Genomic DNA, 57,671 nt, shown 5'->3' with positions numbered 1-57,671 from the left:
TGGATCGAATTTGCGTCTCTGGACCATGCTTGATGCACCAGACCCCAGACGTGATATATTTTCAGGCAATGATGAGTGGCCGTTAGATTTGGGTGCCCGACTTGAATACCCCATTCCGGCAGGTACCATGGGTCTCACTTTTCATTCAATGAACCTGTTAATTGAAGATGTGATCTACGAACAACGTGCCGCTTTCGATCTTAGATTAGATTTTGTACTGGGATTATGGACAGAAATCATGGTCAGTCATTCGGAGTATCTGATCCTAAGTGATATTATTACCGCAATGATAGGGGTTGACTACACTTTTAGTATTGGGAATGGTCTCTATGTGTCCATGGAATCCCTTACATCTCACTTTGGTAATTTTGATGAAGAGATGCCATGGATAGTGAGATCAACCGCATTTATGGGAAATTATACCTTAGGCTTGTCAGATGGACTCACAAGCTATCTGTACGTGATAGAAGCACCAAATATCAAAACCCAATACATGCCAATGTTTGGCTGGCAGCATACCAGTGGAAATTGGCTATTCTATTTGGCACTATACGACATGCCTGAACTGGCAAACCGGGGTAGTTTGGCTTTACCCTCAGGCACAGGTATCCAACTCAATATTGCGTTTAATCATTAATACAAATTTGTTCAACAAGAACTAAAAGGAAATCGAAATGGAAAATAGCACACTGATCAAAACTCAAGGTCTCGTGAAACGCTATCCTGTGGGGACAGGTCACTTTACAGCCCTGAAGGGAATAGACCTAAACGTAGATTCGGGGGAATTTGTGGGACTGGTTGGACCATCAGGATCAGGAAAAACAACACTACTCAATATTATTGGGGCTCTAGACGCACCCAGTGAAGGCAAAGTAGAGGTTTTGGGAAAAGACCTTTCGACTCTGACTGGTGCCCAGGCTGCCAAACACCGCAGCGCATTTATGGGATTTATTTTCCAAACCTACAATCTGTTGCCGGTCTATACAGCTTTTGAGAATGTTGAATTCCCATTGCTACTCCTGGGGAAATCAGCTGAAGAGCGTAAAGATATGGTTATGCAAGCGCTTGAGTGGGTAGGTATCGCTGATAAAGCCGAGAGTCGTCCCAAAATGCTTTCTGGTGGTGAGAGTCAGCGTGTTGCCATCGCCCGGGCCATGGTGAAACAACCCAAACTGGTACTGGCCGACGAGCCGACAGCCAATCTTGATGCCAAGAATAGTCATCATATTCTGGAAACCATGGTCAAGCTAAACCAGGAGCTGGGAACCACATTTGTGTTTGCCACCCATGATGAGAAGGTGATCAGTTATTTACGTCGTAAGGTCACCCTGGTGGATGGTGCAATTCAATCCGACGAAACCAGTTGAACTGGAGGAGGATATCATGATTTTAATTAAACTTGCTTGGCGAAACCTAGTAGGTGCCGGTTTACGAACCTGGTTGAATGTCCTGGTATTAGCGATGGCATTTATACTCATGATCTGGGGAAAAGGTGTTGTGGATGGAATGGCCTATCAATTGAACGATGCCATGACCAATATCGAGTTTGGTAAGGGGGGTCAACTCTGGCACAGCGAATTCGATGCCACAGATCCTCTCACCATTGAAGATTCTCATGCTCTTTATCCTGAAGAAATAAGCGCTCGATTATCAGATCATTCAGCCGCGCCAATACTCATCAGACAGGGGACCATTTATCCAGATGGCCGAATGCAGACCATCCTGGTCAAAGGGATTCCGCCCGAACAAAAGGTAATGGATTTACCCACAGATAAGATTGTCATGGGAGCAACTGGTTTAACTCCTGCTCTCATCGGACAAAAAATGGCTGACAAATCGGGTCTGGAAGTGGGGGACTTGCTCACGGTTCGCTGGCGGGATGCCAGTGGCACTTTTGATGCGAGGGAAGTGGAGATTGTCCACATCATGAACACTGTCGTGCAGACCGTAGATCGTAACCAAATCTGGATACCCCTGGAAGAATTACAAGCGATGTCAAATCTGGAAGGCCAGGCAACAGTAATTGCCCTGGATGATGATTTTGTGGGTACACCTACGAGTGCAGCTTGGGTGTATCGCGATCTTGATTTTCTTATGAAAGACATGAATGACATGATCAAGAGTAAGAATTTTGGTGGAAATGTTATGTATGGGATTCTCTTCGCGATTGCACTTCTGGCCATCTTTGATACTCAAGTCTTAGCCATTTTCCGTCGCAAAAAAGAAATGGGTACCCTCATGGCTTTGGGTTTGACCCGAGCAAAGGTCATTGGGCTTTTTACTATTGAAGGCAGTATGCATGGACTCATTGCCTTCGTAGCAGGCTTCATTCTTGGATCGCCGCTCTTTTATCTGATGACCACGAAGGGTTATGCCATCCCGGGTGATATGGATGATTATGGTATGGCTTTGGGGAATGTAATCTATGGTAAATACGGTCCAGATCTCCTACTGGGAACCACCTTTCTATTATTTCTAACCGTGGTGATAGTGAGTTATCTACCCACGCGGAAAATCTCCAAACTCACCCCAACTGATGCGCTGAGGGGGAAATAATATGTTCAGATTTCTGATGAAAGGTATGCTCCGTGATCGTCATCGTAGCCTGCTGCCCAGTATCGTCGTCGCCATGGGTGTATTATTGACAGTGTTTATGTTTACCTATTTGAAAGGCGTGTTTGACGACTTTTTTAATAATGCTGCTCTGTATGACTCAGGTCATGTAAAAATTACTTCCCGGGCATACTATGAGGAAAAGGATGTTATACCTAATGACCTGGCCATGGAAGGTGGACCAGAACTCATGGAAATGCTGAGGCGTGAATATCCCGACCTGGAATGGTCAGAGCGGATAAAATTTGGTGGTCTCCTCGATGCTTTTGATGAAAATCGTGAAACCCGAGCCCAGGTGGGCGCTGGTGGGATTGGTCTCGATTTTTTTGGTGATGATGTCGCTGAGCAGAATCGATGGAATCTCAATGCTGGGTTGCAAGCGGGAACGCTTCCTCAAAAACCAGGGGATATCGTCATGGGGAAAACCCTTGCTGCACAAATGGAACTTGGTGTAGGAGAAGAGGTCACCCTGATCAGCTCAACAGTAAATGGTTCCATGGTGCTGCAAAACTTCCATGTAGCTGGGATTATTTATTTTGGGACACCTCCCCTGGACAAAGGCATTTTTCTGGCTGATATCAGAGATATCCGTAGCATGTTGGACATGTCGGATTGGAGCTCAGAGGTTGTAGGGTACTTCAAAACTGCTCATTATGATGACCTGAGAGCAACGGCGCTTACGACTGAATTTAATGCAGCTAAGAGTGATACATCAGATCGGTTTAGTCCCCGGATGGTTGCCATGCTGGATGACGCAGGACTGCGAGACTACTTTGGCTATGCTGAAAAAGCTGGGAGCATTATGAGCTTCATCATGATCTTCGCCATGGGAATTGTGCTCTGGAATACCGGTCTCATGGGCGCCATTAGACGCTATGGAGAGATGGGTCTGCGTCTGGCTGTTGGAGAATCCAAGGGTCATGTCTATCGAAGCCTGATAATAGAGAGTCTGGGAATTGCCATTATGGGTACAGTTGTGGGCACTATCTTTGGTTTGGGATTCGCATACTGGTTACAGGAAGTGGGTTTCAATATTGAAGGTATGATGGGGGAGAGTACCATGCTCATGCCCACAGTAATCCGTGCCCATATTACACCAGCAGCCTTCTATATCGGATTCTTTCCTGGCGTATTTGCCACCCTGCTTGGATCGGCACTCTCCGGTCTTCGAATATTCAAACGCGATACGGCTAGTTTATTTAAGGAATTAGAAACATGAGAAATTTATTACCCTTCCTCTTCCTCGGTGCCATGCCGGCCATGCTCATGGCCCAGCCTGACGCCTATGAGATATTACGTCGCATTGACAAGCAGATGGTTACCGAATCTGCCGAAGCGACAGCTACCATGGTTATCACAAATCGCCGTGGAAGAGAAACCAGGATCACTTCAAAAAGCTGGTCCAAAGGTGAATCCACGTCTCTGGTGGAGTATCTCTCTCCAGCCAGGGAAAAAGGCGTCAAGATGCTGCGTCTGGAAGATGTGCTCTGGATGTATACACCACAGGCTGATCGAGTGATTCAAATCAGTGGACATATGTTGAGGCAGAGCGTATCTGGTTCCGATCTCTCATACGAGGATATGGTCGACAATGGGAAACTTCTCGATATATATGATGCCGCAGTGGTTGGAGAAGAGGTGTTCATGGATCGACCATGCTATGTCCTCAGATTGCGATCCAAAGCCGGCGTTGAGGATGTAGCCTATGCTCAACGAAAGGTGTGGGTTGACAAGGAGAGATACCTTCCCTTGAAAGAAGAACGTTATGCGAAAAATGGCACCACTCTCTTAAAAAACTTTGAGATTCGCTCTGTGATGAAAATTGACGATCGCTGGTATCCCAAAGAAATGTTTTTTAAGGATGTCATGGCCAAGGGTCAGGGTACACGATACATCATTGAAGACATCAAATTTGGTGTAGATATACCTGAATATATGTTCACTAAAGCTTCACTCAGGGAGTAGGCTGTCAGAGACATGTCAATAAAATTGTAAACCACATAAGCTCTTTTAAAATGTGGAAATTTTAGAAATACAGTTTAATCGAAGTTGCTCTTTGATAACCAGTCTGGTAATTCAGAAAACCCTCTGGGTGAGAGGGTATAAACGCCCTTACCCAGGCGGTCAAACCATCCATATACATTGTCGTAGAGGATGGCACGGGTTTTAGGCTCCTCCAGAGATTTTGCAATGATGGAAGCCTTGGTTTCACCGTGGGTCATTAAGTAGGTAGCGATGGCCAGGACTTTTTGACGATAGGCGGTCATGAGACCCCGCTTCATGCTGGTGCCACCCTGATTCGGGTCACCTACACGTTCCTGGAATTCCTTTAGTAATCTCTGGGTCTGCTTTTTAATCTGGCGTGGTTTGTACTCACCTGGATCGCAGAGAACATCCACTCCACCTATTTTTGCTCTGGGATCTATAACTATTAATCCAAGACCCAACATTCGCATCAGTTTTATGATTTGCTTGCGTCGTTTTTTGAGAACAGCCAGACCTTTGGGGACTCCAATATAGACGGTATCTGAGATTTTGATTCGGTCCACAGCTTGAAGAAGAATGCTCATGTTTAATGACAACTTCAACTCGATGATGATAGGAGGGTCTTCTGGACGGAATGCCACCACATCGCAGTTAAGGATTTCACCTTTTACTTCATAGCCCTGCCCCTCCAGATAGGACTTCAGTGGAGGATATAGATCGACTTCTTGCATGATTGCCTCCAAGATATCCAATTTGGTTGAGACAACACCCATTTCTTCTGGATGTCACCAATGTTGGTTAAAATAAATAAGACATTAATTCAATATTCATTAATTTGGAGAGCAACAAAAATCATATTTTTAGTTTTAAAAAGCTGCAGTGTCATATAAATAGAAGTATAAAACTATTACGAATAAACTATTTAAGTAAAAATGGGAAGAAACATCATGATAGAATATTTTAAGCACAATCCAGGTAAAAAGCTCAATAGAAACATACTTATTCTTGGTTTACTCATTTTTGTGCCAATCTATACCTATATCGTGCAACTATTTGGTAAAATGGGCATCGAAACCACTGAATTTAATACGGTCTGGCTTTCATTTGATGCTTCTGCATTTGAGGCATTTTTCAAAAAGTTGGAAGACATGGGTCAGTTGCAGACCTTTATCTGGACCTTCAATCTGAATCTCATTTCAATGACCGGTTTTATGCTCACCTTCTTTTCATTAAGCTTAATGCTGGCTCGTCGGATTCCAGAAGGGTCCCGTCTAGCCAAATCTGCTTTTATATTCCCAATAGTTGCTATTGCCATTGCCTTGCTGGACATTATCCCAACCCTGGTCTTTTTAATATCATCCTCAAGCATCCCGACTTTGTCAAATGTAGTGATTTATACCATAAGTGGGGGCTATGTCACGCGAGTAATTCTCTTGTACATGCTTCTGATATGGATGATTGTATCCGGAATCGCTTTGTTGGTAAGCAAAATCCGAGACGCAAAAACCTAAAAGATTACTCCAGCTGTTTGCAGGAATCTGACTGTTTAGTACACCAGCGTTTGCATGGCGTGAGCCTGGATCGTCTCTGTAACTGCCTGCATCCTGATATAGAGTTTATACTCAATTGACTCATCAGTGCTATTCATCACGACGGTCACCATTTTGCCGTCCTCATTCATAAAGGATGTACTCTCCAGATGAGTTCTGCTGGCTGAAGTACTGATACGCCTGGCACCGGGACGAACAAATTTTGAAAAATGTCCGATGTAGTAATAACTGGGAGTATAGACCAATTCGCCGGTCTTTGTGTTGGCGTGAACTGGAGCGAAGCAAAGATTACCCACGTGGTTTGGACCACCGGTTTCATCGAGCAATACATTCCAATCTGTCCACCCTACAGTCCCATGATTAAAATCATTAATCATTGAGTTTCCATAGCGCTCGGCATTGGGCCAGTATTCATATCGTCCATCAATAAAGCGTTCGGCACACCCCTCTGTGAAGACCAGCTTTTTATCAGGATAGGCTTCGGTCACATTGCTCAGGTTGTTGAAATTGGGGTCACTACCTGTCCAGGTTTCATACCAGTGGAATCCGATGCCCCAGGCATATTTGGATGCTTCAGGGTCACCAAAAATGGTATGAGCGCGTTCAGCGATGAGATCGCGATTATGATCCCAGACGATAATTTTTTTGTCGTGTAATCCTTCCCGCACCATGGTGGGTCCAAGATGATTTTTCAAAAAATCTCTCTCTTGTTCAGCCGTGTAGATACAGGACTCCCAGGTTTGTGTAGCCATGGGCTCATTTTGGAGAGTAATACCCCAGATGGGCATACCCTCAGCTTCATATGCTTTGATGAATTTTGTATAGTACAGTGCCCAGGAATCATAATACTCCGGGAGCAAACTGCCCCCATGAAGCATTTCACCATTGCTTTTCATATGGGGTGGGGGACTCCACGGGCTCGCATATAGAGGGAGCTTGCCACCAGCAGCTAGAATGGCTTTTTTAATGAAAGGGATACGGAATTCCTGATCATGCTCAATGCTAAAAGTCTTTAACTCTTTGTCTGTATCAGAAATATAGGTAAAACTGCCACTGCTAAAATCACAGGAGTGAATGGGTACGCGTGCCAGTGTGTAGCCGATTCCTTCGTTCACATCATAATAGGATTTGAGAAATTCTTCCTGTTTTTCGGCTGGCAACTTTGCGAACACCTCTGCCGAAGCATCCGTTAGAGCTCCACCGATACCCCAGAAGGTCTGAAATGATTTTGCAGGGTTTACAAAAATGGAAACTTCAGTTTCCTTAGCCTGCTCTGCTGGCTCAAATGAGCTTGTCCCTGTGAGCGTGAGTCTTAGATCCGTATTTTCAGCAGTGGTATAGACAGAAACAACTCTGTCCCTGGTTGAGAATTTCCGAATCCCGGCAGCATCTTCCCCAATGGGTGAACACGCCAAAAAAACCACACCAACAACTAGCAAAAAACTTATTTGTTTCATCGCTTTTTTAATCCCTTTTTGTTGTGATCAAGCCCAGGGTTCTAGTTACTTAATCTAGATAATAAATCAAGTTTCAAATTGCTTCATTTATGAATTATTATTGATCCGAACCATTTGGAATATACGAGTGGCCATTTTCTCTGTTTCATTCAGTTTTGAGGCCGTTGTGATACCATCAACTTCCAGGTTTGGGGGTGTGAAATCACCTCCACCTGAAGTGGTAATGACCATAATCTTATCCGAGGGACCAACCCTATCAACAAATTGACGGACATGGGAGTTCATATTATCGGCAATGCTTGTATTTAAAATGATTATGTTTGACCACGCAGAAGGAGCGATGGAATCAAGATTGGAAACATCAGTAATCTTGATATATACCTCACGGGAACTGAGCTTCTCAGCAAGTCGCTGAACCACTTCATTTTTGTAGGTAGATCCCTGGGTCGCAATAAGAATCTTTTCGGAGAAAACAGGGTTGCCAATTTCCATGTCATCAACATGCCGGGGATAAAATTTGATGACGTACCAGGCTGAGGCAACTACTACCAGGAAAGAGACTCCAGTCAAGAATCCTCCAAGAATCTTAAGCAGCTTCTTCATGATACTTCCAGGCAGACCTCAACAGCAACAGAGATATGCAGTAGCCCACACAAGTCGCCAGAACATCATACCAATCGAATGTCCCTTTTGGTAAGTAGGATTGGGCAAATTCATACAGTATATAGCCAACTGAAAAGAAAACAGCCAGTCTATAACTCTGACGTGGCGTTGGATTTATGAGGGCCAGGCCGATGAATATTTGAACGATAATGCCACCGCTGTTACCAATAGTATCGGTAAAACCAAAATCCTCGATTTCAAGAGATCTGATTAATGGTCGTAAGCGTAATCTGAAAAATTCAGTAATAAAGAAGGCTATCCCGCCTAGAGCCAGGAAAATGAACCTGATTCGATTGGGTAGAAAAAGTCGCTCTCGGTCAACAAAAAAACTCATAATCCTCCAGGAAAAGGTTTGATGGCTGAAATATATACATGCTCATTTCAGATTCTAGTCAAGTCCGATTAAAGGAGTGAATGATCGTTGAGAGGTGTAAAACGTCCTTATATACCCAGCACAAGTATTTAGTCTATTCAAGAGTTTGATAGTGATGGTGACCATGCCACCAAATGTGTAGTAGAATTATTTTAGCAGCAGCATTCGATTCACAGAGCTGTCTGAACCATAACGAAACACCAACAAATAAACACCCGAGCTGAGAGAATTCCCTCGAGAATCAAATCCCATCCAGGAAATCTCATTGTATCCAGGTTGTGCCAGGGAACGATTCCGTAACGTTCTAACAGGCGTACCATCAATATTAAAAATTTGTATTCCCAACTCCACGGGATCCATGACTAGGAATGTAATCTTGGTCTGTGAGTTGAATGGATTGGGGTAAGATTCAATATCTAGGATGGCCTTGTTGGGTAGTTGTCTATCCTCCTCATTTTGAATTGAAGTAATGCTATAGCAGGGGCTCTGGTATTCTCCTGAAATTTCCAATCCATCACGAAGGCTGGCAATGTCGAATTGGGGATAACCGTATTCCCCATCCCAGAAAGCGAGCGTATATGATCCTGGTTGAAAGGGTGCGAAAGAAGCTTCTACTTCAAAGGGACACACACAGTCCGCAGGCGGCCCAGTGTCCACCATGGAAACATAAAAGGTATCAGCACTGAGCCATCCAGACCAAACCGGCAGGAATGCGCAATTGAGCATGGGCGTGTTCCAGAATAGGGTCAGGGTGTCCCCGTTTACGGACAATTCAACAAAGGAAGTATCATCCCGTGCGCTGAGACAATCAGATTCCTGATGTCCCGTAACTGAAATGTTCCCCCAGTCCAGATCAAGTGATCCGTGAAAAACAGGATCAGAACCAATATCGTTACTCCAGACATCAATCTGGTAGGAGCCTGGATCCAGTCCTGTCAGGCTCACTTGGAGATCAAAGTGGCACATGCACCAGGCCTGATCACCTGTATCAATCTCAGTAACAGTAATGAGATGATCTACAATACTTACATCCCAGGTGAAAAGTGCGGCGCAATTACGTTCCGTTCCAGTATGATGGATTGTCAGTGTATCATTAGAAATACTCGTATAGAGTGAGTCTTGTGCAAAGCCGATACTGGCAGGGAAAAGACTAAAAAGAGTGATAAATATTATTATAGTCTTGTACATATGAACCCCCTTTATTCGGCGGAAGCTACAATAAAGACCAAGCACAATCAATGATAAAGAGCAATTAATTAACTGTATCAAATAGGTATTAGGTTGGTGCCGAATTGACTGTCAAAAGTTGAAAACCATGCCAGCATTTCCATAACCGCAGGCATTCCTGCTGTTTCATGAGTTGCCCCTGGAATACCGATCAATTCCACATTTTCAGCACCACCATCTACAAGGGCATTTACGGTGGCTACTGCCACAGAATAGGGCACGGTTGCATCCTGAGTGCCATGGATAAATCTGAGTGGCGCATTGGGTTGCCAACTGAGCAAACTATTTTCAATGAATTTGTCGGAGTAAACATGTTCAGTGCCCTCCAAAAAACTCTCGCGAAACTCACTCCTGATCAAATTCTCAATACCCACTGGGAGTTGATTATTAATCTCAAAAAATGAAAGATTCCCTGAGTACATTGCTGTGATCTGTTCATTGTAAGGCGCCACAAAGACCTGATCCAGATTATTTAAACCATAGATCTGGTCATAGGCAACAAACATAAAACCAATATAAGCGGGCCAGGTGTACTCACTCCCCTCAAGAACCAGTCTTGCCGTGGCTTGCAGGTCGTAAGGTCCTGCCATGGGAGCAACCGCCGTGAGGTTAAACTCATCTGGATAGTCAGTTTCCATGAGCTGTTGGGCCGCCAGGGTGGCATAGCCCCCCTCGGAGTATCCAGCGAGAAAAAGTCTTTCATTCCGTTTAATATCCTCTTCATCGCAGTAACGCTGAGCAGCGCGGATCATATCTATTACCGAATTTGCCAGCAATTCTCCATGCATATAGGGATGATGATCGTTGGAGTCACCATACCCGGCATAATCAGGAACCAGGGTGATGTATCCCAGGGATGCGGTCAGGAGTGCTGTGATTCCTGCCGAGGAGTTCAGAGGATCTACTGACGCTACCTCATCTCGTCTGGTAACAGTGCCATGCTGCATGCTCAACACGGGATGCTCCAAATCATCTACTGGGAATATGATAGCCCCGGACAACCGCTGCATTTCCCCTTTCACATCGGGAGAATAGTAAATCAGCTTCACCGCACGAAATGAAGTCTGAACACTGTGAGGGTCTGGAATCCCCAGCATAGCCAGGAGTTGACCCATCTCCTCAGCACTGTAATTGTGAATGAGTTCTGATCGGATTAGTCCGCCAGCTGTTTTTTCTACCTCAGGGGACGATGACTCCTCACAACTGAGGATCATGATTGACAGGAGGAGTAGACAACTCCATTCGCACTTTCTTAGTAAATTCATTTGATACCTTCCTTTTGGTAAGAGGCTGCGAAGTGATTCAATTTATAGAAGGGGAGGAAATCCCTGGGGAGTAATTCTACAAATGGTCAATCATGGAGATGAGGGGTGTGCATTTACCGCAAGTGGACAAGGTAGCATAGGAAGCGTGAGTAGATTATCACCAACTATTCAGTGAAATATCATAGCGCCCCCAAAGGGACAGATTAGGTGACTATCATTACTGAGTTGAGATGATTCTGATGCCCTTCATTTTTTTAAAAATCGCGGAGAGATCACTCGGAACACTTCCTTTTGAACCTTGAAGTATTCACTTAGATTTGACCACAAATAAAAAAACTCAAAGGGGGCTTCATGCGTCTCTCAATCCCAGTACTTTTAACTTTTATTTTATTATCCTGTGGTGCTCAACCAGATCATTTGAGCAATGAATCCACTCTGTTCGAATTTCAGCATAATGCCTCGCCGCGTTGGGCCAGCTTTGAAAATCCCACTGCGGAAAAAGGGGCAGGTGGAACCTGGAACAAAGGAGCCAAAGGTCATGCTTTTGATCAGGTCCTGGCCGGGGAGACAAAAGTATTATTGGATGTGCAGGGTAGTGGCATTGTTCAACGCATGTGGATCACCAACACTGAACGTGATGAAGAAATGTTACGCTCCCTGATACTTGAGATGTTTTGGGACGAGTCTGAGACACCAGCAGTTTCGGTTCCCATGGGTGATTTTTTTGGAGATGTCCTCGGCCATTCCATACCCTTTGAAAATGCCCTTTTCTCTGATCCTGAGGGTCGATCCTTCAATTGCATTATCCCAATGCCTTTTAAAACGAGTGCACGCATTCAATTGACCAATACAAGTGAACGGCATCTTCGACTACTATTTTACGATATCAATTTTGTTTTGACCGAGCATAATGAGGACATGTTGTACTTTCATGCTTCCTGGCATCGTGAGGAGAACAGTGAATTGGGTGTTGATTTTGAGATTCTCCCAAAAGTGAAGGGAAAAGGGAGATTCCTCGGAAGTCACATTGGCATTATTACAAATCCCATGTATAAAAACACCTGGTGGGGTGAGGGAGAGGTGAAGGTCTACCTGGATGGTGATACAGATTTGCCAACCCTGAATGGTACTGGTGCCGAGGACTATCCAGGGAGTGCCTGGGGATTGAACGCCTACATCAATCAGTTTCAGGGATGTTTTCTGGCTGAGTCCCCTCGTTTTACAATTTATCGATATCACATTCCAGACCCCATCTTCTTTGAGGAGGAGTGTAGGGTGACTATCCAGAGGATGGGTGGGGCTTCCAGATCTGAGGTGATCAAGATCCGTGACGAGGGGGCTGAGCTTCTCCCGGTGACCCAGGGTTATGCCAACGACGATGGTACTCTGGGACTCATGTTGTTGCAGGATATGGACCCAGTTCCTGATGTGGCTGACACAACCCTCCCCAATGGGTGGATGAATTTTTACCGCAGTGATGATTATTCAGCGACAGCCTTTTTCTATCTGGATACACCTGATTCTGAGCTACCAATCCTGGATAAAGACACATAGTTTTCTAAATATTCATTAGCCTGAATTTGAGAAAAAAAGTGTTTGCATGTCTACCGAACGGTGTTTAGAATACACCCCATGTTAGGAAATGAAAAGACAACGAGACAACGACGTCATGAAAAAAACAGGCGCTATATCCTGTCCGAGGCGAAAAAGCTGATTCGGAAAAATGGCGTTGAAAAGTTTTCACTCAGAGGACTTGCGGCAAATTGTGACTATAGCCCCGCTGCTCTGTATGAATATTTTTCAAATAAAGAGGACATCCTGAAAACCATCGCACTCCAAATTGAAAAAGAAATGCGGGAGGCTCTTACACCCCAGGGATCTAATCTTGACGATCTTATTGCTCTTGGATCCCTGTATATCGCATTTGCGAAAAATCAACCAGAAGATTATCTGCTCCTGTTTACTTCTTTTTCTTCAGGCCGAAGAAGCGAAAATGAAGCATTACCTGAAACTTCAGCCTATATGGTGCTTTTCAATCTGGTATCCAAACTGGTGGAATCTGGCCAGCTTAATCTGGCCAAAGAAGTAGGGGTGGAAGAGATATGCTATACCTATTGGGTATTCCTCCACGGTCACGTCATGATGCAATTAACTCACTTAAAAGGCTATGATGCTGATTTTGAATCTATGGAGATACGCATGTTGTCGCGTTTTGTGAATAGTCTCAGCAGCTAAATTTTTTTACATAAAACCAAACAGTGTTCAAATAACATATAACGTTAGGAGTTGTCATGAAAACCATTAAACCAATATACTTACTCATAATTGCTGCCGCTCTCATAGCAGTAACCCACATGAGATTCGGATTTGGCATCCTCATCTTTTTGGAAACCATCCCCATTCTATTTTATCTCGATCGGACCAGTGGCTGGCGGTCAAAGGCGCTGCTCTTTGGATTCCTGGTTTTAGGCTGGAGTCTGGCTACCCTAAAAATAGTCACCTCTCCACTACCATGGTTTATAGCTATTGGATATGGATTGCCCCTGGCCACAGTCAAATTTGGATCCTATCTGGCTTTCGTATCATTTCCCCAGAGTAAAAAAACACAATGGGTGTTTCCTACACTTATGGTCATGGGTGAATGGCTGCAATCAAACTTTACCCCCTTCGGTTCTTGGGGCGCTGCTGCTAATACACAGATTAATAATATAGTCTGGCTCCAAATACTATCCATCGGTGGGATCTGGATATTGTCCTTTGTTATCTACTTCATAGCCTATCAAATATATGAAGGTATCAGAGATGGGTTTTTAAAAGCCCGTTTGGTTAAAATTGCAATCCCAATATTAGTATTAAGCATGTTTGGGACATTAAGACTAACTCGGGCTGATAATACTGAATATGAAAGTCTACAAGTTGCAACGGTGGGTACAAACTCAAAGATCGGTGGTCCTGAACTACCTTCCTTAGACGTCCGGAACACGAATCGGGTAAAAATATTTGAGCGCATGCGTATAGCCAGTGATGTTGGTGCAAAGCTGGTTGTTTGGACTGAGGGTGCAACAGGTCTCCTACCAGATGAAGAAGCTGACTTCCAAGCAGAGGTTTCACGGTTAACTGACTCGCTAAATATCACAGCCGTGGTCAGCTATGTTATTCTAATCAGTACGGAACCATTTTTCTATGAAAACAAGTACATCATTATAGACTCCACAGGATCTATCCGAAGCACCTACCTAAAACATGAACCTGTTCCTGGAGAGCCCTGTACCAAAGGAACCGAACCACACACAGTGTACAATATGGATGGCACTCGTTTGGGTGGTGCAATCTGCTATGATCTTGATTTTCCGGTACTGGGTCGGGATATATCAAAATTGGGAGCTGATCTGGTGGCAGTGCCATCATCAGATTGGCGTGGCATCGACCCCATCCACACCCAAATGGCTGCAATGAGAGCCATAGAAGGCGGTTTTAGCCTGATTCGATCTACTCGTTGGGGGCTTTCAGCAACGGTTGATCCATATGGGCGCGTTCTTGGGCAACTGAGCGACTTCAATTCAGATGAAAAAATTCTCGTATCAAGTGTCCCATTAAAGGGTCAACAAACGATATATTCACTATTGGGGGACTGGGTAATCCTGGTTGGTCTGTTTCTCCTGGTCTATGGAATCAGGAGAAAGTCTGTGCAATCAGTACGACGATAAGGCGATAACATTGACAGGATAATCAGTTGAATGCCCGTTGACTATGGAAGAATAGCAAAATTGTTGAGAACTCCCTATTCATCCATATTCAGGTGTATTTATTTTAATAACACCATTCGGCGTATTTCCCTGCATCCATCGGATTCAAAAACATAGAAGTAGGATCCACTACTTAGCCCCTCGGTATAAAACAGCTCGCTATGCTTTCCTCCCTCTTGATACTCGTTGACTAGAGTTGCTACTTCCTGCCCAAGCACATTATAGACCCTGATCTCAACGTGTGCACCGATGGGGAGGCTATACTCCAGCAAGGTGGAAGGGTTAAAAGGATTGGGATAATTCTGAGTCAGAGAAAATGAAATTGGAGACTCCTTCTGAGAGTTGTCATTCAGGCCGGACGACGTCTGGATATCACGAACCAATCTCACAAAGTTATCGATGCGAACCACATCACCCTGGGGCCCATGCCCCTGAGGATAATCATCTGCATCACCTGTCTTGGGATCGCTGCGTTGAGCGCCTGCCCCATGGACATCCAACAATGAAACATTAAAGGGCGGGAAGGGCTCTTCCATGAAACCCAGGGCTTCTCCGAAGCAAACATAAGCACCCCAGGCACCATTCTGCATGTTGGCATGAGTTGAGCTTGACCAATAGAAGGGATAATTCTCACTTCCGCCCTCATCTGTGATTGACGTGCAGGAAAAAACGAGATCAATGGCAGGCGAGTTGGTGGTTTGGGGTGAACGCGTGTAATCAAGAATGCTGTGAAGTTCCTTGGCATCTGGAACTCGCCAATCATTATAGCCAAGATAATTCTCAGTGTTTTTGGTTTGGGCGTACTCCAAAGCTGCCTCCCAATCCATACCGATCTGACTATCCTCCTGCATCCACATGAGACCAGTGGCTTCATCACTCACAGTACCATCACCGTTATCTGTGAAATCGTTTATTCCGTAGGCTTCATTACCTCGAACATAAAGCACGTAGAATTGCTTGTCCTCAGTTTGCCCCGGCATGGGACCCATGGGATAGCCCTTGATGCGACCATCTACAAAATTGACCCCAAACATGGCGGAATCATCATTCATGGTGGTTCCCATATAAACTGTACTACTTGCGAATTGACCATCAATAATTCGCTCCCCTGCATCAGTGTCGCCATAAGCCACATCAAAGAAGTCTGTATGGATAAAAGGAATTAATCCTTCAGTATCCGTGCCTTGATAGCCACTGGGATCTTCACCCGTGAACATGAACAGAGAATAGGCTTCCTTGATTGAAGGTAAGCGCCAGTCCGAATAACCAGCCAGGCTGAAGGTGTCAGCTCCGGCCAGCGCCTCTGCGTGGCTAAGTTTATCATCAATATTGATGATACCATCGCCAGTAAGATCCGCGCTCTGCTGCCACATGAGACCAGTCACATTATCGGTAACAGTACCATCTCCATTATCAGTGTATTCGGGTTGGTGACCGCTGAAGGAGGCATCCTGGCCATAAAAGGACTCCCCTGGTTGAGGTTCGCTGATTTCATTCTGGTTGTCATAAAAGATGGTTTGACCTGTATCAACGATTTTATATGACTGTGCGAAAAGACTTTGACTGACCAGCAATAAGAGCAAAAGGCTCATCAAGCTGGACTGAATTTTTCGAATTGACCTGTTCATTTTTTTATCCTCAAAAAAACTCGTTTAGTATAAATAGTTATCAACGGCGCTGGCACGACTATCTGCGTGACTGTTCAATGTTGTAATTGCCTGTTGGAATTCTCCGGCGTTCTGCAAAAAGGTGAATCCAGTTTGTTCTATGGTAGCATAGGGCTCAACAAGATTAGCATACGCTCCATATTTACTCTGGATGGTGAGAGGCTCGAAGACCCCTGTTCTGGTCTCGCCGACAAAGGCATCATATTTAGCTCGGTATACATCATCAGCATAGAGGTATCCGATAAGTGGCCAGGAGTCGGATACAACATCTGAAAAATCCAGTGCGGGCGAACCTGCCATTTTGCCTTCCTGAAGCGCTTCATTGTTATCCCAGGGAATCCAGGTCAGTTTCCCATTATCTGGATTGTTGTAGAGATAATAATTGTGGGTCATGCGTCCATAGGTATCCCAATTCTGAACAACGGTGTTAACTGCAAGATATTTAAGAAAAACATCAGTATCAAAAATGGAATCCAGGCTACTTCTCCACAACTCGGCATCAGTCAGTCGGGTCTCATCATGGAGGACAGTAAATAATGCCTGTATATCTGACCAGTTCCCTTCATCCTCATTGGTTTTCTTGGTAAAATCAGTTTCATTAAAGGTTCCAGACATAAAACTGGCCCCTGTATTTTCAGGTTTATAAAGATTTCCATCATCACTTGAAAATTGGGTATCAATGACAGTATCATCAACTTCTTCAACCATGGTATAGAGACCGAAATATTCAGGACCATCACCCCGATCTATGTACACCTCATAGAAAGCCGTATGAGAAATAGCCAGTCCTGCGTCCTTGAATATTTCTGCTGTTACTTTTTCCCTGAGAAATGATTTATCCTCATAATTGTTCTTCAGGCTGAGTTTCTTGAAACCAAAAAATCGCTGGTTGTTTATCTGGGGGTAATCGTCTTCAAATTCATCACAATCCAGTTTCAGGGAGAGCTTCAGGATACCTGCCTGCCAACTGCTTTGTAAACTGGAATTTCCTTTAAAACGTACACCAACCTTATACCACTGGATATCATTGTAAAAGACATCCGCAGGCACAAAAATTGGATCTTCCGTTTCTATAAACTGTCCCCCTGGACCACCACCAGGAGGGCCCCCGGGAGGACCTCCGGCGCTAGAACCAAACGCTCCATACAGATTGGTCATATCATCCAGCATGACTTGCCAGTTATTTTCGGAGATTACAATATCCAGTCTTTTAACTGCAGAGTTGTCAAAGACTTCACCAAAATTTGGAGTTGCACTTTTACCGTGGGATTCAGTGGTCCAGTCTGTGGGCTCAAATTCCAGGTCATCGATGTTCAAGGATGGCTCCGTGACAGCATCATCACAGCTTGTGAGTAAGCCTATCAAGAAAAGCATACTGAAAAAAGTCATTGGCTTCATTTTGTTATACTCCCTTGGAATCTGTTTATCGTTTTGGCCGTTGTGATTGCGGACCGTAACTTTGCAGAAATTTATCATAAGCTTCTATCTGATCAGGTGAGAGCACTTGCCTGATCTGTCCTTCAAATCTCTGTCGTGAGCTCTCCATGGCTGCACGACCTGGACGTTTGCCTCCAGATTTTTTAGTTTGTTTGGATTTCATCTCCTCAAAGTGCTTAGTGAAAAGTTTACTGACTTGAGATCTTTGCGTTGCAGAGAGATCCAGCTCGCTGGAAAGCTCCTCAATCATCTGCTTGATCTGCTGCTCAGAGGGTTGTGGGGGTGATCCCTGGTTACGCTGTGCCAGGCCGATGCTGGTCATTATTAACAAGCTGATTAGTATGATGGTTCTCTTTAAGATTTTAGTGTGCATGATATGCTCCTTTTTGCCTTTTATTGAAGGTCTCGTTCTGTTGCTTGAGACGTCTGCTAAGTCCAAACCTTGCACTTTTAATTATTACAATTTTGAGCAAAAGGTTTTGAAAAAAAGGACGTCAGAAGGGTTGCAGGACTGTTTTTGATGATTAAATGATGTTGTGTCCCATGTGTGGAACCACCCTATATTGAGGAAAACCAGGATTCTGGAGTGAATACGAAGCAAACAACATCTGAAAAAACAGATTTTCGCAGGGTCGTTCTTGAACATCAGGAGCGGGTATACAGTACGTGCTATCGTTTTTTGAGATCCCGAGAAGATGCCCAGGATGTTTCCCAGGAAGTGTTCATCCAGGTCTACAAATCACTGGATGATTTCAGGGGTGATGCCCAACTCTCAACGTGGATTTATCGCATTGCCGTGACCAAAAGCCTGGATCTGATTCGAAAGCAGAATCGTAAACGCAGGTTGGGTTCTGTAAAAGCCCTGCTGTCAATCGGCAGTGCTGAAGGCGAAGTTGATGTTGCTGATGATTCTACTCCAGAAACTGAGCTCATGGATGCAGAGCGAAATCGGATATTGGCCCGGGCTGTAGCAAAATTGCCAGAGAATCAGCGCGTGGCCATCACCCTGAGCAACTATGAGGATTACAGCAATCAGGAGGTTGCTGATATAATGAACACCTCTGTGTCATCAATTGAGGGATTGCTGCATCGGGGGCGTAAGAATTTAAAAAAACACCTCACAGGACATTTTTCCCGTTGAGGGGATGGATAGAGAGTTTAAGAATTGAGGAAGCTATGAAAAAAAGCAACCATGATGAGATCCAGGAACAGGTCAAACTGACACTGGATGCCTTTCACCAGGATGACCCACCAGAAATGGATCCCTGGTTTTATGATCGTCTGAAAAATCGCATTGAGGATGAGGCTAACCATAATTTACCAGCGTTTGAAGCGTGGTGGATCCGTGCGGTGAAACCTGGGATGCTGGTTGGTCTTGTGGCATTGAATCTGATCATGATGATCTGGATCGCTATTCCCAATGAGACAAGCTCATCTGGTCGGTCTGATTACATTGAAAATTTGTCATCACAGTACGGTCTCAATTATGCTGATACCTACCTGCTAAGTGAAGAAGGGGAGTGATAAAATGCTGGATATTATCAAACAAAAAAGAATGATGCAGATTACCATCACCTTATTGGTAATTTTGAACCTGGCACTTATTTCCAGCATGATAATCAATAAAAGACCAGGGCGGGATGGCCCCGATCATCCAATGGGATTGGAAGGCTTTTTAAAAAAGGAGCTTGGGCTGACGGACAGTCAAACACAAGCCATGCACTCCATCAGAAAACAACATTTTGACAACGCCCATCCACTCCTGTCATCTCTGGCTGATTCACTGGAACTGCTTGTCTCAGAGGCCTTCGAACCCATGACGGATTCAATACGAGCTGATGAGCTTGTACATAATATTTCAAGTATCCATGTCGATATGGATCGGGCCTTGTACAACCACTTTGTCCAGCTCAATGCGCTCTGTACCCCTGAACAACAGACTCGCTTGAAAGAGCTGGCTGGTGAATTGATGCGAGGAGGCTCACAGCCACCACCACCCCAGAGGATGGAAGGTGAAGGAAGAATTCCACATCCTGATGCTCAAGCCAACGATAGAAGACCACCGCCACGCGGGCAGGGACCTGATTCCGGCGCGCCACCACCCCGGGATAGATAAATCTTACCTCGATTTCAGGAAAACAAGTCAGTATTACAAAGCCCCTCGTGAAGGAAGAGCTTTGTAATTATATGGCGCAACGAGTTATTTTATTAGAAGTATCTTCTGTTTCAGTTGTTCATTGCCAACCTGTAAAATGACAAAGTAAATACCTGAACTAAGTCCTTGAGCATTGAAGATGAGTTCATGATTCCCTGCCGATTTAACCCCCTGAAATAAGCTGCTAACCTCCTGTCCAAGCGTGTTGTAGACCAGAATCTGAATTTCACTAGAGCGAGGTAGTTCATATCGAATAGCAGTACTCGGGTTGAATGGGTTGGGAAAGTTCTGATGAAGAGCGAACTCCCTGGGCTGGGTGTGATCACCATTCCCATCAACTCCAACAGTTACCACCAGGGGGACATTCCCAAATACACTGGGATTGTGCCAGGCATTGTCTGTAGTAAAGATGGAGGCAACTGCACACTCACGGTCTCCGCCATTGTCGTCATCGTCCACAGCTACATCGAATCCAATGATAGAAATATTATCCGGCGATACGCCCAACAGGCTCCAGGGGAAGCTCACCTCCAGGTTATAGCCCACCGGGGTTGCATATTGAACAAATTCAATGCCCGTGGTATTGTTCACAGAATTATTCCCGATTTTGATTTCATCATCATCCCAACGAAACCCGAATTGGAAATCATTGATACCATCATAAACACCGCCGCTGCTATTATCCGCATCAATAAAAACTTCTACGCCATCATCCATATACCAGCCGGCACCAGAATCATTGATCAGAACCTCATCATTCACTTCTACCAGGAGATAGAGATTATCAGCATCATACATTGCCTTCCACTGTGCCTGGAAGTCTGCAGTTCGGGCACCTACTGTAACATTGTTGATACCCATTTCAGGTGTATTGACCCAGGTTGCATCAACCTGGTCATCGATGACGATTGCTGTGCCAGTATAATAAATGGCTGGTGCAGAGGTGGGAAGGTTGCGATTCACCCGTATGGTGAGGGCATCTGTACCCTGACCGCCATCGTTATCAGTGACCGTTAATGTGATGAGGTGAACCCCAATGCCGAGATTTAGAGTAATCTGCTCTCCAGTGGCTAATTCAGCCCCTGCCTCAGACCAGCTATAACTGACTATATCGCCATCACTGTCCGTGCTGGCCGAACCATCAAGAACAATGGATTCTGAACCATTCCCATCCATATCGATGACCGTCTGATCCTCTCCTGCGTGAGCAGTTGGGAGATAATTGTCGATCACTGAGATCACAACATCATCAGAGTCGGTATTGCCTTCATTATCAGTAACAATTAGTGTGATGGGATACTCACCTAAATGCAGTGTGACTTCAGTTATTTCACCTGTAGCCAGGAGGGCATCACTTTGCATCCACTGGTAGAGGTCAATGCTTCCAAATCGATCAATGCTAAGGGAACCATTCAGGGTAACTGTTGCCTCTCCATCATTGTCATCATCGAGAATTACCTGATCAGCACCAGCATTGGCGATAGGTGGGTTGGATACACCACCACCTTCAAAATAGATATCATCCAATCCAAACTCACAAGCTGCACCACTCTCCTCCAGAATGACAAAGGCATAGCTAAGCATGCGCATGTCAATGGCCACGCCACGGAGATCACTGACAGGAATGGAGGCCTGACCCCATTCACCATCACGGACCAGCCCATATGTGGTTTGGTTTGCAGGGAAGGTCACATAGTTTTGATTATCCCAGGTATCGATGATTCCAATTTTGAAGGTGACATTGGCTGGAATCTTTATCATAAAATTGAGAGTTCCCTCACTGAAATTAGTCAGGTTCAGGGGTTGGACCGGTAGGATACCAGCTCCAAACCAGCCGCTTCCAGTAGTTTGCCACGAGATACCATTCTCACCTTCATAAGGTGGTATGGTTCCATCAACAAGTGTCCCTTCCCAGATATAGATTTCCGAAGTCAAGCCCGCCTCAAGCTCAGCATTCACCGGGGTCGTGTCAGTGTAGACTCCAAAAGTACCGCTCTCTGGATAAGGGGGACCAACATTCACTTCGCCCTGTCCATTCCACTGGTAGACTTTGATGTAATCCACATACATATCTGCTGGAAAGGGCATGGTCACGGGTGCTCCTGAACCTGGATCGCCCAGGTTGTAAGCATCGGTGAATGCACCACCAATGGCCAGGTTTGCAATGAGATAGAAGGGCTGTTGAAACTCGCTGGAAACACTGTCTATTGGGAAAGGTTCTGTATAGAGATCATACTCTGCTCCATTGTCCGTCACAGTAAAGCGTAAACTCGCATCATCCCAATAGAGACGGTAGATGACAAAGCGGTCGATGAGGGGATTGTCATAATTGTAATAAAGTCGATTGTAATCATCATCTGGATCCCAGGAAATACTGGCAGCACCTGATGGATTCTCTGGAGTGACCGCTTCATCTGAATAATAAATGGCATTAGCTCCCACGGACTGGTTCACAGTAGAATTGTTCAAACCATTGCCGCCATTATGGGTGTCGTGTGCATCCCTGAATTCCTGTCGGGCACCCATTTCCATCATATCCAGTTCACCATTGTAGGGCCAGGCGTAGTTTGCAGTGCCTAATAACCAGACAGCAGGCCAACCACCCAGATTAAGATCCGGGATTTGTACCCGGGTTTCAATCATACCATAATGCACTGAGACTTTTGCTTTTGTTGTCACTTTACCTGAAGTATAGCTGAGCTGGTTCCCCCATTGATCCGTATATCCCGGTAGACTCTCCGCCCTGGCCGTGATATGCAGGGCCGTATTACCAGGTTCATCAGGGACGTCTGAGATTGTCACATTGTCAGGATGATAATATTCAAGTTCGCCGTTACCCCAACCCCAGGCACCATTGCCCAATTCTTGGTTCCAATTGCCTAGATCATTAAAATTTTCTTCCCAGATCAAGGCTCCGATTTGAGCCTGGGCAACTGACAGGATAAAGATTGCAACAATGATAGCGTTAAATAGTTTTCTCACGAATCCTCCTTCAAGGGGTTCATTCACTCGCATAGGGCAAATTGATATAGGTATATCCCAGATTGTTTAAATCACCGGGATCCAGATTGAATAAATAGGTGTAATGGTTGTCTGGCAAACCACCCCGGCCAATAAACCAGGCATATCTAAAGACATCATCGCGGCTCTCACAAATTGCTACCATTTCAGTCATCTGGACGATTTGCTTGGAGTAAGAATCGATATTTGCATTCCAGTTGGCCATTTCAGTAATCCAGATTTGTTTGCCATACTTTTGCAAGCGATCCAACTGCTGGGTAAGACCATAATCGTACCAATGGAAGGCCAGATAATCAATCCGTGGCTCACGGCCCTGTGAATTCTGGTAGGCCGAATAGAACGCATCCAGCCAGACGACAGGGTCCGAATAGTTATTCATGGTTCCCCAGTTCATTGCTGGGCCCACCAGTTTCAGTTCACGACCATCATCATTGGCCAGATCAAAAAGAAATTGTTCGTAGATGAGCCAGTCTGTTACTGCTTGAGCAGGTGTCCGGTTGGCCTGATCAACCAAATTGGGTTCATTCATGACCAGTAGATATTCAATTTCAGGGTGATCCAGAATAAAGGATCTTGCCGCAGAAAGATTCGATTGAGCAGTGTTGCCACCCCAGAGCATAGGAATATATTCCATCTGGTAGTCAGCATAATATCCATCAGGAGCATCGGTGCTGAAGTACCAGTTATACCACCAGGAAACGCCACTTTTCAAGGTGTCCAAATCCGCAACCTCTTTCAGGTCAAAGGAAAGCCCTCGTTTGGGGCTTTTTGCAATAGTAACAGTGGTGTCAGTATTATCTGGTGGTTTGGGTTCAGTAGGTGCTTCATCGCACGATATGAAATGCAGAATGACTGAGAAAAGGATGACTAAGATATAGCGTGTGCTCATTTTGTGGGACTTTCAATTCACTGTTTAACCTGGTCTCGATACCTGCGGTTGCAGACAAGAACGGCAAAATACAAGCCAGTGCGATTTACGAAAATATGATATGGTCTTATGTTGGTAATGATGTTTGTCATAAACGTTCTCGCCTGATTTGGATATATAGCAAACAATAGCCATCATCGTGAATACTATTAAAATTATAAGTTATCAATGGCCAAATATTATCAAATTAATATGGTGCTGAAGGGTCCACTTGATGAATAACTCATGGCCTGAATGATAAAAACTTATGAGGGCTTAATTTGTCTATTATCTTTGGCAAAATTTAAGAGGGGGCTCCATGTTAAAGAAAATAGTTCTACAGATTGCGATTTTCAGCCTTATGACCTGCTCCGTTCAACAAGAGAATATCCGCTATCTCATCCGTCTTGATGATATGGGGATGTGTCACTCAGTCAACATGGCTATTGAACAGGTCGCCGAAACGGGTATGCCCTTTTCCACCTCGGTGATGTTTGCCTGTCCCTGGTATGAAGAAGCTGTTGAAATTCTAAAGCAGCATCCCCAGGTGAGTGTGGGTATCCATCTGACGCTAAATGCTGAATGGGCAGGATATCGCTGGGGACCGATATTGGGACCAGAAGTCGTGCCCAGCCTTGTAGATAGCGTGGGAACCTTTTTTCCATCACGAACCAAACTTTTCGAGAACAATCCAGATGTGGGTGAAATCACCAGAGAATTAAGAGCCCAGATAGACCGCGCCATGGATACTGGTCTGAATATAGACTATGTTGACTACCACATGGGAGCAGCTGTGCAGACCCTGGAGCTTAGAGAGATTGTGGAAGGATTGGCTGCCGAATATGGACTGGCTATGTCAGGATATTTTGGTGAGATATATTCCAACATTACTTATGCGACTGAAATAGGAAGCAAAAGTGACAGCCTTCTGGCCCACGTTTCTGAGCTGGGAGAGGGCTTGCATATGCAAGTCGTCCATGTCGGTCTGGATGCGCCTGAAATGCAGGCTATGCAGGATTTAAATGAATTTGGACTTAAGGAGATGAGCCGTCACCGCCAGGATGAGCTAAAAGCCGTTTTGAATCCTGAGTTAAGGCTATTGGTCAAGGATAGGGGAATAGAGCTGGTTACCTACGGCAGCCTGGTCAGAGATGGAGGGCTGGAGAATATGCAACGACCAGAGATTGAGGAATACAAATAGCAGCTCATCTTCAATCAGTTCGCGTGCATAAATTGCTGGTTCTTAATTGGCAATAAAATTAAGTTGAACCAATGTCCGTACTTAAAAATTTAAAAATTCACGTGGTCGATGACGATCCAGATGTACTGGTGGTCGTAAAAGCCTTGCTTGAGGATTTTGGAGCCAAGGTTAAGACCAGCACCTCCAGTAAAAAAGCCTTGAGCGAAATCATAGAAGACAAACCTGATCTTGCTATCCTCGATTTGATGATGCCTGAAATGGATGGCCTGGACTTGACCCGTCTTCTACGTAAGGAGACAGATCTGGAAAAGCTAAAGATAGTGATCTTTTCTGGTAAGTCTTATGAACAGGATCAACAGCGTGCCTTTTCTTTTGGAGCAGATGGCTATCTGACCAAACCGCTCATCACCGATGAGTTTATCTCGAAATTGCAGGATATTGTTGAGGAGAAAGTTGAAGTAACCTATTGGGGTGTAAGAGGAACCTTACCCGTTCCAGGTAAAGGGTCCCTTCGTTATGGTGGCAACACCATGTGTACGTCAATCCAGTTCCCCAAAGACAACCTCTTTATACTTGATGCAGGATCTGGTATCAAACAATTGTCTGATCACCTCATGGGACAACAGCGAGAGGCGCTGCACGCCAAAATTTTTATTTCACATCCCCACTGGGATCATATCAACGCCCTTCCATTTTTTGTTCCCCTCTACATACCAGGGAATGAGTTTGAGGTCTTTGGTGCATCCCACGGCAGTGTCACCATGCGTGAGTTAATCTCAGCCCAGATGGATGGGGTGTATTTCCCAATCCGGATTAAAGAATTCGCCGCCCGAACCTATTTTCGGGATTTGAGAGAAGAAACCTTCAGAATCAATGATATTCTGGTTAAGACCATGTTGCTATCGCATCCAGGCACCTGTCTGGGGTATCGTCTGGAATACAAGAATAGAGCTGTTTCCTATATCACAGACAATGAGTTATTCCCTGAGGGCACCCGCGACTATAATTCAAATTACTGGAGTAAATTGACAGAATTTATCCGGGGAACCGATATTCTCATAACAGATGCCACCTATACAGATGAGGAATACCTCAAAAAAAGTAAGTGGGGTCATTCGGCAGTATCTCAAGTTGCCAAACTTGCTCATGATGCAGAGGTCAAAGAGGTGCATCTGATTCATCATGATCCTGATCAAAACGATGATGATATTGATGCTAAATTGAAAACTGGACAAGAACTACTGAAAGAGTGGAATTCGAAGACCATTTGCGTGGCACCTCAAGAGCGACAAAGCTTCAAGATCACCTGATCCATCTCCCTGGGGATGTAATCCCTTTTTTCGATACCATCCATAATTCCCGGTAATTCAACAGCAATGCTCTGCGTTTAAATTGCAAGATTGGAATTGTAGTAGGACTCATTATCTTAATACACGCAAAAAGGAGCTGTTGCTAAATGGAAAGTGATATTTCAACCCTCGTTACCGCTGCTGCCACTGTAGGTTTTGTTCATACCGTTCTCGGTCCAGACCACTATTTACCCTTTGTGGCCATGTCAAAATCCGGTCAGTGGAGTATCATCAAAACCGCTATAATCACCTTTATTTGTGGGGTAGGGCATGTGGCTGGGTCCATCGTACTTGGTCTCCTGGGTGTTTCACTTGGATTGGCCCTGGGGAAGCTGGAAGCATTTGAAGCCTTCCGAGGTGATATAGCTGCCTGGGGTCTCATCATTCTGGGGCTTTTGTATACCGCCTGGGGTATCATGCATGCCGTTAAGAATCGCCCACACACACATGTTCACCTCCATAAAGAGGAGGAGCATGAACATCTCCATGAACACATCGAAGACCATGGCCATGTCCACAAGGTGAAGGGCAAAGCACTTTTCTCACCCTGGGCACTTTTTATCATTTTTGTATTTGGTCCCTGTGAATCTTTGATCCCCCTCCTCATGTATCCTGCATCAGAGGGTAGCACTATCGGTTTGGTTCTGGTGACTCTGGTTTTTGCCATTGCAACCATAGGAACCATGCTAGCCATCGTCCTGGGTGCAAGTTATGGCATTAAAATGATCCCCATGAAAAAAATGGAACGCTTTACACACGCCATTGCCGGTGTAACCATTCTTCTGTGTGGAATTTCAATACAGTTTTTAGGACTTTGAGGTCCTTTTAAAACTAAATAGCTGAGGTTAATCCCCTTTATAGGTTGAGACACCCATAGATTTCATGATGGGACAAACTTTGGTTAAACCCGTCTTTAAATAGAAGGGCACCAAAACGATGACCACTACAAGTATGTATACTGGGAATAAACCATTACCAACAAAATGATATATTACGGATCCCAGGGCGATGACACCCAGAATGATCCTGATGATACTGTCTATTTGTCCTACATTCCTTTGTTCTTCTGCCATATCAACCTCTTGTTTACGATTAATTGACCATTTTCTGATCAATGTTATGTGAATATTTTAACGCCAAAGTCCAACGATGATGCCCGTGACCGCCAGGCCTACCAACCAGTAGCCACCATTGATCCAAACATAGGACCAGGGTCGCTTCTCAAAAGCCGGAGCCGTTATGAGATATGAGAATGTGTAGCCCACCCATACAAAAAAAGCAGTCGTTAACCCCACTTTTACAGCACCGGAATCTGGAAATACAAAGAGGAGATAGTCTATCAAATAGGCTGTGGCTAGAGCCATAAGTAGGGAGGAGACAAACATGAGTCCAAATGACATGACCATATTCTCTTCAGCCTTCTGTGCTTCCAGATCTGCTTCACTTAAGCCCATTGATTTTATCCAGGCTTTGCCAAATACTGGACCATACCAAATCGCTCCAATACCAAAAAAGACCAAAGCAGAGACCAAAACTGCCCAATAATTCACCATTGATTCATACATGTCGACTCCTTTATTATTCTGTTAAATACATTAATAACAGGGGCGTAGGTGTCAGCCCCCTGCAATATTAGCAAATCCTATTGTTACTGTAATTGCATGAAGTTATCTGGTTATAGATAGACGAGCAAGTACATTATAAATCCCCTGATTACACAGAAAATCCACAACAATCTCAAGTGAAACATTATTGGACATCCATTCAAACTAGCAGGTACAAATATTTTTTTAAGCTTCTCAATGATTGGCAATAATTCCTTGTTCCACTGGCATAGAAAATGCATATGAATTGCCCGAAAATGAATGATGATAAAATTAGGAATCTATACATAATGACCGATCCAAAGAAACAATCAAAGACACTGCAAATAGTCGTGAGAACATCCATCTTTCTTCTTTTGAATGCTTTGCTCGTTATAAGTTTTTTGAAGTAACACATCCTCCCTTAAAAGGCCTCCAATCGGAGGCCTTTTTTTCCTTAACTCGGTTGTGGGAAAATCCATATCTGAGAAACAGGATTATCATAAACACCTCGTTTCATTGATTCAAACTGGTATGCCCTATCATTCCTACACTTGACATTGCAGGATAATTGTGATAAAATGTATCACTTAAATAAATCAGATTGGATTTCAGGTGGGTATAAACCTTCGTAGAACATACGGTCACTCCCTTTCACAAGAAGAAATCATGGGGAAATTTGTCAATTTCCAAAAGGCTGAGGAGAAGCCGTTCACAATCCAAATTTCCAATCATTTAATATCTCTGAATGTGAAACAGGAAGAAAACCATTGGTGGTCACCCGAAATGACGCTACGCCTGGAAAACGAGGAAAACGAGGAAAACGAGACCATGATCTTTGAATCCATCGGTCCCAACTCATCCCTGTTTACTCTCGCCATGTTTTTTGTGATTCTCGGTTCAGTCATTTTTCTGGCAGCTTTAATGTGGTCACTTTCCCAAATGACAGTTGGTGAGTCACCTGTGTTGTCGCTCCTGGTGACTTTTCTGTCCGGTATACTCATTGTATCAACTTTTGGATGGCTGGCTATGGGAAGGCTAAAGGCAACCGACCAGGTAACCAGATTAAGGGAATATGTTGGAGGTATTATCGGGGGTCAGACGTTTTCAAACTGAACCAGTTTAAAAACTATCAAATGAGCATACTCCCCAAACAGCTATCGGGATGAAGCTAAAAATGTATCGCTTATCTGTTGCAGGATAAAATATTGGTAAGGAGCCAGCGAAACCTGGGTGCGTAGACCTAGACTATCTTGGGCTAGCACATCCTGCCATTCAGTGTTTTGCAGAGTTTCTGGAATACTGAACTGGATGGTTTCATTGCGGACATTATCAAGGATGAGCAGGGTCTCATCGGTGAGCGATTTTGTAAAACACAGGACATCTTCGTTTCCATAGCTGGACAACTCGCCTTTTTTTGCGGCATTTGAATGGGAGTAGAATCGCAGCATTTGGATATAGGCGGCAAACATGTCAGGATTTGTATTCCAGTCGATGGGTGAATTTGAGAAAAATGGAAGCGTTTGTAATCTGCCCACCTCCTGTCCCGTGTAGATCAGGGGAACCCCACCCAAAAAAAATGTCGTAACCGAGGCGGCCAGAGCGCCCTGTTTTCCATTGAAAAGGACCAGGGGTGTGGCGTCCCAGGCGGATTCATCGTGGTTGGTACTAAAGCGTAAAATAGATGATCCATGGGGAATATTCAATTTCTCTGAAACATCCGTATCGAATAAAAGGCTTGAAGCACCCCCGTGAAAAACATTTTTCATGGTCCCATAAAAAGACCAGGCATAGGTGAGGTCAAATCCAGCCTGGTAGTGGTCCGGGCGACTCCCTTCCGCCAGAAAGATAAGCTGCCGATCCGGTATGTCGGAGAGTGTGTTCAGGGCTTCTGCCCAAAAATCTTGAGGGACACCGTCGGCATAGTCGCAACGATATCCATCCACATTTGCTTCCAAAATCCAATATTTCATGGCATCTATCATGGCATCGCGCATACTTTCATTGTAGAAATTCAGATCTGCAACATCCTGCCAGTTCGTTCCTGGGGGAGAAATGATTTCAAAATTGGTATCTAGGGTATACCAACTCTTGTTTTCAATCCAGGGATTGTCCCAGGCAGTATGATTGGCCACCCAATCCATGATGACAGCCATACCCAGGGCATGTGCCTCATCCGTCAACATCCTCAGGTCTTCCAGAGTGCCATATTCTGCTGCTACGGCCCTATAATCTTTTACTGAATAGGGTGAATTGACTGAATTGATTTCGCCTATGGGATGAATGGGCATCAACCAGATCACGTTGATCCCCATTGAATCAAGAATTGGCAGGCGTTGAATCACTCCCTGCAGATCACCACTTTGACTGAACGCTCGCAGATTAACCTCATACATAATGATATCTTCAATGGGGGGCGTGTTGGCCATGGGCCTGCCATACTGAGTATATTTTTCGCCTGGAGATGATGAGGGGTCTTCACAAGCAAGCAGAAAACAGACAATAAGGGCTATGAGGCCTATACGTTTCAATGCAGTCATAATGAAAAATTTACACCAAAACTCACTAATATCTACTTTTAATCCCATGGAATAAAGTCCCAAATCTTGTCTGATAACAGTCCAGCCACTCTGTTTCAGGCGGGTTTACTTGGAAAAAGTATTTCGCATCCTGAAAAAACCATTTTTAACAGCTGAAATTTCTCTTATCCTAAGACTGAGACTCTCCTGGTATCTCAAATATCAAAGACTGATAAAAACATCATTATAGATGGAAATGATTGAATCACATGCTATCTAAAAACGCACTTAAGACAAAAAATGGCCGACTACTGGCATTTTCTCTTCTCTATTTATCCGAGGGTATTCCCTTTGGGTTCAGTGCCATTGCTCTGGCAACCCACCTGCGCATGAGCGGTGTTGGTCTGACTGAGATCGGCCTTTTCACAGCCTCCCTTTATGCCCCCTGGGGACTAAAATGGGCCTGGGCACCCCTGGTGGATCTCATAGAATTCAAACGCTTTGGGTCGAAACGGACCTGGATCGCCGGAGCGCAGGCAGCTATGATAGGTACGCTCGGGATTGTGGTCTTTTTTGACTATTCAGCCAATATTCAATTGCTGACTACCCTCATAGTCATTCATAATATTTTTGCAGCCACACAAGACGTAGCCATTGATGCCCTGGCCATTAAGGTCCTTCCAGAGAATGAACGGGGAATTGCCAATGGATTTATGTTTGGTTCCTCCTATCTGGGACAGGCTATCGGTGGAAGCGGGGCCTTGCTCATCGCTGGTAAGTTTGGATTCGCTCTATCATTCCCCTTCGTCTTGCTTATGCTGATCCTGATTCTCTTTTTTGTTACGCTACGATTACAGGAGCCGGCATCTGAGGTGATTGACAAAGCTGTTTCCCACGAGAGTGTTGCACAAGAAATTATCAATACCCTTAAACAATTCTTCAAAGAGCTATTCCAGGGCTTCTTTAAATCGGGGACAGGTCCTATTGCCGGTGTAATCTTTTCACTGCTGCCTTTCGGGGCATTGGCTCTGGGTCTGGTGCTAGGGAGCGCCCTGCAGGTGGATCTGGGTATGGATGAGAATCAAATCGCAAAGCTGACCATGCTGGGTACGATTTTCGCCGCATCAGGTTGTGTCCTGGGAGGATGGATCTCTGACCGGGTAGGACATCGGAAAGCCCTGGGTGCCTGGTATGTTCTAACAACCATCCCTACCTTTTTTCTGGCCCGACAGTTTACCGGGATTGATGGAACTGCCGGTGTCACCATCGACATGTTCTTTTATGTTTCAATCGCCTACAGTTTTGCCAGCGGATTGGTTCAGGGAACCTCTACTGCGGTTTTCATGGGTTTGACCAGCCCGGCTGTAGCAGCTACCCAATTTACGGGCTACATGGCTCTTCATAATTTTGTCTATTCTTATTCCAGTCTGTGGCAGGGCAAATACGCAGATCTGCATGGGTATGCAAAAGTTCTGTTTATGGATGGCTGGATAGCTTTTATACCCCTCATCTTACTACCATTTCTCAAGCCAAGAAAGCAATCTGCTGAATCGACCTAGTATGGGCACGCATAGACTAAAATGGATCAACAGGCCTTATCCCCTTGTTTCGCGATTCAGGGATCAGCTCCTCATATCCATTTCCTTTGGTCTGTTCATCTTTCTATTCCTGAGATTCTTTCAACCCTTTGGTCTAGGTAATATGGATGTCAATAAATCACTGTATGTTCTCGGGTTTGGCCTGATCACCACATTGGTCATGCTTGCCAATTACACACTTACCCCAAGAATTATCCCCGGTTTTTTTGATGCAGACAGGTGGACGGTGGGAAAGGATATCCTCTATGGTCTCTGGATAATCATCTCCATAGCACTGTTCAATTATGTGTACCATGGCAAAGTTGGAGGGCAAAGTTTCGAGCCCAGTGCCATATTGTCTTTCATCATTATCACTGCTTCAGTGGGGGCGTTCCCCCTCACTATCATGGTCTTTATAAACGAATTATATCTCAATGACAGACATCAGAAAAATGCCTCGAAGATCACACAGCAAATTGAATCAGGGATCCTGGCACATCAATTTGAAACAAAGCAAAAGAAGCTGATCATTGGTGACTCTGAAAGTGACGCTATGGAGCTTGAAGTGGAAGAATTGATATTTGTCCAGGCCAGTGACAATTACGTCCATGTTCATTACCTTGAAAATGAGAAGATAGCGACCAGACTTGTTCGAACGACCATGAAGAACATTGAAACTCAACTATCTGAATTCCCAGACATGAAAAGATGTCATCGGTCGTATATGGTAAACAGACAAAAGATTTCCAAAATCACCGGTAATGCCAGAGCTTATAGCATCCATTTTAGTATGTGCGACGACCGAATCCCTGTATCCAGGGGCATCAGCAGAAATAGTTTTTTCGTCTGATTGCTGTCCGACTCGTCCCATTCGCCCCAAATAAATCCCATTTACCACAGAGCAGTATTCTCGGATATTCCCGTACCTATCTTTGATCTTTAACTAAAATCATCGAGAAGGAGATGAATATGAAAAACAGAATAATTGTGATCGCGTCATTACTATCTGCAATGACTCTTAATGCTCAGAGTGGGGTGGTAGAAGTAATAGTCACGGATGTAGTTGCGGAATGGGGAGGATCGGTAATAATTGGTCTGTTTGGAAAAAACGGGTTTCCAAAATCGGGTCAGGCCATTGTCAGCGACACAATTCCAGTTCGAGATATCAAGGCTACTCACACATTTGAGAACATCCTGGCCGGGAATTATGCCATCGCAGTGTTTCAGGATGTGAATGGTGATAATGAATTAAATCGAGATATTTATAGAAGACCAACAGAACCCTATGCTTTCTCGAACAATGTTTTTGGACGATTCGGGCCACCAAAATTTGCAGAGGTTTCATTTTCTGTTGATAACAATACCAATTTAAAACTAATCATTCATCTCAAAGAGTAATCCATCATAAAATGGAGAGAAAAATCCCCCAGCATATCGGTGTTGGTAATGATGCTGGGGGTGATACAACAGTAGTTTCTATTGAAGTGCTACATCACTTCACTGATTTGAATGGTGGGTTCAATATTTGTGAAATTGGGTAAATCGCCCATGATTTGGTCAACATTTGGACCAAAAGAATTTTGAAAGGCACCAACGGTTTCAAAATAGAGGTTGCTCATGGTGGCAAATGGTGCCACGGATCCAGGAGCTCCACCAGCCAGGCCTTTTTCAATTGATGCACCTTTGACAGCGTCTCCAAGCAGACCGCCTACCAGAGGGATGTGCTTGTTGAGGTAGTAATCCATATCAAAGGTTTTACCCTCTCCATTTGCATCCAGAACACTTACTTTTATCATACCTTTTTCCATAATAATCCTTTCAATTCGGCTGGAATAAAACCTTGGACCCAATCGCCGTTTACTGGACCTCATCAAGCATAGAATTTTGACTCAAAAATATTTCCATTTGTAAGCGGGCAAGTTTTTGAATCCCTGAATCTATGAGGGGTTACCTCTTAGTAAAGCATAAACATGACAAAATAAATCACATTGCACATCATAACCTCCTGGAATACTTTATGAATAAGGATAAGTAGAGAAGCAAGAAGAGAGAATCAGGTTGATGAAGCAATTGAATACCTACAATAAAATAGAATCAGACGAAGCGTCCTATGATGGGTAAAGAAATTACACTGCTGCAATTCATTAGCATCTACGAAGGCGGTGATATTCGAATTCTGGATGTGCGTGAAGCCTGGGAAACCCCCATGATCAGGGGTGAAAACGTAATCAATATCCCCATGAATCAACTTCCTCAGGCTATTGATATGATTCCAAGGACAGAAGCCCTTGTGGTGATCTGTCAGCATGCGGTCCGATCAAAGCGGGTTATCGAGTACCTCCAGTCTCAACATGGTTTTGAAAATTTGATCAATCTTGCAGGGGGAGTGCATCTCTGGACAGGAAACAGCTAACCCAGACGACATACAAACCCAGCATGATGTCGGTCCCTCAGTGGGTTCGTAATTAATTTCTTCCCTAAGTTCTCCCCGATAAATAGTACAACTTTTTCCCAGCCCGAGATGATTTCACAATCTAAAAAGATTCAAAAACATACTTGCAATATGATATTGGATTAGTACAATATAGGCATCTAATAATTGGAGGGAAATATGGATCCGGAAACGATTTCAAATGCAGAGGCTGCCCTACTGGGTTTGCTGGCAGAAAAACCAAAACACCCGTATCAGATCGAGAAGGATGTGGAGTACCGGGAGATGCGCACCTGGACCGATTTGTCAATGTCATCCATCTACAAACTATTAAAAAAACTGGAGGATCAAGACTTGGTGTCCAGCGAAATAGCCCTCACGGAAGACAATCGTGCGCGGAAGATATATTCCATTTCTGAAGCGGGACGGGAATGTCTTGAGATCAAGCTTCGCGCCTTGTTGAGACGACCTGAGGTGCTGAAGGACCCCTTCCATCTTGGTATCTACAATGCCGATATACTGGAGCAGGATGAACTCATTTCATGTCTGGAGTTCTACCGGGAGTCCGTGGTGGAGATGATTGCAGGATATGGCAGACTCAAAGATTTTTTAACAGAACAGAACTGTTCCGCAGTCCGTCTCGCCGTCGCCATACGACCAGCCTATCAATGGGAAGGAGTCCTGAAGTGGCTGGATGAATTTCTTCCCGGTCTAAAAGCAGAGCTAAAATAATGGAGCATATCGAGATCAGGGGAGCTCGAACCCATAATCTAAAGAACATCGATCTGGACATTCCACGCAATAAATTTGTGGTGGTTACCGGTGTGAGTGGGTCTGGTAAATCGAGCCTGGTGTTTGATACCATCTATACCGAAGCCCAGCGCCAACTCATCGAAACCTTCTCCACCTTTGCCCGGCGGCGTCTGCCAAAACTCACCCGTCCAGATGTGGATGAGATCAGGAACCTGGGAACGGGGATCGTCATCGATCAGAAGCGGCTGGGAAAAACGCTGCGCTCCACCGTTGGGACAGCTACTGAGATATATACCTACTTGCGACTCCTGTATTCTCGAGCCGCCGAACCCTTTGTCGGGTTTTCACATGTTTTTTCATTCAATCATCCTGAAGGCATGTGTCCCTCCTGCAAAGGTCTGGGAAAGCGAATTCAAATAGACCGAGAGGCCATGTACGATCCCGAGCTCAGCCTCAGGGAGGGAGCCATCCTTCATCCGGATTATAAGGTCGGTGGCTATTACTGGCGAACCTTTGTAAGTGTGGGACTCTTTGACCCTGATAAAAAACTGAAGGATTATACAGAAGAGGAAATTGAACGTCTCTTCGAAACCGAGGGTGTTGAGTATCGCTATGATCACAGTGGCGTTGAGGTTAAAAAAACATGGAAAGGTCTGATCCAGCGTCTCGAAAGTTACTATGTCCAGAAGGCTGAAGATGAACTACCGAAAGCTCGCCGGGACGCCTATCAGAAGTTTCTGGTCTACCAGGATTGCAGATCCTGCCAGGGAACCCGCTTGAATGATACCGTACTCTCAGCCCAACTTAACGGCAGGAATATCGCTGAACTCTCTGGCATGGAATTAACCGATCTGGATGACTTCCTCGCCGGATTATCGGCAGACAATATTCAGGTCATGGTGCAAAAGATCAGGTCCGTTCTTCATCACCTCATAGGTATCGGTGTGGGGTATCTGACACTGAACAGAGCAGTGGCGACTCTCTCAGGAGGAGAATCCCAGCGAGTAAAGATGGCACGTCAATTGGACTGTGACCTCACTGGTCTCATGTATGTTCTGGATGAACCTTCCATCGGGTTGCATCCCAGGGATACGGATCGGTTGCTTGACATCATCCATGATCTGCGTGATAGAGGGAACTCAGTCCTGGTTGTGGAACATGATCCCCAGATAATGGAAGCAGCTGATTGGATAGTAGATATCGGACCCAAGGCTGGTCGTCATGGTGGCCAATTGTGTTTTGAAGGTACTGGATCCATGCTAAGGTCGGCTGATAGTCCCACAGGTCTTGCCCTGAAAAGAACGACCCCCACCAGAAAAAAAGCGCGACGCTTGCCCCAGGGCTGGATGGAGATAAGGAATGCCACAGCCCACAACTTGAAGAACGTTTCAGTGAATATTCCCACTGGTGTTTTGTGCTGTATTACGGGAGTCGCAGGGTCGGGGAAGAGCAGTCTGGTCCACTCTGAACTGGTGGGACGTTTCCCTGCCGTAGTCATTGATCAATCAGCTCCCGGGAAATCCAGCCGCTCAAATCCGCTCACATATACAGGTATCTTTGACAAGGTCAGAAAGGATTTTGCAAAGGCAGCAGGGACTCGGCCAGCCCTCTTCAGCTTCAATTCTGAGGGAGCCTGCCCGGGCTGCAAGGGACAGGGATTTCAAAAAGTTGATATGAATTTTCTGGATGATATTACCATTCTTTGCCCGGAGTGTGAGGGAAAGCGCTACAGGGCGGAAGTCCTGGAGCACCTATGGCAGGGAAAGACCATCTTTGACATTCTTGAAATGTCAGTAGCAGATGGTCTTGACTTTTTCACTGATAGGAAGACCCTATCCCAATTATCACTGTTGAATCGGGTCGGTCTGGGCTATTTGAGTCTGGGCCAATCTTTAAGCACGCTCTCAGGTGGGGAAGCCCAAAGATTAAAGCTGGCAGCTGAGCTGGATCAGGCTGGTAATCTTTACATCCTGGATGAGCCCACCACAGGTTTGCATATGAGTGATGTCCAGCGTCTCATGGTCATCATTAATGAGTTGGTTGAAGCAGGAAATAGTGTCCTCATCATCGAGCATAATCTGGATGTGATTCAACAGGCCGACTGGATCATCGATCTGGGTCCAGAGGGTGGACGAGGTGGTGGGGAAATTCTTGCCCAAGGCCCACCGGAGCAGGTTTGCCAGGTTGATGCCAGTATCACAGGGAGATACTTGAAAGCGAGTTTGAATCACTCCTGACACAATTGTCTCAGGTCTTTCAGTCCAGCCTATTAATACTGCAAATCCATAGGAGAGAACGGGGAGAAGTGAGTGGCTGGGCGTATGGCCATTATTTCTGGCTGATCCCTGAATGGGACGCCTTCCCAGCCTGGGGTCATGGTGGGGAGTTCAATAATTAGAAAACCTGATCAGGAGCTTATCAGATCTCTCATTGAAGGCTGAATAAATGAGATCTGATTATGGTCAGAAATCTCCGCTCTTCGCTTGCTGAGCTTTGAGACTATTTCAAATACACCATTTTTATAGTCCTGCTATATTTCCCTGCCTGAAGTCGACAGAAATACACACCCGTGCTCGCCTGGTTCCCAAATTCATTCAGACCACGCCATTGTTCGTGATAGTGACCTGCTGGTTGTATTGCGTTGATAAGTGTTGCCACATTCCGGCCCTGGATATCGTAAATTACAAGACTGACATCCGTTTCCTCAGGCAAGTCATATGCGATGGTGGTTACTGGGTTAAAAGGATTTGGAAAGTTTTGCTCCAGAACGTAATCATCTGGAACGGCTAACGACTCTATGGCGACGGGTCCGCATCCAGTAGGCATGCCGCCCATATTGCTGCCATCTTGACCAGTCCCACTACAAGGTGATCCCTCCTGCAACCGGTAATCTGAAGTGTCTGTATTGCAGAACATGGGATCCATATCAATATTTCCTGTTTGCCAGTACACGTCTCCAACAGCATCAACAACAGAACTATCGACATTAGAATAATTGATGAATAATTGTGGCAAATTGCCGTCTTCAGGATTATTCCAAGCTGTGTATTCTAACCCACCATTCCCTCTCAGAATGCAGCTCCGCATGTGCAATGGACCTCCATTCTTTATTCCAGTTTGACCATTTGCTGTCACTGTCACATGGTTCAAAGTAGCAGATCCACCAAAAACTCTCTGCAGAATCATGCCTTCACCACCATTATTGGCAATCACACTATTGGCCACAACAACTTCAGTATAATTGGAACGCATTCGTAGTCCATTTCCTTCATTGTCAATAATCTTTAGTCCATTGGCATTCAGGTTCACTCGCCCATCGATACCGTAACTTTGTGTATTCGTGATTGAGACATTGGTGATGTCCAGAGAGGCTCCTGAGTAAGGATAGTCACTCCATACATCAATCCCTTCGCGTGCACCGGAGATGGATATATTCAGGAGGTCTACATGACTTTGATATGCAGAAATCCCCCATCTCTCTGCACCACGCAGATGGAAGTTTTGTGCTCCGCCGGTGATATGTTCAAACCGGAGACCACCTTCCTGTCCTTCCACATCTAGAATTGTTTCCTCTGGAGACACCCCGCTTATGGTGATTCTGTTTGGGACAATGACAGGAAAGAGTTCACCCGTCGTTGATGTACTGTAAACCCCAGCTGCCAGATAGATGGTACAAGCTGCTGGTCCCCCCGTGCTCCTGCGGAGTGCATGAGAGATTGTGTGTAAGGGATTCTCGGGGCTCAGTCCAGAATTGGTATCGTCCCCATCAGGGGAGACATAGAGATCTTGATTTACCTGAACCATGGTGCCATTTAAAATGTCAAAATCAAAGACCTCAAAGGGATGGGCGAAAACGCTGGTCGGCTCCAGGACGGTGAAGGTATCAACCACAATATCCTGATGAAAACTCTCTTCAAACCAGGTTGACTGAAACAGATCATCCCCCCACGCAGCCTGGTTCTGGTAGATATTGCAGCGATTGTTTGAATTAAATAAGATCGGCTCTTGTGTCCCAAAATATATTCCACCGCCATTTACAGCTTGATTGTATGCAATGGTCACTCCTGCCAGGGTTGCCGGGCAATTCACATTTAAGCCACCTCCGCTTATTCCAATATTGTGAGTGATTGTGGAATTGCGTAGATCAAGAAAATCACCACTGGCATAAATTCCCCCTGAACCCGTGTATTCGTCTGATCCAAGTGGTACATGATTATTGTAAATGTCAACACCATCTATAAACAAACTATCACCATGTTGAACAATGGGAGATGCCAGGTTGGAATAAAATGTTGAGTTTTGAACGCTCGTCCTACTACCGCGTGTGTATAAAGTGGCTTCAGGATTCTGTAAACCAGAGACAGTACATCCAGACATTTGAATGTCCGATTCATAGGCTGTTATACTTCCATCGAATGTGGAATATTCAGGTAACTCTAGCCCACCCCCACCAAGAATGGTTACATTGCTCAAGTTGACAGAGGAATTTTCGGCAAATACCGCACCTCCTCCATCCCAGTATTCATATCCCCCCCCCCCCCACATAGCTGTTTCGTAATAATAAGATTCGCAGCACCCATCTCCGGTAATGACCAGGTTCTGTAGAGCAATATTCTGAACATTCACGGCAGAGAATGCCAGGGTACGATTCTCTGTATCAATGAAGGTGCCGTCGTCCAAGTCCCCGCCATCAATGGAAATGTGACTCTTCATAAACAGTGGGAAATGCTCACCAGTCAAGGATGCACTGAAGTGTCCACCGGTTCCCAAATGAATTGTCAAAGGATCAAGACTGTCTGGAGCCGCACGGTATAGAGCAGCTGAAATTGTTTTCAGGGGAGACAGGGGACTGTCTCCTGCTGCAAGATCGTCCCCTTGGGGATGGACATAGATATCTGAACTGATGGAGGCTGGCAAACTACCAACCCAGATTGGATGATGTTGACTCACCTTGCGAATGATCTTGCCAACATCATCACCAACTGAGAAATCCAGATAATAGAGGCCAGCTGTCTCGCTTACGGAAAGAATGGCTTGCATGGTGTAGATACCAGTGGTAAAAGTGTCTGAAACCACCGACTGGAATCCATAACGGATGTAGTTCGGAGGCGGCGGCCAAAATTGATCCATTACGCTGGTGATTGAGTCACTGTATACCAGCACCCCCTGAACGGGTCCCGCATAATAGATAGTGTTGGGTATGACCCATCCTTCTGGCAGCAGTGCACTGAAATACACAGTGTCGCAATTCGACTCTCCGCTATGATCAACATTGATAGAAAAGCTGAAATTGTCATCAGGATCGATGATAGCAGGAATACCAACAACGGTGATCTCATAGCACCCACTTAGCAAAATAACAAGTGGAACAATCCCACACATAACCAGACGCTTTTTCATGATACCTCCAGTACCTAATCTTAGATTTGTTCTACAAAATTAACAGAAGTGATGGTCTATGGCTGTCACAGATGGAACCAATCCTGTCACATATGGAACATTTTGCGATTTTTGGGACTTTCCTGTAGTTATCTGCACCTGTGTCAAATCAATCTGATGATTGTGCCCTTGAAACCTTTCTTGAGCCTATGGAAGGATGAGCGAATCCTGGTTACGAAAAGGAATTGGCCTTGCTAGCGTTTGATTGTCTTTCATCCTGGGTGAAGTGGCTGGTCGTTTTTTTCGTTGGTTTCAGATATCTGAGCAGACTGTAGCTCTATATACATTTAGTTTATGAGTTGAACGACCTGGGAGCGGTCTTAACTTGCCGGTAGATCAATCTGAAATATATCCAATGAAGGAGTGTGCCTCATGCAGGCCGATTTGATTGCCACCCTGTTGATATCTACCGGTATTGTGTTCCTCTTATTTGCCATATTAAAAACACGGCGTCTGCTGGCTCTCATAAAAGGCAACAAATTTGAACGCAGTTGGCAAATACACTTGGCCCTCATGGTTTTCTTCATCCTGGCCTACTTCATTGCCCTGTTGAAACTATCCGGTAGCGTAGCTCCAGATTTATCAATCATAATCGGTATTATTTTACTCCTGGGCTCCATCTTTGTCTGGTTGGTCGAGGTGAATGGGTACCGTACTATTAAGGAGCTTTTCGACACCGCTGTCTCAAAGGAATATGTTGAAAATATTGTCCAATCAATGGCAGATTCCCTCATTGTGGTACAGCTGGATGCTGAATCCCTCATTACCACTGTAAATGCTGCAACTCTGGACCTGTTGGGGTATTCAGAATCTGATCTCATAGGTGCACCGATGAGTAAGATTCTAGGTGAAAATCATGATCTCAATCTGGGACAACGACAGGAGATTGTTCCAATAAAAATCCAAAACGAAGAGACCCAATATCGTTCCAAATCGGATGATTTGATCCCTGTCTTGTTTTCTGTATCTGAAGTACACAATTTAAATGGCAGCCTCGATGGATTCATCATTGTTGGAAAAGATTTTCGTAAACTAAAAGAAGCCCGCGCCGCCCTGGAAGCCTCCGAGACAAAACATCGAAACCTTTCGAATGAGCTGGCACAATCAAACACCTTAAAAGACCTGCTGCTTGATATTATCACCCATGATATTAAAAATCCAGTTGGGGTTATTCAGGGTATGACAGAATTACTGGCCATGGATGATGCAGAAGATGAGAAAATTCAACTCCTGTCTGACAGCACAGAAAGATTGCTGCAGGTGCTCAATAATGCCACCACGCTCAGTAAAGTTGCCATGCATGAGAGCCTTGAAAAACATCAACTCAATATCTCTGAGCTTCTCAAATCGGTAATCAGAACCTTCCAGCCCAGTTTCGAAAAAGCTGGAATTGAAGTAATAAACGAGATCCATAACGACCTTACAATTTTAGCTCATCCAGTTGTTGAGGAGGTGCTTACAAATTATCTAAGCAATGCTGCAAAATACGCCACGGCCGGCAACCAGCTTAAAATATATCACACCATGGAAGATGGATGGAACACCCTAAACTTTGCTGACAATGGAGAAACCATAAAGGTAGAGTTGCGAGACAAAATATTTGTCCGGAGCGTGCAGCTTGAAGAGGGTCAGAAGCGCGGACGAGGTCTTGGACTGGCAATTGTCAAGTATATCGCCGAGTCTCTGGGAGGCGAGGTTGGTGTCAGGCCTAATGAACCGCAGGGCAATATTTTCTATATTAAGCTGCCGCTTAAATAATTCTCGATTAACCCTAGTCTCATAAAGAGTTTTCCACAATAATCTTACAATGGTTTGACAAGATTGTCAAAACGTCATTCTGACAGACTTGAAAAAAATATGCTAAATTATTAACGCTTCCTTTATTGATTATGCCATTCTGACAAACTCCTTTTCTTGGTATATGATTTTATGACTTAATTTTAGTATTGGCACGGATTTAGAAACACCTTTTTGTGTAGATTTTTAAACATATAAAGGATGAAGGAGGTTAATCATGACTTTAATCAAAGTTGCTAAACCCAGACTACCCAGCTTAGTTGATGACATGTTCCGATCTTACTTCGATGAACCGGTCCACTCAACTAAGGACACATGGCGTCCAGCGATGGATGCTTTTGAGACAGATACAGGGTATGAGATCAGTTTTTCTATGCCTGGTTTCAAGAAAGAACAGATTCATGTGTCTCTAAACAATAAAACGTTAACCATTAAGGGAGTACACGACGAAGAAACTGTGCGGAAAGGGGGGTACCTCTATCGCGAGATTGCATTTGGTACCTTTGAACGCTCACTGTATCTGCCTGAGAATGTCGATGCGGAGAAAGTCAACGCAAACTACTCTGAGGGTATATTGAATATCTCAATTTCCAAAATGAAGGAAGCTTTGCCCCGGGAGATCGACGTCAAGGTTAAGTAAGATTTCGCATTGCCATGCATAATTATGAAGGGGTCCTTTTCGGATCCCTTCTGTTTTTCTCTAGCGGAGGATAATGAAACTACATTATTTTGGGAATCGTAATTTTTAAAACTCCATTTTCCATTGTCGTTGTCATTTCTTCAGAATTCGCATCGGGTGGGAGGCTTAGGGTTCGTTGGAGTTTGCCAGAGAAACGTTCACTGCGTTTATAATTGGATTTGTCTTCATCTTTATGCTGGATGGTTTTCGCAGAAAGGGTGAGTCGACCATTATCGACACGAATATCAATTGAGTTGTCCTCTGCTCCAGGAAGATCAACTCTAATCACATATTGATCTTGCTCCTCAATAAAATCCATAGCAGGTGAAGAGGAAAACTCTCCAAAAACATTATCAAAGTAGGGGTTTCCACGGTTATTGAGGGAGAAGCGACCGAAAAGTTGATCCATTTCTCGCTGCATTTCGTCGAAGTCTTTGAAAACATCAAAGAGTTGATTGTTCTCTTCATCAAACCAGTTATGCTTTAAGGCCTGGGATCTAATAGAATCAGAGTTTGTCAGGATCTTATTATTGATCTGATTTCTAAGGTCGAAGATATAGAAGCCTTCGATGACCACTGCCAGCACGAGTATTAAACCAGCAATGAGCATGAGTTTGTTCTGTTTCATAGAACACCTCCATTCATTTTAGTTCAACAAACGTCATACAAAAACCATCATAGATACGCTTGATCTTAGATGGGGTTCCCAAAAAATGATACCAGATTTTCGTCTGCAACTGTGGGCTTAGCAGCAGCAGAATCGAAAAATTCGCCTATTTCTGTCCAGAGATCTGTTTCATAGAAAACCTTAGAAAATATCATAACGTGCAAAACGCGCATTTATGTGTTGCCTGAGGAAAAATTCATCTTATTATGCTGGTGGGAACGAAAACTGCACAGAATAAGAGGAGGCCGTATTTACCCCAAACAACAACATGTCATCATTGCTACTGGTACCTCTAGTCTGGCTGCAGCATATTATTCGTATGATGTATATCCATAAAATTATTCACCCATGAATTTTACACACAATACAGGAAATTAACTCCATGAAAAAAGTACTCCTCTTCTCCATCCTCCTCACAGTTGGCCTCATGGGTTCCCAACTGCTCCCAGGAATGTTTGGAGACTCATACCACACTATTTCTGAGCTGGTCACGGTTTTCACACTGATTGGTCTGGCATTTATCATGATCCATGTTGGCTACGAATTTGAATTGGATAAATCAAATCTCAAAAGCTATGGCTGGGACTATGTGGTTGCCATGACAGCCGCCGCCTTCCCCTGGATATTTGTTGCCATCTATTTCGTATATGTCCTGGGTCCTGAGGGTGCCACAAGTTGGGAGGATTGGAAACCAGCGCTGGTCATCTCACGATTTGCTGCGCCAACCTCTGCTGGGGTTCTATTTTCCATGTTAGCTACTGCCGGTCTCAGCTCAACCTGGCTGTTTAGAAAAGCCCGCGTGCTAGCTATCTTTGATGACCTGGATACGGTATTGCTCATGATTCCCCTGGGAATACTCATGGTGGGCGCCTCCTGGCAAGGGGGTATCGTTGTAGTCATTATGGTAACCCTAATTTATATGGCCTAGACCTACCTTCACCGTTGGTCAATACCCATTTCCTGGCCGTGGGTATTGGGTTATGCTGTTGTAATTGTCGGCATATCAGAAGTCATTTACCTCTCCAGCAAACTCATTGATCAGCAAGTTCCCATACATATCGAGATTCTTTTGCCAGCCTTTGTACTTGGAACCATGATGAAACGTCCAGAGGGGACAAATCCCCACCTTGATGACGATAGGGAAGGTCACCTTGAAGGACCGGAAAGTCCAGAGGAGCAAAAAGCTGCCTCCATCATATCTGCCATTTTCATTTTTCTGGTTGGACTGAATATGCCTCTAATTTTTAGCAGTGAGCTCGCCAGCTCAGGACCTCAGCTCAGTGCTGGGATGATCGCCTTTCATGTATTAATGGTCACCATAATCTCAAATGCGGGTAAGATGTTCCCAGCCTTTGTCTATAAGCGCGAAGCCCACTGGAAAGAACGCTTGGCGCTTGCAGTTGGTATGTGGCCGCGTGGTGAGGTTGGTGCCGGTATTCTGGTCTTAGCGCTTGGCTATGGCATTGGTGGTTCAATGGTGACTGTGGCTGCTTTGAGTCTTTCAGTTAATCTACTGCTCACTGGTGTCTTTATCTGGATTGTTAAAGCATTGATCAATTCAGTACCAAAGGCGGGGTAGTGATAATGAAGTATAAAAGAGGCGTGATCGGTCTTGCCGTTTTGCTGACCCTCATAACAGGAGAAACACTCATGGCCATCGAAGAAGCAAAATATACGGTTGTTCAGAAAGATGGGCAATTTGAGATCCGCGATTATGAATCCTATCTGCTGGCCGAAATCAATATTGAAGGTAGCATGGAAGGCGCTTCAAGCATGGCTTTTCGTCCACTCTTTAATTATATCTCAGGCGCCAATCGGTCTCAGACCAAGGTGTCCATGACCAGCCCGGTATCCCAGGAAGTTGGAAATGAAGAGATTAAAATGACCACCCCAGTCTCTCAGGAACGCAATCAAAACTCATGGGCTATAAGTTTTATGATGCCCCAACATTTCACACTTGAAACTATTCCCACGCCTGAAGATAATAGAGTCCAAATACGGGAGGTTTCCGGACGGCGGGTAGCCACCATCAGGTATTCTGGATTTTGGAGTGAAAAAGGGTATTCCAAACACAAGGCCAAGCTTGAATCCTGGATTGCTGCCCAGGGTTTAGAACCAGCGGGACCAGCAATTTGGGCCCGCTTTAATGCACCTTTCACACCCTGGTTTTTACGTAGGAATGAGGTTCAGATCCCAGTTATAGCCCCTGAGGTGAACCCCTAACGTGTGGGCATCCCCTGTTGCTGGCTCGTGCTATCGCCAGGCAGGTAGGACATGAGCCATAAATTTAACTTTTCGTGATTATTGAAATATTCTGTAGGGTGTTTTGATCGAAACTGGGCCAACCTCTTAAGCCTATAATCATAAGCGCTTGAGTCGTGATGGCGTAGGCCAAGTTGATGTCGTAAATAATCAAGTTGAATATACCATGGCAAATCAGGTATCCCATCATGGGAATACATTCTTCGTAGGCTACCATCCAGCAGGAGATTAGCAGTGTTTTCGGCCTCTTCAAACTCACCTTTAGCCAATCTGAGTAATAAGATATGAGATAAGTCAGCCACCATAACGGCTTCCGTACCCTGTGCTTCAGAGTGGCCCCTATAATAGCCTTTTGTAAGACCCTCAAAATATGCTATGCCCAAAAGCAATATGAAGAGCAGTGTGGCAATTTTGTGGTGGTAAGAGGTGACAATAACTTTCCAGATCGATTTCCAGAGCCTGGGAAATGGAACGCCATCATATAATTTCATTAATACCCCCTCGGATTAGTTGACTATGCAGGTTTGAAACATTGAGGTAGAGGCTCAGATTGGGAAACAGAGATCGAATATGGACGTAGAGAAAAGATACTAATACTTTGATCAAGGACAATGATTCAGGAAAAACGAGGGGACTCGGATTTCGTCTCAGCTTCACAAATTTGGCCGCGACCACAAACAGGTTTATCCCACCTTACCCAACACGATTCTTTTTGGTCTCGCTCAAATAAACATTAACATTAAGCATTACGGACAACGCTGATTTCCAGATGGATATAAACGAGTTCGGGCCAAACACCTGATTCAAAGCATTACAATTTCTTTGGAGAAATAAAAGTATGATTGAGAAAAATCTTTCCAAACCCACGGGGCTACCCCCAGGCACACTCATCTATGTTGGCAACAAGAAAGAGCATGATATCCAAATAAGAGTCATTGATTATAATCGTGACGTGCTTGATGAGAAAATTATTCCGGATATCAAGGATATCGGATCATTTAAAAAAGCTGATACAGTATCCTGGATCAACGTTGATGGTGTCCATGATATGGACCTCATCCGTCATATTGGTGAAATTTATGAGTTACACCCCTTGCTGCTTGAGGATATAGTCAATACTGCCCATCGTCCCAAGGTTGAGGATCATGAGAAACAGCTCTATTTTACCTTTAAGATGCTGACTTTCAACGAAGAGACAATGAGCCTTGGATCCGAGCAGGTAAGTATTGTTTTGGGTCCATCCTATGTCATCTCCTTCCAGGAGACACCACATGACATTTTTGATCCCGTGCGAACTCGGATCGAGACGGCCAAAGGACGCATCAGGGGCAAGCAGACGGATTATCTGGTTTATGCACTCATCGATGCTGTTGTGGATAGCTACTTCAGTTTTCTCGAATCATATGATACTTACATTGATAAACTTGAAACCGATATTCAATTCAACCCCACTCAAGACGATGTTGCATTAATTCTTCGGTTGAAGAAGCAGCTATTATTTCTCCGGAGAACCATCACTCCTTTGCGCGAGGCGATTAGCTTTATGCAGAATACTGATTCAAAACTTCTGGACCCAGGCACCAATAAATATTTCAGCGATGTACATGACCACCTGCTTTATGTCATTGATTCCATCGAATCAAACCGCAGTCTATTGGATGGCCTCATGGAATCTTTCATGTCTAATATGTCGAACCGCATGAATCAGGTGATGAAAGTATTGACCATCATTGCCACCATCTTCATTCCCCTGACCTTTATTGCTGGTATCTATGGTATGAATTTTACCTATATGCCAGAACTCGGGTGGAAATATGCCTATCCCACGCTTCTGGGGTCTATGGGAGTAATATTTATTGGCATGTTGATATTTTTTAAGAGGAGTAAATGGCTTTAATCTTTCAGTTATTATTACTGACGCTAGGACTTGGGGCCCTGATAAAGGGGGCAGATTATTTCGTTGAAGGAGCGAGTTCTTTAGCTCATCGTTTATCCATTTCTCCAATGATTATTGGGTTAACCGTAGTTGCTTTCGGTACTTCAACTCCAGAGCTGGTGGTCAACATCTTTGCTGTTTTGCGAGGAGAGGTGAATCTCACCTATGGGAATATCATCGGCAGCAATATCCACAATATTCTGTTAATTTTAGGAATATCAGGAATTATTCACCCGCTTAGTACTCAAAGGAATACGGTATGGCGTGAAATTCCATTCGCTTTGATTGCAGTGATAGCCGTCATTGTTTTAAGCAATGACACTATACTGTCCAATTCACCCGATCAATTATCAAGAGGGGACGGGATCATTTTGCTCCTATTCTTTGCCATTTTTCTCACCTACGTCTTCGGGATGACTCAGACCCAGTTGCAGGATGAGTACAAAATCACAGAAATGACTCTTGTGCGTATCTTAGCATACATCGGGATTGGATTAATAGGACTGATTCTGGGAAGTAGGCTCGTCGTCGTGAATGGTGTTGAAATTGCTCAAACTTTAGGAATCTCCGAGCGGGTGATTGGCCTCACTGTAATCGCAGTGGGTACCTCTCTTCCTGAATTGACAACCTCGGCCATGGCTGCTTATCGGGGTGAATCTGATATCGCAATCGGTAATATTGTGGGCTCCAATATCTTTAATATCTTTCTGGTTTTAGGAATCTCATCCCTCATTGCGCCCTTACCATTTTCAACCATCCTGAATCTTGATTTTGGGATGATGTTACTTGCAACAACCTTGCTCTTTACGATAATGTTTATGGGAAAAACTCGTGTAATTGGTCGTGCAAAGGGAGGGCTGTTTCTGGTGCTTTGGATTACCTATATGGGCTATTTAATCTTACAATAATTAGTGTCTGTCCATAAAGCCAGTGTCAAACAGATGCTATCACAGTTTTTACAACGAATCTATCTACACCTAAGGGTTTCGATAGACAGGTTTGACGAACATTACGAATTAGCATTAAATGTTTTCGTAGATTTCGTTAGTTTCGTTGTGAAAGAAGAGTTTAAAGACAGACACTAATTAAGGTGATAACTACAAGAAGGTCAAAAGCCATACCCCATACTAAAAAATATGCGAGGGTCTGTAACCTCATCATTTATTGGAAAAGCGGTTTCAAGTCGAATAACTCCGATGGGTGTGATGTAATGCAATCCCAGACCAATATCCTGCCTCAATTTTGATCCGCTAATCTCAGTGTGATGACGCCACACATTACCTGCATCAACAAAGCATGCTGCCTGGAGTGATTTATAGACGGGAACCCGTAATTCTACTACATTCCAGATAATTTGTACAAAACCACCCTGAGGATTATTGCTGGCATCCAGCGGCCCAACACTTTGATATGCAAAACCCCTGAGAGAATTTGGGCCTCCCGCGTAAAATCTTTCCTGCAGAGAAATGCGATAATTCCCGCCATAGGAGGAAACCGATCCGACTTCTAATGATGATGCTAAAACGCTGTTTTTGAAAGTATGCATCTGATACGTCACACGCAAATTTGATTTGAAAAAGGCATTGGAACTGGAAACGGGTCCACCGGCAATTTCATTGAGCCAATCGATGAGGATACCTGATGTGGGATTAAATAAATTATCACGAGTATCCCAAGTGAGTCGTCCACGGAGACTGTGAACATCTGCAGCCAGCGCACCATCAAGGGTATCTACTAATACGTTGGAAAGTGTGTTCAATTCATTTCTCTGGGAAAGTGTGATTGAAAGACGTCTATCAAGTTTCTTTTGCAGCGCGACCTTTGATGCAATTCGGTTAAGATCAAAACTGGGTTGGAAATGCTTTTCCAGACCTTGAGTTACGTCAAGACGCCAACGTGAACCACGAATTCTTGGATTTGTGAACTGGGCTTCTATTCCTCGTTGTATGGAACTGAATTGTGTGCTGAGGCCAATTTTCATGGCAGTTCCTCGGAGGTTGGCCTGGTAAAACTGGACTTTAACTCTGAACCTATCGATTGATCCGTAGCCAGCCGAGAAATTCAGCTCGCCAGCCTGCACTTCTTTCAGTTCTATATGGATATCCCGAAGCGTGCTGTCTGAAGTATTTGGTATTGGCTGAAGATACACCCTTTCAAACAATCCGGTAAGGTAAAGGTTTTTCTGGCTGCTCAAAATCCGAGAATAATTCGCGATCTCTTCAGTTGTAAAATCCAATTCTCGATGGATCACATTCGATTTCGTTTTGTCGTTGCCATCTATTTCGACAGCCCCAATTGCATATTGAGAATGCTCTACAATGACAATATCTACAAAAGCTTTATCCTTTACATCATTCAGGCGCGAGGCAGGTTTTACTGAGGCTTCCAGATAACCACGATCAGCGTAAAATCTGAGAAGTTTCAAAGTGGCCTTCTCAATCTGGGCTGCAATCAGAGGCGTGCCCGGTTCAAGTGCTGAAACCCGCAGAAGGGTTGAATCTGAGTAGGTATCGTTCCCAAGAAAGCTAAGGTCTTCAATCCGTGCTCTGGCGCCTTCCTCAATTGGAATTGATATTTCAACTTTACGCTTGGTTGAGTCAATGGTGATGACAGGATCAAGAATTTCTGCATTTAGAAACCCTTGCCGATTATAGTACGTGCCGAGTGCGTCCAGGTCATCAAGCAAAATGGCTTCCTGAAAAACCACAGGATTAAATAAACGCGAAGGTTTCATAAGTATGACCTTGAGAAGTGTCTGGCTACTGATTTCTGAATTACCCTCAAACACGACTTTTTTAACTTTAATTACATCTTTTTTGGATGCAGCAATGCCTGAGCTAAACAAGAAAATGAGCAGTATTGCGAAAAGTCGAAATCTCATTTAAAGCGCCAACCCACTTTCAAATCCAGACCTGAGCGGCCTTGTTGATCGGTTTGCCCCTCAACTGAGATTACATCATTAATCTTGTAATTCAACTGGACAGATTGATCAGTGCTGTGGCCAACAGTTGTCTTATAGGTCAATGTCGTTTTTTCTGTGAGTTTTTTTGAAGCCAGGAGCTGGGGTCCCCAGTTCTCACCAAAATCAAAAAGATTGCCTTCAATACTCATATCATCCAGGTGCATCAGGCTTCCAAGACGTTCAGAAGTGTAAGCGGATATTCGCTGGCTCGAATAGTCCTCCAATCTGGCTTGCACTGCTTTTGTTACCGCAGCACCATCCATATTAGGATTGCTTGACACTAGATCTTCTCGAGTGGCTCCCATGGTGAGCAAAGCAAGGATATTTGGGGCGTCCAACTCGGGTGTTGAGCGAAGAATGAAGGTTGCAGCATCAAGGGGACCACTTAATTCCAGGTAAATCTTGTAATTCTTTTTAGATCGGGTCTGGTAACCCTTCATTTCGGTCATCGCTTTAAGTTGAACCGTTGGATTGATCCGGTCAGGTGTAGCAAAATCCAGGGTTCCTTCTGTAACCGCAAAGCGTCTATCCAGATAGAGGATATATCCCTCTGTGACCTGTATTCGCCCGAGTAAAGTAGGGTCTTGCAAACTGCCTATTGCACTCATATCAAGACGCAGCTTTAGATTCGCAAGATTGTTATTCACAACAATTTGCTCTTTATCCTTAAAGCGGAGTTGAACTTTTGTGTCTTGTATGAATTGAGGAGTTTGGCCACTATTTCGAGTGATGCTCTTTGAGGCTGAAATCAAATCCTGGGGGGAGAATCGTTTCCGATATTGAGTTGGACCAAGCAGAACACTCCCAGATAAAAGATTCGTCTCTGCCTTTGTGATGTAACTCAGATCTGCCGCTTGCACCTTAACCTGCAGCGTCCTGTCCTGTTTAAAGCTCATGTCTTGTACTGCAGTTTGGAGATTAAATGTTGGTGGTGTATCTGGATTCATTGTCACATTGCCTGACGCACTTATGAATCCCGTTGTCCCTTGAGAGATATGAAGGGACTCCAGCATCACAGTTCTACCTGAACTCCTGACTGAAATTGAACCATTTTTGAGGGGTGATGTAAGGTATGAACTTTTTATACGATCAACCTTTGCAGACAAATAGCCTGTAACTAGGGGAGCAGAGGGCTCTCCTTCTATGATCAGCTCGGCCTGGGCTCTACCCTTGAGTTCCTGTATATAGGGGATAAAAGTCTGCAAAATAGCAATATCCAGATCATCGACACCTAGTCGCAAGGCAAGTGCTGTTGATGAGATCGATCCACCAACCACGAGTGACTCCTTGCCATATAATTCAAGGTGTTGGTTTAGCGTGAACTCTCGCCAGTTCTTATGCTTTACCTGACCTTGAAGGTGAAAAGGAATGTCGTTGACTGTGCCACTGGCAGATTCAATCTGGAAAATCGGGTTTCTGAAGTCACAACTTATTTCAAACTTATTCAGGAAGGAGTTTGCTTCTCCTGTATTGTAGGACCCTTGTATCAAGGTAAGCCGACCATCCAATTCAGGATTATCTGAGAGGCCATGCATTCGCAGCGACCCTGAAACTATACCAGTGATCTTATCAGCGCCCTGAAGAAAGGGGCTCAATGTGCTCAAATCTAATGCCTGGAGGGTAAGTGTATGATTTACTTCCTTACCCATCATATTCAGCGATAAATTACCAGCGCCACGTCCCTCTTGTTTAACACCAATGGTCACGCCAAAATCTTTAATGCCGTTTTGCACAAAAGCACCTGAGAGACCGATTTCTGTATCATTAATTAGATACTTTTTGAGAGGTATTTGGACTTGGTTCCCCTTAAATATCAACTCCATTGAACTGGCGAAAAGTTTCCAATCATCTGGAGCAACCAGATCCAAATTTTTAACCCGAACAAATCCCGTCAATTGGGGCTGCTTCAGTTTACCTGTGAATCTGAGATTCCCAGTCGTAAGACCTTCTATCAAAATTTGATTTGAGAGATATGGATTGGCCAAAGCCAGATTGAAGCTCTCCCATGAGATAGATCCATCAAGAGGTTTTCTAAGATCCACCTCCAATGAATTGGCCTTCAATTTTCCCATGATATTTGCCTGGATTCGAGAGTTTCCTTGTTTCATATGTAAGGTTTCAATAATAAATGAAACGCCATCAAGACCACCTGTTAGCTCAAGACGGTCTACCCCATCATCTTTCCACCTGGGTTGGAGTACTACCGTTGAAAATTCTGTTTTTAGTGCCAAATCAATCTGTTGAAGGCTTAATGATCCCGAAAGAATGCCGGACAGTGATTCCAGCTCAGTTGAGAATAACTTCATGATACTGAGATCTAAATATTGGATTTTGGACTCAAGCGTCATGGAGGAGGGTTGATATGTCATGCTAAGGTTTAATCGACCCATTTTGCGGGAATTAGCATTTTGAATCTGATTGATATCAAGACTAAAGTTGCCCTGTGCTTTCTCCATAGCCCAGGTCCCTGAGACTATTCCAACATTCTCATCAATGAATAGGGTGGTTTTGTTTAAATCGAGAATTGAACGATTGGCAGAGATTTGTATTTTCAGGGAATCAGCAGCGTAGCCATTAAGAACGAAATTATGAACCTGTGCATCTACATTCCCGGTGAGTGTTTCCAGAGATCCCCGAAGCTTTCCTGATACCCGAGCCTTGCCCTGTAGCTGTTCCTGCTTAAACCAATAATTCAAATTATGCAGATCCAGATGGGAAGCTTCAAAAGAACTCTTTTTTATCAACCACTGGGTATTGCTGCCGCTAACCTCAAACATGGCCTTATCAAGAAGGTTTTCCTTATAGCTGACAGCTCTTGCCTGCCCTTGAATCTGCCAGGTTAAAGCTGTGGAATCCTTTGTCATTGTGCCAGAACCAGAACTATGCCCTCTGAGTCCCACCAGGGGTGTTAATGCCGCCAGAGGACCCATCTCAATAAAGCTGAAATCAAATGCTCCCTTTGAAAAAAGACTTGAATCTATCTTCCCATGATATCCGATTCGATTCACACCCTGACTCAGGTTGAGATCAATCTGACCCTCGCTCATACTTACTTGCCCCTGGACAGCGGGAATTGATTTTCCTTGCCAATAACTATCCCTCACTTCTATGGAACCGTTCAGGGATATCTGATCAAGAGCGAGAAGAGGACCCTCGCTCATTAGATCTACTGATAAATTACCAGATACCATCATTTCATCGGTGTCAAAATAGTTACCAATACGACTCGCTGAAATTCCAGGGATATGAGCCTTGAATTTGTGGTGAAGCAGGGAGTCGAATTTAATCCAACCAGAACCCTGGACCGTCACACCCATCATCATGGTGTTGAGTGTATCAATAGTAAATATCTGTTTATCTATGGTTCCTTTAAGAAGTCCTTCATTTGGTGGTATGTCGTAGAAAGACAATCCCACGAATTCTGAACTAAACTCAACCAGGGGTTCTTCAACCGAGCCCCTCACTTGAAAACGAGCAGTGATATCACCAGCTGTGTGAGGAATATCAGTTTCGAATACGGTGGAGAATAGCCTTCTATAAGTATTCGGATTCCCCTGGAAGTTCACGGCTAAATCCAATGGAATCTCATCTACATCATATTGGAATCTGCCAGTAATACCCATCTCTGAATTGGATTCCTGAATAATTCCCGACGTAATATCTATATATTGTGAATTGAATGTTCCCAGTATTGAAATCTTTGGAGATTCATCTTGATCTTGAGACACTTTCCATGCGCCTGTTGATGTGAATTTGTAGCCATCTCCCTCATTCATGAGCCTCAAATCAACATCTCTAAATTCCTCGTTTAATGCCAGGGACGGATATTGAAAGATGATATGAGAATTTGTGAGTTTTAAATCCTGAAGCGCCATGGTCCAATGGCTTTCAGAACTTCCATCACTTTCAAATGGCTGCACAGTTAGGCTGCCAAGTGCATCAATCATGATGCTAATATCAGCATTTTGAAGCTCAACATATCGGATATCAATGTTTTTTCTCAGGAGCTTGATAAGACTGAAATTCAATTGACCCTTTTCAAATCGGAGTATTAGGGAATCGGTAGCAGGATCGCTGAAGGAAACATCTTGAACTGTCACTGTGTTAAGTATGTTTGTCTCCAGCTTGCCAACGACAAATTTTGTAGCGGTATATTCAGAAGCAATTGCCTCTAGTTTTTGTTTAATGTAGTAGTTGCCAGCAGATGAGCGTAGGTACAGAAATACGCTCAAAGACAAAGCAATGAATAGGCTGAGAGTAAGACCTATGACGAGAATAATTCTACGAAGTATCACTCAGATTTTTCTATCTCACCATATTTGAGGCGAATTCACTAATAAATTGAATTTACGCGCTATTATGGCTTTTTCAACAATACTGCAACACCATCTACTTTGAGTGATGTGAGACCTTTATTTTTGTATTTTGCTCTGACGTAGGGTACACCAGTTTCCCAATTTTCATCTGGCAGGAAGATGAGGATAACCATAGGTAGCCCATCGACTCTTTTCTGTTTATTAATCGTCTGGAGAGCCAGAATCCATTCTTCGTTTGTTTCAAAGGGTGTTGGTACTTCGCCTCTGATCTCACGAACAGTCTCTCCCGTTTTGGTCTCTATTTCTTGTATGCTCATGATCGTAACACCAGCGATATGTTCATGGCTCGCTAGAAAAGGTAGGATTGAACAGGCAGTGAAGACCTGAAACAACAATAGTGTAAAGAATGTCTTTTTCATATTAAACTCCTTCATCAATCGAGATGGGTTGTTAAAATATTTTTACGAGAGGGGCCTGGTGCGAAAGGTAGCTTGTCTTTGGCCAGGTTGCTCAGCAATATCTCTGTCATTTGACTGGCAAATGCAAATTCATATCTAATATCCAATACATATGCTTTCAAGCGCAGCTTAATCAAAGATTGTCCCTGATGGATTTCATTTTTCAGGATGACCTGAATGGGTTTGTTGAGATATATATATTGCGACATGGCTGCTACCTCAAAGGCTAGACTTCTTACTTTTATCATGTCTATATCCGGGAGTAGATACAATTCCGAGACAACCTGACAATAGTGCTCACCAGAGTTTGAATTGGATACAGAATTATTCACAATTTCGCTATTGGGGATTGAAACAGTACTATCATCGGGGGAAACGATACGAACTGTTCTTAACCCGATGGCGATGACCTCACCATAATGGCTACCGACCTGGATTTTATCTCCAACCTGAAAGGGTCGATCGAAGAGAATCATAATTCCACCGAAAATATTTTTGAGGATATCTTGAGAAGCAAAACCAACGGCAATTCCTGCCGAGGCGGTAACTGCAACCAATGTGGCGATGGGCGGCGCCAGGAGATCGACAATTATTACATAGAGTATAATACTCCAACCGAGGACCCTAATGATTGGAACCAAGCCCTTAATCGTCAGGCGAAATTTGATCCATCTTTCACCTAATTTCTCTAGAAAACGACTCAAGTATTTGATAATTCCAAAGCCCAAAAGTGCAACAATTACAGCCCAGACCACCTTTTCTATTGAGAGAGACCATTCAGGTTGAACGAGATCAACCTTGAGGGGTGTCATTCCTGGAGCAGCCGATTTTTCCATATTATCAATAGTACCGCCCTGATTAATAGTGGATGAATCCACCTGGGAAAGCAGGGTAGCAACGAGTCCAAAACAAAGAAAGATAAATAGCAGTTTTCTATAATTCATCTTATGTATAACCTAATGCAGGATATTGTGCAGTTTGAGGGTTCTGACCATTGGTCGGTAAAGTAAATAGTGGATTTGATAACCCTTGGATTTTTTTACCAGGATACCACTTCTCTCCAATTTTGAAATTTGCATGACACTGGTTTCCTCTGCTTGATGGAAGATTTTGGCGTGGTGGGCAGGTGTAAGTGTTTCATGTTGGAGAAATGCAGCAAAGGTGAACAGATCAGGTGATGACATCTGGCTCAGAAAAGAAGGATCAAATTCAATGAAGGGAGCGATTAGAAAACGGTCACTTTTAATTTCTCGAACCGCTTTTAGCCAAAATAGAATTGCTACTGTCAGGTTTCCTGATGCCAGTCGATTTAACTGCTGAAAGAATGACTTACGTAACACATCCTGCCGAGCAGACTCGGAAAGTGAACGTTTTAGACGAGTTGATTTATCAAAATTAGCTGGTGTCTCGAATTCGAGTTGATACCCACTTACCCGGTGACGTTTCATAATCACATTTTCAATCGTCTCATCGTCTAGCTCCCTGAGCGTGATTACCTCATGAAAAAATGTCCGTATATTCAAGATGCGGTCAAAGTATGACCAGCTGTAGAGCCCACAGGTAGTCACCCAGAATACATTCTGAGAAGTTTCAACCATAAGCAATAAAAACCGCTTAAGCGCTTCAAATCCACCTGGAAACCTTAAGAACATGTTTTGAATATTTTCTACAATTA

At 44.3% G+C, this 57,671-nt stretch carries 51 protein-coding genes and 1 pseudogene (1 of these 52 running past the window's edge); 28 read left to right on the top strand and 24 right to left on the bottom strand.

Features of this window, described 5'->3' with window-relative positions; genetic code table 11:
* The 5 genes in view from ISR87_00950 to ISR87_00930 are tightly spaced (at most 37 nt apart) and all read left to right on the top strand, a layout consistent with a single transcriptional unit that may run on beyond the window.
* Nucleotides 1–637 carry the 3' portion of a hypothetical protein gene (locus ISR87_00950; GenBank protein ID MBL7023993.1) on the top strand. 455 nt of this gene lie to the left of the window's left edge, so only the last 637 of its 1,092 coding nucleotides appear in the window; its start codon lies beyond the left edge, outside the window; the stop codon is at nucleotides 635–637.
* Between the two features lie 37 nt (nucleotides 638–674).
* Nucleotides 675–1,367, top strand: a complete 693-nt coding sequence (locus ISR87_00945; GenBank protein MBL7023992.1) for an ABC transporter ATP-binding protein — start codon at nucleotides 675–677, stop codon at nucleotides 1,365–1,367.
* 16 nt (nucleotides 1,368–1,383) lie between these two features.
* The gene (locus tag ISR87_00940) at nucleotides 1,384–2,556 is read left to right on the top strand and encodes an ABC transporter permease (protein ID MBL7023991.1); all 1,173 of its coding nucleotides are present in this window, start codon (nucleotides 1,384–1,386) and stop codon (nucleotides 2,554–2,556) included.
* 1 nt (nucleotide 2,557) lies between these two features.
* Entirely contained in the window at nucleotides 2,558–3,832 is a 1,275-nt protein-coding gene (locus tag ISR87_00935; GenBank protein ID MBL7023990.1) for an ABC transporter permease, read from the top strand.
* Nucleotides 3,829–4,578, top strand: coding sequence for an outer membrane lipoprotein-sorting protein (locus ISR87_00930; protein MBL7023989.1), 750 nt, complete (start codon nucleotides 3,829–3,831; stop codon nucleotides 4,576–4,578). The genes ISR87_00935 and ISR87_00930 overlap by 4 nt, the downstream gene beginning before the upstream one ends.
* A 74-nt stretch (nucleotides 4,579–4,652) precedes the next feature.
* Here the strand turns inward: ISR87_00930 and ISR87_00925 are convergent, their stop codons facing one another.
* Nucleotides 4,653–5,330: a hypothetical protein gene (locus ISR87_00925; protein MBL7023988.1), complete on the bottom strand. Its 678-nt coding sequence runs from the start codon at nucleotides 5,328–5,330 to the stop codon at nucleotides 4,653–4,655.
* A 216-nt stretch (nucleotides 5,331–5,546) separates the two neighbouring features.
* On the opposite strand from ISR87_00925, the gene ISR87_00920 reads away from it, so the two are divergent.
* A complete protein-coding gene (locus ISR87_00920; protein MBL7023987.1) occupies nucleotides 5,547–6,110 on the top strand; it encodes a hypothetical protein in 564 nt (187 codons plus the stop codon).
* A 35-nt stretch (nucleotides 6,111–6,145) separates the two neighbouring features.
* Here the strand turns inward: ISR87_00920 and ISR87_00915 are convergent, their stop codons facing one another.
* The 5 genes from ISR87_00915 to ISR87_00895 form a co-directional block, all read right to left on the bottom strand.
* Nucleotides 6,146–7,606: a glycoside hydrolase family 30 protein gene (locus ISR87_00915; GenBank protein MBL7023986.1), complete on the bottom strand. Its 1,461-nt coding sequence runs from the start codon at nucleotides 7,604–7,606 to the stop codon at nucleotides 6,146–6,148.
* 87 nt (nucleotides 7,607–7,693) lie between these two features.
* The gene (locus tag ISR87_00910; protein MBL7023985.1) at nucleotides 7,694–8,209 is read right to left on the bottom strand and encodes a hypothetical protein; all 516 of its coding nucleotides are present in this window, start codon (nucleotides 8,207–8,209) and stop codon (nucleotides 7,694–7,696) included.
* On the bottom strand, nucleotides 8,193–8,603 hold the full coding sequence (locus ISR87_00905; protein MBL7023984.1) for a hypothetical protein: 411 nt from the start codon (nucleotides 8,601–8,603) through the stop codon (nucleotides 8,193–8,195). Before ISR87_00905 ends, ISR87_00910 begins: the two co-directional genes overlap by 17 nt.
* A gap of 186 nt (nucleotides 8,604–8,789) precedes the next feature.
* Entirely contained in the window at nucleotides 8,790–9,830 is a 1,041-nt protein-coding gene (locus ISR87_00900; GenBank protein ID MBL7023983.1) for a T9SS type A sorting domain-containing protein, read from the bottom strand.
* A gap of 77 nt (nucleotides 9,831–9,907) precedes the next feature.
* Nucleotides 9,908–11,134, bottom strand: coding sequence for an alpha/beta fold hydrolase (locus ISR87_00895; protein MBL7023982.1), 1,227 nt, complete (start codon nucleotides 11,132–11,134; stop codon nucleotides 9,908–9,910).
* A 351-nt stretch (nucleotides 11,135–11,485) separates the two neighbouring features.
* Here ISR87_00895 and ISR87_00890 point away from each other — a divergent pair, with 351 nt between their 5' ends.
* From ISR87_00890 to ISR87_00880, 3 genes are all read left to right on the top strand, one after another.
* Nucleotides 11,486–12,688 carry a DUF2961 domain-containing protein gene (locus ISR87_00890; protein ID MBL7023981.1) on the top strand — a complete coding sequence of 401 codons (1,203 nt, stop codon included), beginning with the start codon at nucleotides 11,486–11,488 and terminating at the stop codon, nucleotides 12,686–12,688.
* 78 nt (nucleotides 12,689–12,766) lie between these two features.
* Nucleotides 12,767–13,369, top strand: a complete 603-nt coding sequence (locus tag ISR87_00885) for a TetR/AcrR family transcriptional regulator (GenBank protein ID MBL7023980.1) — start codon at nucleotides 12,767–12,769, stop codon at nucleotides 13,367–13,369.
* A 56-nt stretch (nucleotides 13,370–13,425) separates the two neighbouring features.
* Nucleotides 13,426–14,841: an apolipoprotein N-acyltransferase gene (locus ISR87_00880; GenBank protein ID MBL7023979.1), complete on the top strand. Its 1,416-nt coding sequence runs from the start codon at nucleotides 13,426–13,428 to the stop codon at nucleotides 14,839–14,841.
* 98 nt (nucleotides 14,842–14,939) lie between these two features.
* Here the strand turns inward: ISR87_00880 and ISR87_00875 are convergent, their stop codons facing one another.
* Genes ISR87_00875 through ISR87_00865 form a run of 3 tightly spaced genes read right to left on the bottom strand, consistent with a single transcriptional unit; the run spans nucleotide 14,940 to nucleotide 18,357 of the window.
* Nucleotides 14,940–16,508: a DUF1566 domain-containing protein gene (locus tag ISR87_00875; GenBank protein MBL7023978.1), complete on the bottom strand. Its 1,569-nt coding sequence runs from the start codon at nucleotides 16,506–16,508 to the stop codon at nucleotides 14,940–14,942.
* 24 nt (nucleotides 16,509–16,532) lie between these two features.
* On the bottom strand, nucleotides 16,533–17,945 hold the full coding sequence (locus ISR87_00870; GenBank protein ID MBL7023977.1) for a CotH kinase family protein: 1,413 nt from the start codon (nucleotides 17,943–17,945) through the stop codon (nucleotides 16,533–16,535).
* Between the two features lie 25 nt (nucleotides 17,946–17,970).
* Complete coding sequence (locus ISR87_00865; protein MBL7023976.1) at nucleotides 17,971–18,357, bottom strand: hypothetical protein; 387 nt, start codon at nucleotides 18,355–18,357, stop codon at nucleotides 17,971–17,973.
* Between the two features lie 213 nt (nucleotides 18,358–18,570).
* On the opposite strand from ISR87_00865, the gene ISR87_00860 reads away from it, so the two are divergent.
* From ISR87_00860 to ISR87_00850, 3 genes are read left to right on the top strand one after another with little or no spacing between them, the layout of a single operon-like run.
* Nucleotides 18,571–19,125, top strand: a complete 555-nt coding sequence (locus ISR87_00860) for a sigma-70 family RNA polymerase sigma factor (GenBank protein MBL7023975.1) — start codon at nucleotides 18,571–18,573, stop codon at nucleotides 19,123–19,125.
* A gap of 35 nt (nucleotides 19,126–19,160) precedes the next feature.
* Entirely contained in the window at nucleotides 19,161–19,508 is a 348-nt protein-coding gene (locus ISR87_00855; GenBank protein MBL7023974.1) for a hypothetical protein, read from the top strand.
* A 4-nt stretch (nucleotides 19,509–19,512) separates the two neighbouring features.
* A complete protein-coding gene (locus tag ISR87_00850) occupies nucleotides 19,513–20,100 on the top strand; it encodes a periplasmic heavy metal sensor (GenBank protein ID MBL7023973.1) in 588 nt (195 codons plus the stop codon).
* Nucleotides 20,101–20,184: 84 nt separating this feature from the next.
* Here the strand turns inward: ISR87_00850 and ISR87_00845 are convergent, their stop codons facing one another.
* Both ISR87_00845 and ISR87_00840 read right to left on the bottom strand, forming a co-directional pair.
* Nucleotides 20,185–23,121, bottom strand: a complete 2,937-nt coding sequence (locus ISR87_00845) for a T9SS type A sorting domain-containing protein (GenBank protein ID MBL7023972.1) — start codon at nucleotides 23,119–23,121, stop codon at nucleotides 20,185–20,187.
* Between the two features lie 19 nt (nucleotides 23,122–23,140).
* Nucleotides 23,141–24,049, bottom strand: a complete 909-nt coding sequence (locus tag ISR87_00840) for a hypothetical protein (GenBank protein MBL7023971.1) — start codon at nucleotides 24,047–24,049, stop codon at nucleotides 23,141–23,143.
* A gap of 337 nt (nucleotides 24,050–24,386) precedes the next feature.
* Between ISR87_00840 and ISR87_00835 the strand changes: the two genes are divergently transcribed.
* The 3 genes from ISR87_00835 (at nucleotide 24,387) to ISR87_00825 (ending at nucleotide 27,435) form a co-directional block, all read left to right on the top strand.
* Entirely contained in the window at nucleotides 24,387–25,268 is an 882-nt protein-coding gene (locus tag ISR87_00835; protein ID MBL7023970.1) for a ChbG/HpnK family deacetylase, read from the top strand.
* Nucleotides 25,269–25,339: 71 nt separating this feature from the next.
* Nucleotides 25,340–26,578, top strand: coding sequence for a response regulator (locus tag ISR87_00830; GenBank protein ID MBL7023969.1), 1,239 nt, complete (start codon nucleotides 25,340–25,342; stop codon nucleotides 26,576–26,578).
* A gap of 146 nt (nucleotides 26,579–26,724) precedes the next feature.
* Nucleotides 26,725–27,435 carry a sulfite exporter TauE/SafE family protein gene (locus ISR87_00825; GenBank protein MBL7023968.1) on the top strand — a complete coding sequence of 237 codons (711 nt, stop codon included), beginning with the start codon at nucleotides 26,725–26,727 and terminating at the stop codon, nucleotides 27,433–27,435.
* A gap of 27 nt (nucleotides 27,436–27,462) precedes the next feature.
* Here ISR87_00825 and ISR87_00820 read toward each other — a convergent pair whose 3' ends face one another.
* Together ISR87_00820 and ISR87_00815 are read right to left on the bottom strand one after the other, a co-directional pair.
* Nucleotides 27,463–27,690: a DUF2892 domain-containing protein gene (locus ISR87_00820; protein MBL7023967.1), complete on the bottom strand. Its 228-nt coding sequence runs from the start codon at nucleotides 27,688–27,690 to the stop codon at nucleotides 27,463–27,465.
* Between the two features lie 57 nt (nucleotides 27,691–27,747).
* The gene (locus tag ISR87_00815; GenBank protein MBL7023966.1) at nucleotides 27,748–28,182 is read right to left on the bottom strand and encodes a DUF1761 domain-containing protein; all 435 of its coding nucleotides are present in this window, start codon (nucleotides 28,180–28,182) and stop codon (nucleotides 27,748–27,750) included.
* 687 nt (nucleotides 28,183–28,869) lie between these two features.
* On the opposite strand from ISR87_00815, the gene ISR87_00810 reads away from it, so the two are divergent.
* Nucleotides 28,870–29,316 (top strand): hypothetical protein, encoded by a 447-nt coding sequence (locus ISR87_00810; protein MBL7023965.1) that lies wholly within the window; start codon nucleotides 28,870–28,872, stop codon nucleotides 29,314–29,316.
* A 41-nt stretch (nucleotides 29,317–29,357) separates the two neighbouring features.
* Here ISR87_00810 and ISR87_00805 read toward each other — a convergent pair whose 3' ends face one another.
* Nucleotides 29,358–30,740, bottom strand: a complete 1,383-nt coding sequence (locus ISR87_00805) for an alpha-amylase (protein MBL7023964.1) — start codon at nucleotides 30,738–30,740, stop codon at nucleotides 29,358–29,360.
* Nucleotides 30,741–30,988: 248 nt separating this feature from the next.
* On the opposite strand from ISR87_00805, the gene ISR87_00800 reads away from it, so the two are divergent.
* The 3 genes from ISR87_00800 to ISR87_00790 all read left to right on the top strand — a co-directional run bounded on the left by ISR87_00800 (nucleotide 30,989) and on the right by ISR87_00790 (nucleotide 33,694).
* Nucleotides 30,989–32,278 (top strand): MFS transporter, encoded by a 1,290-nt coding sequence (locus tag ISR87_00800; protein MBL7023963.1) that lies wholly within the window; start codon nucleotides 30,989–30,991, stop codon nucleotides 32,276–32,278.
* A gap of 1 nt (nucleotide 32,279) precedes the next feature.
* On the top strand, nucleotides 32,280–33,146 hold the full coding sequence (locus ISR87_00795; GenBank protein ID MBL7023962.1) for a LytTR family transcriptional regulator: 867 nt from the start codon (nucleotides 32,280–32,282) through the stop codon (nucleotides 33,144–33,146).
* A gap of 119 nt (nucleotides 33,147–33,265) precedes the next feature.
* Nucleotides 33,266–33,694, top strand: coding sequence for a DUF2141 domain-containing protein (locus ISR87_00790; GenBank protein MBL7023961.1), 429 nt, complete (start codon nucleotides 33,266–33,268; stop codon nucleotides 33,692–33,694).
* Between the two features lie 89 nt (nucleotides 33,695–33,783).
* On the opposite strand, the gene ISR87_00785 is transcribed toward ISR87_00790, so the two are convergent.
* On the bottom strand, nucleotides 33,784–34,092 hold the full coding sequence (locus tag ISR87_00785; GenBank protein MBL7023960.1) for an EthD family reductase: 309 nt from the start codon (nucleotides 34,090–34,092) through the stop codon (nucleotides 33,784–33,786).
* A gap of 314 nt (nucleotides 34,093–34,406) precedes the next feature.
* On the opposite strand from ISR87_00785, the gene ISR87_00780 reads away from it, so the two are divergent.
* From ISR87_00780 to ISR87_00770, 3 genes are all read left to right on the top strand, one after another.
* Complete coding sequence (locus tag ISR87_00780; protein MBL7023959.1) at nucleotides 34,407–34,709, top strand: sulfurtransferase; 303 nt, start codon at nucleotides 34,407–34,409, stop codon at nucleotides 34,707–34,709.
* A 198-nt stretch (nucleotides 34,710–34,907) separates the two neighbouring features.
* On the top strand, nucleotides 34,908–35,459 hold the full coding sequence (locus ISR87_00775; GenBank protein MBL7023958.1) for a PadR family transcriptional regulator: 552 nt from the start codon (nucleotides 34,908–34,910) through the stop codon (nucleotides 35,457–35,459).
* On the top strand, nucleotides 35,459–37,717 hold the full coding sequence (locus tag ISR87_00770) for an excinuclease ABC subunit UvrA (GenBank protein MBL7023957.1): 2,259 nt from the start codon (nucleotides 35,459–35,461) through the stop codon (nucleotides 37,715–37,717). Before ISR87_00775 ends, ISR87_00770 begins: the two co-directional genes overlap by 1 nt.
* A gap of 262 nt (nucleotides 37,718–37,979) precedes the next feature.
* Here ISR87_00770 and ISR87_00765 read toward each other — a convergent pair whose 3' ends face one another.
* Nucleotides 37,980–40,880 carry a right-handed parallel beta-helix repeat-containing protein gene (locus ISR87_00765; protein MBL7023956.1) on the bottom strand — a complete coding sequence of 967 codons (2,901 nt, stop codon included), beginning with the start codon at nucleotides 40,878–40,880 and terminating at the stop codon, nucleotides 37,980–37,982.
* Between the two features lie 411 nt (nucleotides 40,881–41,291).
* Between ISR87_00765 and ISR87_00760 the strand changes: the two genes are divergently transcribed.
* The gene (locus ISR87_00760; protein ID MBL7023955.1) at nucleotides 41,292–42,677 is read left to right on the top strand and encodes a PAS domain S-box protein; all 1,386 of its coding nucleotides are present in this window, start codon (nucleotides 41,292–41,294) and stop codon (nucleotides 42,675–42,677) included.
* 256 nt (nucleotides 42,678–42,933) lie between these two features.
* Nucleotides 42,934–43,356 carry an Hsp20/alpha crystallin family protein gene (locus ISR87_00755; GenBank protein MBL7023954.1) on the top strand — a complete coding sequence of 141 codons (423 nt, stop codon included), beginning with the start codon at nucleotides 42,934–42,936 and terminating at the stop codon, nucleotides 43,354–43,356.
* A 79-nt stretch (nucleotides 43,357–43,435) separates the two neighbouring features.
* On the opposite strand, the gene ISR87_00750 is transcribed toward ISR87_00755, so the two are convergent.
* Complete coding sequence (locus ISR87_00750) at nucleotides 43,436–44,023, bottom strand: Hsp20/alpha crystallin family protein (protein MBL7023953.1); 588 nt, start codon at nucleotides 44,021–44,023, stop codon at nucleotides 43,436–43,438.
* Nucleotides 44,024–44,088: 65 nt separating this feature from the next.
* A complete protein-coding gene (locus ISR87_00745; protein MBL7023952.1) occupies nucleotides 44,089–44,235 on the bottom strand; it encodes a hypothetical protein in 147 nt (48 codons plus the stop codon).
* A 209-nt stretch (nucleotides 44,236–44,444) separates the two neighbouring features.
* Between ISR87_00745 and ISR87_00740 the strand changes: the two are divergent.
* Together ISR87_00740 and ISR87_00735 are read left to right on the top strand one after the other, a co-directional pair.
* Nucleotides 44,445–45,641 (top strand): annotated as a pseudogene (locus tag ISR87_00740) (sodium:proton antiporter).
* A gap of 5 nt (nucleotides 45,642–45,646) precedes the next feature.
* Nucleotides 45,647–46,285, top strand: a complete 639-nt coding sequence (locus tag ISR87_00735) for a heme-binding protein (protein ID MBL7023951.1) — start codon at nucleotides 45,647–45,649, stop codon at nucleotides 46,283–46,285.
* On the opposite strand, the gene ISR87_00730 is transcribed toward ISR87_00735, so the two are convergent.
* The gene (locus ISR87_00730; GenBank protein ID MBL7023950.1) at nucleotides 46,282–46,815 is read right to left on the bottom strand and encodes a hypothetical protein; all 534 of its coding nucleotides are present in this window, start codon (nucleotides 46,813–46,815) and stop codon (nucleotides 46,282–46,284) included. The two genes, ISR87_00735 and ISR87_00730, sit on opposite strands and share 4 nt — an antisense overlap.
* A 347-nt stretch (nucleotides 46,816–47,162) precedes the next feature.
* Between ISR87_00730 and corA the strand changes: the two genes are divergently transcribed.
* Both corA and ISR87_00720 read left to right on the top strand, forming a co-directional pair.
* Nucleotides 47,163–48,221: a magnesium/cobalt transporter CorA gene (gene corA, locus ISR87_00725; GenBank protein ID MBL7023949.1), complete on the top strand. Its 1,059-nt coding sequence runs from the start codon at nucleotides 47,163–47,165 to the stop codon at nucleotides 48,219–48,221.
* Complete coding sequence (locus ISR87_00720) at nucleotides 48,212–49,168, top strand: calcium/sodium antiporter (protein ID MBL7023948.1); 957 nt, start codon at nucleotides 48,212–48,214, stop codon at nucleotides 49,166–49,168. The genes corA and ISR87_00720 overlap by 10 nt, the downstream gene beginning before the upstream one ends.
* Nucleotides 49,169–49,368: 200 nt before the next feature.
* On the opposite strand, the gene bamA is transcribed toward ISR87_00720, so the two are convergent.
* From bamA to ISR87_00695, 5 genes are all read right to left on the bottom strand, one after another.
* Nucleotides 49,369–51,141, bottom strand: a complete 1,773-nt coding sequence (gene bamA, locus ISR87_00715) for an outer membrane protein assembly factor BamA (GenBank protein MBL7023947.1) — start codon at nucleotides 51,139–51,141, stop codon at nucleotides 49,369–49,371.
* Nucleotides 51,138–55,517 (bottom strand): translocation/assembly module TamB domain-containing protein, encoded by a 4,380-nt coding sequence (locus ISR87_00710; GenBank protein MBL7023946.1) that lies wholly within the window; start codon nucleotides 55,515–55,517, stop codon nucleotides 51,138–51,140. Before ISR87_00710 ends, bamA begins: the two co-directional genes overlap by 4 nt.
* Before the next feature lie 62 nt (nucleotides 55,518–55,579).
* Nucleotides 55,580–55,957: a hypothetical protein gene (locus ISR87_00705; GenBank protein MBL7023945.1), complete on the bottom strand. Its 378-nt coding sequence runs from the start codon at nucleotides 55,955–55,957 to the stop codon at nucleotides 55,580–55,582.
* 14 nt (nucleotides 55,958–55,971) lie between these two features.
* Nucleotides 55,972–56,940, bottom strand: coding sequence for a mechanosensitive ion channel (locus tag ISR87_00700; protein MBL7023944.1), 969 nt, complete (start codon nucleotides 56,938–56,940; stop codon nucleotides 55,972–55,974).
* Nucleotides 56,941–56,952: 12 nt separating this feature from the next.
* Nucleotides 56,953–57,648, bottom strand: coding sequence for a hypothetical protein (locus ISR87_00695; protein ID MBL7023943.1), 696 nt, complete (start codon nucleotides 57,646–57,648; stop codon nucleotides 56,953–56,955).
* Between the last annotated feature and the right edge of the window lie 23 nt (nucleotides 57,649–57,671).

This window comes from Candidatus Neomarinimicrobiota bacterium (assembly GCA_016784545.1).
GTDB lineage: Bacteria > Fidelibacterota > UBA8477 > UBA8477 > JABMPR01 > JABMPR01.
Note: the sequence above shows the minus strand (reverse complement) of the source record. Positions and strands in the feature narration are given on the sequence as shown.

What these genes read in the sequence shown, in the direction of transcription:
- ISR87_00935 (MBL7023990.1), top strand. Translation starts at nt 2,558, where the DNA reads ATGTTCAGATTTCTGATGAAAGGTATGCTCCGTGATCGTCATCGTAGC.
- ISR87_00750 (MBL7023953.1), bottom strand. Translation starts at nt 44,023, where the DNA reads ATGAAACAGAACAAACTCATGCTCATTGCTGGTTTAATACTCGTGCTG.
- ISR87_00895 (MBL7023982.1), bottom strand. Translation starts at nt 11,134, where the DNA reads ATGAATTTACTAAGAAAGTGCGAATGGAGTTGTCTACTCCTCCTGTCA.
- ISR87_00830 (MBL7023969.1), top strand. Translation starts at nt 25,340, where the DNA reads ATGTCCGTACTTAAAAATTTAAAAATTCACGTGGTCGATGACGATCCA.
- ISR87_00815 (MBL7023966.1), bottom strand. Translation starts at nt 28,182, where the DNA reads ATGTATGAATCAATGGTGAATTATTGGGCAGTTTTGGTCTCTGCTTTG.
- ISR87_00730 (MBL7023950.1), bottom strand. Translation starts at nt 46,815, where the DNA reads ATGAAATTATATGATGGCGTTCCATTTCCCAGGCTCTGGAAATCGATC.
- ISR87_00885 (MBL7023980.1), top strand. Translation starts at nt 12,767, where the DNA reads ATGTTAGGAAATGAAAAGACAACGAGACAACGACGTCATGAAAAAAAC.
- ISR87_00900 (MBL7023983.1), bottom strand. Translation starts at nt 9,830, where the DNA reads ATGTACAAGACTATAATAATATTTATCACTCTTTTTAGTCTTTTCCCT.
- ISR87_00835 (MBL7023970.1), top strand. Translation starts at nt 24,387, where the DNA reads ATGTTAAAGAAAATAGTTCTACAGATTGCGATTTTCAGCCTTATGACC.
- bamA (MBL7023947.1), bottom strand. Translation starts at nt 51,141, where the DNA reads ATGAGATTTCGACTTTTCGCAATACTGCTCATTTTCTTGTTTAGCTCA.
- ISR87_00910 (MBL7023985.1), bottom strand. Translation starts at nt 8,209, where the DNA reads ATGAAGAAGCTGCTTAAGATTCTTGGAGGATTCTTGACTGGAGTCTCT.
- ISR87_00915 (MBL7023986.1), bottom strand. Translation starts at nt 7,606, where the DNA reads ATGAAACAAATAAGTTTTTTGCTAGTTGTTGGTGTGGTTTTTTTGGCG.
- ISR87_00825 (MBL7023968.1), top strand. Translation starts at nt 26,725, where the DNA reads ATGGAAAGTGATATTTCAACCCTCGTTACCGCTGCTGCCACTGTAGGT.
- ISR87_00810 (MBL7023965.1), top strand. Translation starts at nt 28,870, where the DNA reads ATGGGGAAATTTGTCAATTTCCAAAAGGCTGAGGAGAAGCCGTTCACA.
- corA (MBL7023949.1), top strand. Translation starts at nt 47,163, where the DNA reads ATGATTGAGAAAAATCTTTCCAAACCCACGGGGCTACCCCCAGGCACA.
- ISR87_00945 (MBL7023992.1), top strand. Translation starts at nt 675, where the DNA reads ATGGAAAATAGCACACTGATCAAAACTCAAGGTCTCGTGAAACGCTAT.
- ISR87_00780 (MBL7023959.1), top strand. Translation starts at nt 34,407, where the DNA reads ATGATGGGTAAAGAAATTACACTGCTGCAATTCATTAGCATCTACGAA.
- ISR87_00770 (MBL7023957.1), top strand. Translation starts at nt 35,459, where the DNA reads ATGGAGCATATCGAGATCAGGGGAGCTCGAACCCATAATCTAAAGAAC.
- ISR87_00840 (MBL7023971.1), bottom strand. Translation starts at nt 24,049, where the DNA reads ATGAGCACACGCTATATCTTAGTCATCCTTTTCTCAGTCATTCTGCAT.
- ISR87_00850 (MBL7023973.1), top strand. Translation starts at nt 19,513, where the DNA reads ATGCTGGATATTATCAAACAAAAAAGAATGATGCAGATTACCATCACC.
- ISR87_00720 (MBL7023948.1), top strand. Translation starts at nt 48,212, where the DNA reads ATGGCTTTAATCTTTCAGTTATTATTACTGACGCTAGGACTTGGGGCC.
- ISR87_00760 (MBL7023955.1), top strand. Translation starts at nt 41,292, where the DNA reads ATGCAGGCCGATTTGATTGCCACCCTGTTGATATCTACCGGTATTGTG.
- ISR87_00705 (MBL7023945.1), bottom strand. Translation starts at nt 55,957, where the DNA reads ATGAAAAAGACATTCTTTACACTATTGTTGTTTCAGGTCTTCACTGCC.
- ISR87_00870 (MBL7023977.1), bottom strand. Translation starts at nt 17,945, where the DNA reads ATGAAGCCAATGACTTTTTTCAGTATGCTTTTCTTGATAGGCTTACTC.
- ISR87_00790 (MBL7023961.1), top strand. Translation starts at nt 33,266, where the DNA reads ATGAAAAACAGAATAATTGTGATCGCGTCATTACTATCTGCAATGACT.
- ISR87_00695 (MBL7023943.1), bottom strand. Translation starts at nt 57,648, where the DNA reads ATGTTCTTAAGGTTTCCAGGTGGATTTGAAGCGCTTAAGCGGTTTTTA.
- ISR87_00735 (MBL7023951.1), top strand. Translation starts at nt 45,647, where the DNA reads ATGAAGTATAAAAGAGGCGTGATCGGTCTTGCCGTTTTGCTGACCCTC.
- ISR87_00880 (MBL7023979.1), top strand. Translation starts at nt 13,426, where the DNA reads ATGAAAACCATTAAACCAATATACTTACTCATAATTGCTGCCGCTCTC.
- ISR87_00755 (MBL7023954.1), top strand. Translation starts at nt 42,934, where the DNA reads ATGACTTTAATCAAAGTTGCTAAACCCAGACTACCCAGCTTAGTTGAT.
- ISR87_00920 (MBL7023987.1), top strand. Translation starts at nt 5,547, where the DNA reads ATGATAGAATATTTTAAGCACAATCCAGGTAAAAAGCTCAATAGAAAC.
- ISR87_00805 (MBL7023964.1), bottom strand. Translation starts at nt 30,740, where the DNA reads ATGACTGCATTGAAACGTATAGGCCTCATAGCCCTTATTGTCTGTTTT.
- ISR87_00925 (MBL7023988.1), bottom strand. Translation starts at nt 5,330, where the DNA reads ATGCAAGAAGTCGATCTATATCCTCCACTGAAGTCCTATCTGGAGGGG.
- ISR87_00800 (MBL7023963.1), top strand. Translation starts at nt 30,989, where the DNA reads ATGCTATCTAAAAACGCACTTAAGACAAAAAATGGCCGACTACTGGCA.
- ISR87_00775 (MBL7023958.1), top strand. Translation starts at nt 34,908, where the DNA reads ATGGATCCGGAAACGATTTCAAATGCAGAGGCTGCCCTACTGGGTTTG.
- ISR87_00820 (MBL7023967.1), bottom strand. Translation starts at nt 27,690, where the DNA reads ATGGCAGAAGAACAAAGGAATGTAGGACAAATAGACAGTATCATCAGG.
- ISR87_00940 (MBL7023991.1), top strand. Translation starts at nt 1,384, where the DNA reads ATGATTTTAATTAAACTTGCTTGGCGAAACCTAGTAGGTGCCGGTTTA.
- ISR87_00865 (MBL7023976.1), bottom strand. Translation starts at nt 18,357, where the DNA reads ATGCACACTAAAATCTTAAAGAGAACCATCATACTAATCAGCTTGTTA.
- ISR87_00930 (MBL7023989.1), top strand. Translation starts at nt 3,829, where the DNA reads ATGAGAAATTTATTACCCTTCCTCTTCCTCGGTGCCATGCCGGCCATG.
- ISR87_00765 (MBL7023956.1), bottom strand. Translation starts at nt 40,880, where the DNA reads ATGAAAAAGCGTCTGGTTATGTGTGGGATTGTTCCACTTGTTATTTTG.
- ISR87_00855 (MBL7023974.1), top strand. Translation starts at nt 19,161, where the DNA reads ATGAAAAAAAGCAACCATGATGAGATCCAGGAACAGGTCAAACTGACA.
- ISR87_00875 (MBL7023978.1), bottom strand. Translation starts at nt 16,508, where the DNA reads ATGAACAGGTCAATTCGAAAAATTCAGTCCAGCTTGATGAGCCTTTTG.
- ISR87_00785 (MBL7023960.1), bottom strand. Translation starts at nt 34,092, where the DNA reads ATGATAAAAGTAAGTGTTCTGGATGCAAATGGAGAGGGTAAAACCTTT.
- ISR87_00905 (MBL7023984.1), bottom strand. Translation starts at nt 8,603, where the DNA reads ATGAGTTTTTTTGTTGACCGAGAGCGACTTTTTCTACCCAATCGAATC.
- ISR87_00700 (MBL7023944.1), bottom strand. Translation starts at nt 56,940, where the DNA reads ATGAATTATAGAAAACTGCTATTTATCTTTCTTTGTTTTGGACTCGTT.
- ISR87_00795 (MBL7023962.1), top strand. Translation starts at nt 32,280, where the DNA reads ATGGGCACGCATAGACTAAAATGGATCAACAGGCCTTATCCCCTTGTT.
- ISR87_00745 (MBL7023952.1), bottom strand. Translation starts at nt 44,235, where the DNA reads ATGCGCGTTTTGCACGTTATGATATTTTCTAAGGTTTTCTATGAAACA.
- ISR87_00890 (MBL7023981.1), top strand. Translation starts at nt 11,486, where the DNA reads ATGCGTCTCTCAATCCCAGTACTTTTAACTTTTATTTTATTATCCTGT.